The organism is Pseudomonas sp. NPDC088322, from assembly GCF_044740745.1.
Classification (GTDB): Bacteria; Pseudomonadota; Gammaproteobacteria; order Pseudomonadales; family Pseudomonadaceae; genus Aquipseudomonas; species Aquipseudomonas shirazensis.
Genome location: NZ_JBIURK010000004.1, coordinates 57,672 through 113,441, shown reverse-complemented (window position 1 = coordinate 113,441; position 55,770 = coordinate 57,672). Strand labels below are relative to the sequence as shown.

General features: G+C 63.1%; 52 protein-coding genes, 2 tRNA genes, 1 pseudogene and 1 riboswitch (2 of these 56 running past the window's edge). Of the genes and pseudogenes, 20 read left to right on the top strand and 35 right to left on the bottom strand.

Annotated features, from left to right (window positions below; translation table 11 throughout):
• The 3 genes in view from ACIOAU_RS11305 to ACIOAU_RS11295 are tightly spaced (at most 22 nt apart) and all read left to right on the top strand, a layout consistent with a single transcriptional unit that may run on beyond the window.
• On the top strand, window positions 1-565 hold the 3' portion of the coding sequence (locus ACIOAU_RS11305) for an ABC transporter permease (protein WP_101321696.1). The gene continues 230 nt to the left of window position 1, outside the view; 565 of the gene's 795 nt are visible here — the last part of the coding sequence; its start codon lies off the left edge, out of view; its stop codon occupies window positions 563-565.
• A 1-nt stretch (window position 566) separates the two neighbouring features.
• On the top strand, window positions 567-1,556 hold the full coding sequence (locus ACIOAU_RS11300) for an ABC transporter ATP-binding protein (RefSeq protein WP_259078930.1): 990 nt from the start codon (window positions 567-569) through the stop codon (window positions 1,554-1,556).
• Between the two features lie 22 nt (window positions 1,557-1,578).
• Window positions 1,579-2,232, top strand: coding sequence for an HAD family hydrolase (locus ACIOAU_RS11295; protein WP_401181969.1), 654 nt, complete (start codon window positions 1,579-1,581; stop codon window positions 2,230-2,232).
• A 33-nt stretch (window positions 2,233-2,265) separates the two neighbouring features.
• Here the strand turns inward: ACIOAU_RS11295 and ACIOAU_RS11290 are convergent, their stop codons facing one another.
• Window positions 2,266-3,228 carry an NAD(P)H-quinone oxidoreductase gene (locus tag ACIOAU_RS11290; RefSeq protein ID WP_150572543.1) on the bottom strand — a complete coding sequence of 321 codons (963 nt, stop codon included), beginning with the start codon at window positions 3,226-3,228 and terminating at the stop codon, window positions 2,266-2,268.
• Window positions 3,229-3,369: 141 nt separating this feature from the next.
• Between ACIOAU_RS11290 and ACIOAU_RS11285 the strand changes: the two genes are divergently transcribed.
• Complete coding sequence (locus tag ACIOAU_RS11285; RefSeq protein WP_178080788.1) at window positions 3,370-5,451, top strand: carboxy terminal-processing peptidase; 2,082 nt, start codon at window positions 3,370-3,372, stop codon at window positions 5,449-5,451.
• A 98-nt stretch (window positions 5,452-5,549) separates the two neighbouring features.
• On the opposite strand, the gene ACIOAU_RS11280 is transcribed toward ACIOAU_RS11285, so the two are convergent.
• The 7 genes from ACIOAU_RS11280 to nirB form a co-directional block, all read right to left on the bottom strand.
• The gene (locus ACIOAU_RS11280; protein WP_150572542.1) at window positions 5,550-5,918 is read right to left on the bottom strand and encodes a hypothetical protein; all 369 of its coding nucleotides are present in this window, start codon (window positions 5,916-5,918) and stop codon (window positions 5,550-5,552) included.
• Complete coding sequence (locus ACIOAU_RS11275; protein ID WP_150572541.1) at window positions 5,915-6,265, bottom strand: helix-turn-helix transcriptional regulator; 351 nt, start codon at window positions 6,263-6,265, stop codon at window positions 5,915-5,917. Before ACIOAU_RS11275 ends, ACIOAU_RS11280 begins: the two co-directional genes overlap by 4 nt.
• 100 nt (window positions 6,266-6,365) lie before the next feature.
• On the bottom strand, window positions 6,366-6,806 hold the full coding sequence (locus ACIOAU_RS11270) for a YkvA family protein (protein ID WP_401181964.1): 441 nt from the start codon (window positions 6,804-6,806) through the stop codon (window positions 6,366-6,368).
• Between the two features lie 272 nt (window positions 6,807-7,078).
• Window positions 7,079-7,819, bottom strand: a complete 741-nt coding sequence (locus tag ACIOAU_RS11265; RefSeq protein WP_401181961.1) for an FKBP-type peptidyl-prolyl cis-trans isomerase — start codon at window positions 7,817-7,819, stop codon at window positions 7,079-7,081.
• Window positions 7,820-8,048: 229 nt separating this feature from the next.
• Entirely contained in the window at window positions 8,049-8,981 is a 933-nt protein-coding gene (pcaQ, locus tag ACIOAU_RS11260) for a pca operon transcription factor PcaQ (protein ID WP_101321705.1), read from the bottom strand.
• Between the two features lie 43 nt (window positions 8,982-9,024).
• On the bottom strand, window positions 9,025-9,387 hold the full coding sequence (nirD, locus tag ACIOAU_RS11255; RefSeq protein WP_101321706.1) for a nitrite reductase small subunit NirD: 363 nt from the start codon (window positions 9,385-9,387) through the stop codon (window positions 9,025-9,027).
• The gene (gene nirB, locus ACIOAU_RS11250; protein WP_401181958.1) at window positions 9,387-11,939 is read right to left on the bottom strand and encodes a nitrite reductase large subunit NirB; all 2,553 of its coding nucleotides are present in this window, start codon (window positions 11,937-11,939) and stop codon (window positions 9,387-9,389) included. Before nirB ends, nirD begins: the two co-directional genes overlap by 1 nt.
• A gap of 427 nt (window positions 11,940-12,366) precedes the next feature.
• Here nirB and map point away from each other — a divergent pair, with 427 nt between their 5' ends.
• From map to ACIOAU_RS11235, 3 genes are all read left to right on the top strand, one after another.
• A complete protein-coding gene (gene map / locus ACIOAU_RS11245; protein ID WP_401181955.1) occupies window positions 12,367-13,158 on the top strand; it encodes a type I methionyl aminopeptidase in 792 nt (263 codons plus the stop codon).
• Between the two features lie 108 nt (window positions 13,159-13,266).
• Window positions 13,267-13,959, top strand: coding sequence for a DUF1266 domain-containing protein (locus ACIOAU_RS11240; RefSeq protein ID WP_401181952.1), 693 nt, complete (start codon window positions 13,267-13,269; stop codon window positions 13,957-13,959).
• On the top strand, window positions 13,956-16,604 hold the full coding sequence (locus ACIOAU_RS11235; protein WP_401181949.1) for a molecular chaperone DnaJ: 2,649 nt from the start codon (window positions 13,956-13,958) through the stop codon (window positions 16,602-16,604). The genes ACIOAU_RS11240 and ACIOAU_RS11235 overlap by 4 nt, the downstream gene beginning before the upstream one ends.
• A 48-nt stretch (window positions 16,605-16,652) precedes the next feature.
• On the opposite strand, the gene ACIOAU_RS11230 is transcribed toward ACIOAU_RS11235, so the two are convergent.
• The 3 genes from ACIOAU_RS11230 to ACIOAU_RS11220 form a co-directional block, all read right to left on the bottom strand.
• Window positions 16,653-18,359 (bottom strand): molecular chaperone HscC, encoded by a 1,707-nt coding sequence (locus ACIOAU_RS11230; RefSeq protein ID WP_150572535.1) that lies wholly within the window; start codon window positions 18,357-18,359, stop codon window positions 16,653-16,655.
• A 156-nt stretch (window positions 18,360-18,515) separates the two neighbouring features.
• Window positions 18,516-18,592 (bottom strand) — tRNA-Asp (locus ACIOAU_RS11225).
• 13 nt (window positions 18,593-18,605) lie between these two features.
• Window positions 18,606-18,681, bottom strand: a tRNA-Val gene (locus tag ACIOAU_RS11220).
• Between the two features lie 206 nt (window positions 18,682-18,887).
• Between ACIOAU_RS11220 and rdgC the strand changes: the two genes are divergently transcribed.
• The 3 genes from rdgC to sugE all read left to right on the top strand — a co-directional run bounded on the left by rdgC (window position 18,888) and on the right by sugE (window position 21,276).
• Window positions 18,888-19,805, top strand: coding sequence for a recombination-associated protein RdgC (gene rdgC / locus ACIOAU_RS11215; protein WP_401181946.1), 918 nt, complete (start codon window positions 18,888-18,890; stop codon window positions 19,803-19,805).
• Between the two features lie 73 nt (window positions 19,806-19,878).
• Window positions 19,879-20,844 (top strand): bile acid:sodium symporter family protein, encoded by a 966-nt coding sequence (locus ACIOAU_RS11210; RefSeq protein WP_401181943.1) that lies wholly within the window; start codon window positions 19,879-19,881, stop codon window positions 20,842-20,844.
• A gap of 114 nt (window positions 20,845-20,958) precedes the next feature.
• Window positions 20,959-21,276 (top strand): quaternary ammonium compound efflux SMR transporter SugE, encoded by a 318-nt coding sequence (gene sugE / locus ACIOAU_RS11205; protein ID WP_101321713.1) that lies wholly within the window; start codon window positions 20,959-20,961, stop codon window positions 21,274-21,276.
• Between the two features lie 496 nt (window positions 21,277-21,772).
• On the opposite strand, the gene ACIOAU_RS11200 is transcribed toward sugE, so the two are convergent.
• Complete coding sequence (locus tag ACIOAU_RS11200; RefSeq protein ID WP_401181940.1) at window positions 21,773-23,647, bottom strand: MFS transporter; 1,875 nt, start codon at window positions 23,645-23,647, stop codon at window positions 21,773-21,775.
• A gap of 208 nt (window positions 23,648-23,855) precedes the next feature.
• Between ACIOAU_RS11200 and ACIOAU_RS11195 the strand changes: the two genes are divergently transcribed.
• Window positions 23,856-27,332 (top strand): NahK/ErcS family hybrid sensor histidine kinase/response regulator, encoded by a 3,477-nt coding sequence (locus tag ACIOAU_RS11195; RefSeq protein WP_401181937.1) that lies wholly within the window; start codon window positions 23,856-23,858, stop codon window positions 27,330-27,332.
• Here ACIOAU_RS11195 and rmuC read toward each other — a convergent pair.
• Window positions 27,304-28,662, bottom strand: a complete 1,359-nt coding sequence (gene rmuC, locus ACIOAU_RS11190; RefSeq protein ID WP_178080838.1) for a DNA recombination protein RmuC — start codon at window positions 28,660-28,662, stop codon at window positions 27,304-27,306. The two genes, ACIOAU_RS11195 and rmuC, sit on opposite strands and share 29 nt — an antisense overlap.
• 181 nt (window positions 28,663-28,843) lie before the next feature.
• Window positions 28,844-29,173: pseudogene (locus ACIOAU_RS11185) on the bottom strand (sel1 repeat family protein); the annotation flags it as partial.
• A gap of 956 nt (window positions 29,174-30,129) precedes the next feature.
• Here ACIOAU_RS11185 and ACIOAU_RS11180 point away from each other — a divergent pair.
• The 3 genes from ACIOAU_RS11180 (at window position 30,130) to ACIOAU_RS11170 (ending at window position 32,509) form a co-directional block, all read left to right on the top strand.
• Window positions 30,130-30,354 (top strand): hypothetical protein, encoded by a 225-nt coding sequence (locus tag ACIOAU_RS11180; protein ID WP_401181934.1) that lies wholly within the window; start codon window positions 30,130-30,132, stop codon window positions 30,352-30,354.
• Between the two features lie 248 nt (window positions 30,355-30,602).
• Window positions 30,603-31,085 carry a hypothetical protein gene (locus ACIOAU_RS11175; protein ID WP_150572529.1) on the top strand — a complete coding sequence of 161 codons (483 nt, stop codon included), beginning with the start codon at window positions 30,603-30,605 and terminating at the stop codon, window positions 31,083-31,085.
• A gap of 146 nt (window positions 31,086-31,231) precedes the next feature.
• On the top strand, window positions 31,232-32,509 hold the full coding sequence (locus ACIOAU_RS11170) for an OmpP1/FadL family transporter (protein ID WP_101321720.1): 1,278 nt from the start codon (window positions 31,232-31,234) through the stop codon (window positions 32,507-32,509).
• A 35-nt stretch (window positions 32,510-32,544) separates the two neighbouring features.
• Here ACIOAU_RS11170 and ACIOAU_RS11165 read toward each other — a convergent pair whose 3' ends face one another.
• Entirely contained in the window at window positions 32,545-33,474 is a 930-nt protein-coding gene (locus ACIOAU_RS11165) for a LysR family transcriptional regulator (protein ID WP_101321721.1), read from the bottom strand.
• 122 nt (window positions 33,475-33,596) lie between these two features.
• On the opposite strand from ACIOAU_RS11165, the gene ACIOAU_RS11160 reads away from it, so the two are divergent.
• The gene (locus ACIOAU_RS11160; RefSeq protein ID WP_150570929.1) at window positions 33,597-33,857 is read left to right on the top strand and encodes a DUF2798 domain-containing protein; all 261 of its coding nucleotides are present in this window, start codon (window positions 33,597-33,599) and stop codon (window positions 33,855-33,857) included.
• 2 nt (window positions 33,858-33,859) lie between these two features.
• Here the strand turns inward: ACIOAU_RS11160 and ACIOAU_RS11155 are convergent, their stop codons facing one another.
• From ACIOAU_RS11155 to cobO, 15 genes are all read right to left on the bottom strand, one after another.
• Window positions 33,860-34,411 (bottom strand): glutathione peroxidase, encoded by a 552-nt coding sequence (locus tag ACIOAU_RS11155; RefSeq protein ID WP_101323091.1) that lies wholly within the window; start codon window positions 34,409-34,411, stop codon window positions 33,860-33,862.
• Window positions 34,412-34,456: 45 nt separating this feature from the next.
• Complete coding sequence (locus ACIOAU_RS11150; RefSeq protein ID WP_256585591.1) at window positions 34,457-34,579, bottom strand: hypothetical protein; 123 nt, start codon at window positions 34,577-34,579, stop codon at window positions 34,457-34,459.
• Window positions 34,576-35,778 (bottom strand): MFS transporter, encoded by a 1,203-nt coding sequence (locus ACIOAU_RS11145; RefSeq protein WP_101321723.1) that lies wholly within the window; start codon window positions 35,776-35,778, stop codon window positions 34,576-34,578. The genes ACIOAU_RS11150 and ACIOAU_RS11145 overlap by 4 nt, the downstream gene beginning before the upstream one ends.
• Before the next feature lie 65 nt (window positions 35,779-35,843).
• A complete protein-coding gene (locus tag ACIOAU_RS11140; protein ID WP_101321724.1) occupies window positions 35,844-36,248 on the bottom strand; it encodes a MarR family winged helix-turn-helix transcriptional regulator in 405 nt (134 codons plus the stop codon).
• 53 nt (window positions 36,249-36,301) lie between these two features.
• A complete protein-coding gene (locus tag ACIOAU_RS11135) occupies window positions 36,302-37,501 on the bottom strand; it encodes a glycoside hydrolase family 5 protein (protein ID WP_401181926.1) in 1,200 nt (399 codons plus the stop codon).
• A gap of 126 nt (window positions 37,502-37,627) precedes the next feature.
• Window positions 37,628-38,368, bottom strand: coding sequence for an adenosylcobinamide-GDP ribazoletransferase (locus tag ACIOAU_RS11130; protein WP_150572526.1), 741 nt, complete (start codon window positions 38,366-38,368; stop codon window positions 37,628-37,630).
• A gap of 1 nt (window position 38,369) precedes the next feature.
• On the bottom strand, window positions 38,370-38,936 hold the full coding sequence (gene cobC, locus ACIOAU_RS11125; RefSeq protein WP_101321727.1) for an alpha-ribazole phosphatase family protein: 567 nt from the start codon (window positions 38,934-38,936) through the stop codon (window positions 38,370-38,372).
• A complete protein-coding gene (gene cobT / locus ACIOAU_RS11120) occupies window positions 38,933-39,988 on the bottom strand; it encodes a nicotinate-nucleotide--dimethylbenzimidazole phosphoribosyltransferase (RefSeq protein WP_188035396.1) in 1,056 nt (351 codons plus the stop codon). The genes cobC and cobT overlap by 4 nt, the downstream gene beginning before the upstream one ends.
• Entirely contained in the window at window positions 39,985-40,506 is a 522-nt protein-coding gene (gene cobU, locus ACIOAU_RS11115) for a bifunctional adenosylcobinamide kinase/adenosylcobinamide-phosphate guanylyltransferase (protein ID WP_150572524.1), read from the bottom strand. The genes cobT and cobU overlap by 4 nt, the downstream gene beginning before the upstream one ends.
• Complete coding sequence (locus ACIOAU_RS11110) at window positions 40,499-41,962, bottom strand: cobyric acid synthase (RefSeq protein WP_188035397.1); 1,464 nt, start codon at window positions 41,960-41,962, stop codon at window positions 40,499-40,501. The genes cobU and ACIOAU_RS11110 overlap by 8 nt, the downstream gene beginning before the upstream one ends.
• Window positions 41,959-42,951: a threonine-phosphate decarboxylase CobD gene (gene cobD / locus ACIOAU_RS11105; RefSeq protein ID WP_188035398.1), complete on the bottom strand. Its 993-nt coding sequence runs from the start codon at window positions 42,949-42,951 to the stop codon at window positions 41,959-41,961. Before cobD ends, ACIOAU_RS11110 begins: the two co-directional genes overlap by 4 nt.
• The gene (gene cbiB / locus ACIOAU_RS11100; protein ID WP_101321732.1) at window positions 42,944-43,852 is read right to left on the bottom strand and encodes an adenosylcobinamide-phosphate synthase CbiB; all 909 of its coding nucleotides are present in this window, start codon (window positions 43,850-43,852) and stop codon (window positions 42,944-42,946) included. The genes cobD and cbiB overlap by 8 nt, the downstream gene beginning before the upstream one ends.
• Entirely contained in the window at window positions 43,849-44,499 is a 651-nt protein-coding gene (bluB, locus tag ACIOAU_RS11095; RefSeq protein WP_101321733.1) for a 5,6-dimethylbenzimidazole synthase, read from the bottom strand. The genes cbiB and bluB overlap by 4 nt, the downstream gene beginning before the upstream one ends.
• Entirely contained in the window at window positions 44,496-45,791 is a 1,296-nt protein-coding gene (locus ACIOAU_RS11090) for a cobyrinate a,c-diamide synthase (protein WP_188035399.1), read from the bottom strand. Before ACIOAU_RS11090 ends, bluB begins: the two co-directional genes overlap by 4 nt.
• On the bottom strand, window positions 45,788-46,399 hold the full coding sequence (gene cobO / locus ACIOAU_RS11085) for a cob(I)yrinic acid a,c-diamide adenosyltransferase (protein WP_101321735.1): 612 nt from the start codon (window positions 46,397-46,399) through the stop codon (window positions 45,788-45,790). Before cobO ends, ACIOAU_RS11090 begins: the two co-directional genes overlap by 4 nt.
• Window positions 46,400-46,517: 118 nt before the next feature.
• Window positions 46,518-46,671: riboswitch (cobalamin riboswitch) on the bottom strand.
• A gap of 150 nt (window positions 46,672-46,821) precedes the next feature.
• Here cobO and ACIOAU_RS11080 point away from each other — a divergent pair.
• Both ACIOAU_RS11080 and ACIOAU_RS11075 read left to right on the top strand, forming a co-directional pair.
• Window positions 46,822-47,400 (top strand): hypothetical protein, encoded by a 579-nt coding sequence (locus ACIOAU_RS11080; RefSeq protein WP_150572520.1) that lies wholly within the window; start codon window positions 46,822-46,824, stop codon window positions 47,398-47,400.
• Window positions 47,401-47,481: 81 nt separating this feature from the next.
• Window positions 47,482-48,801 carry a PQQ-dependent sugar dehydrogenase gene (locus tag ACIOAU_RS11075; RefSeq protein WP_401181916.1) on the top strand — a complete coding sequence of 440 codons (1,320 nt, stop codon included), beginning with the start codon at window positions 47,482-47,484 and terminating at the stop codon, window positions 48,799-48,801.
• 235 nt (window positions 48,802-49,036) lie between these two features.
• Here the strand turns inward: ACIOAU_RS11075 and ACIOAU_RS11070 are convergent, their stop codons facing one another.
• The 5 genes from ACIOAU_RS11070 to ACIOAU_RS11050 form a co-directional block, all read right to left on the bottom strand.
• Complete coding sequence (locus ACIOAU_RS11070) at window positions 49,037-49,573, bottom strand: C40 family peptidase (RefSeq protein ID WP_101321738.1); 537 nt, start codon at window positions 49,571-49,573, stop codon at window positions 49,037-49,039.
• 134 nt (window positions 49,574-49,707) lie between these two features.
• The gene (locus tag ACIOAU_RS11065) at window positions 49,708-50,343 is read right to left on the bottom strand and encodes a C40 family peptidase (RefSeq protein ID WP_101321739.1); all 636 of its coding nucleotides are present in this window, start codon (window positions 50,341-50,343) and stop codon (window positions 49,708-49,710) included.
• A 127-nt stretch (window positions 50,344-50,470) separates the two neighbouring features.
• Window positions 50,471-51,175 (bottom strand): DnaA regulatory inactivator Hda, encoded by a 705-nt coding sequence (gene hda, locus ACIOAU_RS11060; protein ID WP_101321740.1) that lies wholly within the window; start codon window positions 51,173-51,175, stop codon window positions 50,471-50,473.
• Between the two features lie 155 nt (window positions 51,176-51,330).
• Window positions 51,331-52,404, bottom strand: coding sequence for an AI-2E family transporter (locus ACIOAU_RS11055; RefSeq protein ID WP_150570963.1), 1,074 nt, complete (start codon window positions 52,402-52,404; stop codon window positions 51,331-51,333).
• A 17-nt stretch (window positions 52,405-52,421) separates the two neighbouring features.
• Window positions 52,422-53,477 (bottom strand): DUF2066 domain-containing protein, encoded by a 1,056-nt coding sequence (locus ACIOAU_RS11050; RefSeq protein WP_401181911.1) that lies wholly within the window; start codon window positions 53,475-53,477, stop codon window positions 52,422-52,424.
• Between the two features lie 336 nt (window positions 53,478-53,813).
• On the opposite strand from ACIOAU_RS11050, the gene purM reads away from it, so the two are divergent.
• The 3 genes in view from purM to ACIOAU_RS11035 are tightly spaced (at most 8 nt apart) and all read left to right on the top strand, a layout consistent with a single transcriptional unit that may run on beyond the window.
• Window positions 53,814-54,872 (top strand): phosphoribosylformylglycinamidine cyclo-ligase, encoded by a 1,059-nt coding sequence (gene purM, locus ACIOAU_RS11045; RefSeq protein WP_101321742.1) that lies wholly within the window; start codon window positions 53,814-53,816, stop codon window positions 54,870-54,872.
• Window positions 54,872-55,522, top strand: a complete 651-nt coding sequence (purN, locus tag ACIOAU_RS11040) for a phosphoribosylglycinamide formyltransferase (RefSeq protein WP_101321743.1) — start codon at window positions 54,872-54,874, stop codon at window positions 55,520-55,522. Before purM ends, purN begins: the two co-directional genes overlap by 1 nt.
• A gap of 8 nt (window positions 55,523-55,530) precedes the next feature.
• Window positions 55,531-55,770: the 5' portion of a DUF3108 domain-containing protein gene (locus ACIOAU_RS11035; RefSeq protein ID WP_101321744.1), read on the top strand. It continues 471 nt past the right edge of the window; the window shows 240 of its 711 coding nt (coding positions 1-240); the start codon lies at window positions 55,531-55,533; the stop codon falls past the right edge of the window.

The window sequence follows — 55,770 nt, the reverse complement described above, 5'->3', positions numbered from 1 at the left end:
GCTGTTGTCGGTGGTGCTGATCCTGCCATTGCTGTTTGTGGTGCATTACCACTTCCCGCGGCTGGATGCGCTGATGAACATCCTCATCCTGCTGCCGTTTGCAGTACCGCCGGTGGTGTCGTCGGTGGGCTTGCTGCAGCTGTATGGCAGCGGGCCGATGGCGATGGTCGGTACGCCGTGGATTCTGATCGGCTGCTACTTCACCGTAGCGCTGCCGTTCATGTACCGGGCCATCACCAACAACCTGCAGGCGATCAACCTGCGCGACCTGATGGACGCTGCCCAACTGCTCGGTGCCAGCACCTGGCAGGCGGCGTTTCTGGTGGTGCTGCCAAACCTGCGCAAGGGCCTGATGGTGGCGCTGTTGCTGTCGTTCTCGTTTTTGTTCGGCGAATTCGTGTTCGCCAACCTGCTGGTCGGTACCCGCTACGAAACGCTGCAGGTGTACCTGAACAACATGCGCAACAGCAGCGGCCACTTCAACAGCGCGCTGGTGATTTCCTATTTCGCCTTCGTCCTGGTGTTGACCTGGGTGGCCAATCGCTTGAACAAGGACAAACCCTGAGATGAGCTTCGTCAGCGTAGAGAAACTGCAAAAGAGTTACGCCGGCAGCCCGGTGTTTGACGATATCGACTGCCAGATCCAGCGCGGCGAATTCGTCACCCTGCTCGGCCCGTCCGGTTGCGGCAAGTCGACCTTGCTGCGCTGCATTGCCGGGCTGACCCCGGTCGACAGCGGCCGGATCCTCCTCGACGGCCACGACCTGGTGCCGCTGAGCCCGCAAAAACGCGGCATCGGCATGGTCTTTCAGAGCTATGCACTGTTCCCCAACATGACCGTCGAGCAAAACGTCGCCTTCGGTTTGCGCATGCAGAAAACCCCTGCTGCAGAAAGCCGCACGCGGGTGCGCGAAGTGCTCGAGCTGGTCGAGCTGGGCAGCTTTGCCGGGCGCTATCCGCATCAGTTGTCGGGCGGCCAGTGCCAGCGGGTGGCGCTGGCCCGATCGCTGGTGACCAGGCCGCGCCTGTTGCTGCTGGATGAGCCACTGTCGGCACTGGATGCACGTATTCGCAAGCACCTGCGCGAGCAGATTCGGGCAATTCAGCGCGAGCTGGGGCTGACCACGATCTTCGTCACCCACGACCAGGAAGAGGCGCTGACCATGTCCGACCGCATCTTCCTGATGAACCAGGGCCGGATCGTCCAGAGTGGCGACGCCGAAACCCTCTACACCGCGCCGGTGGACCTGTTTGCCGCAGGCTTTATCGGCAACTACAACCTGCTCGATGCCGACAGCGCCAGCCGCCTGTTGCAACGCCCGGTCAGCAGCCGCCTGGCAATCCGCCCCGAGTCGATCAGCCTGAGCCTCACCGGCGAACTGGACGGCCTGGTGCGCAGCCATAGCCTGCTCGGCAACGTCATCCGCTATCGGGTCGAGGTGCGCGGTGTCGAACTGGTGGTTGACGTGCTCAATCGCTCGTCAGAGGATCTGCATGCGGACGGTCAACGGGTATCCTTGGCTATCGACCCAACGGCGCTACGCGAAGTGGCATAGAAGTAGCTCAGGAGAAGTACCGATGGCTTTGGCAATTTTCGATCTCGATGAAACCTTGATCCATGGCGACTGCGCGTCGCTGTGGAGTGAGCACATGGTGCGGCTGGGCTGGGTCGATGGCGAGTCGTTTCTGCGCCGTGACCGCGAGCTGATGGAGGCGTACAGCAAGGGTGAGATGGCCATGGAAGACTACATGGCCTTCAGCCTCGAGCCGGTTGCCGGGCGCACACTGGAGGAGTTGGCGCACCTGGTCGAGCCATGGGTGGAAGATGTGATCGAGCCGATCATCTACGGCGACGCCTGCCGCTGCATTGCCGAGCACCGCAAGCAAGGTGATCGGGTGCTGATCATCTCGGCTTCTGGCACCCACCTGGTCGGGCCGATTGCAGCCCGCTTGGGTGTAGACGAGTACCTGGCGATCGAACTGGAAGCGGTCAATGGCGTGTACACCGGCAACACTCATGGCGTGCTGACCTACCGCGAGGGCAAGATCACCCGGCTGCTGGAGTGGCTGGATCAGGAACAGGAAAACCTCGAGGGCGTGAGTTTCTATTCGGACTCGCGCAATGACCTGCCGCTGCTGCTCAAGGTCGATCATCCCAAGGCAGTCAACCCTGACCCGGTCCTGCGCGCCCATGCCGAGCAGCATGGCTGGCCGATCCTCGCCTGGAAGTGAAACAGCCGGGGCCGTAGCCCCGGCATGGCTGACTCAGGCCAGCGTCTGGTCGATCACCAGCACCAGCTTGCCGGAGACCTGATTGGTCGCAAGCTCGGCGTAGGCGGCCTCGGCGAACGCGACCGGATAGGTGTCCACCAGTTGCGCCTTGAGCCGGCCATCGGTGAACAACGGCCAGACCTGCTGGCCGAGCTCCTTGAGCAGTTCGGCCTTGAAGTCATCATCGCGATTGCGCAAGGTCGAGCCGGTCAGCTGCAGGCGCTTGCCGAGAATCTGCGCCAGGTCCAGTTCGACCTTGCGCCCGCCCATCAAGCCGATCATCACCCAGCGCCCGTCGCGGGCCAGCAGCTCGACATTGAGCGGGCCGTAGCTGGCGCCAACCGGGTCAAGGATCACGTCGAACGGGCCCAGTTGCTTGAGGTCATCGAGGTTGGCATTGCGCACCACCCCACCGGCAGCGCCCAGCGCCTCGCAGTAGGCCAGCCGCTCTGGCGAGCCGACGCTGACCCAGACCGGATTACCCAGCGCCTTGCACAGTTGAATCGCCGCCGAGCCGACGCCACTGGCGCCGGCATGTACCAGCAGCTTTTCCCCAGGCTTGAGCCCGCCGAGCTGGAAGATATTCAGCCAGGCCGTGGCATACACCTCGGGGATCGCCGCCGCTTCGTGCAGGCTCAGGCCCTCGGGCACCGGCAGCACGTGGCGAGCATCGACCACCACTTCCTCGGCCATGCCACCGCCCGCCAGCAGCGCACAGACGCGCTCGCCGACGCGCCAGTCGGTGCCGGGGCCGACTTCACTGATGATCCCGGAACATTCCAGCCCCAGGTACGGGCTGGCGCCCGGCGGCGGTGGGTAATTGCCCGCGATCTGGAGCATATCCGCCCGATTCAGGCCTGCCGCGGCTACGCGAATGCGTACCTGGCCGGCATCACAGGTCGGGCGCTCGGCCTCGACCCACTCCACATGTCCGTCAACGCCTTGCAATGCCTTCACAGTGCCTCCATAGTTGAGTCATGACTGAGCCCGGGATCGCCTTGTCCCGGGCTTTTTGCAGTATTTGCCCGGCTCCATGGAACCGGCGAACGGAATAGACGGCCTACTATGCGTGATCAATTGCCTTTACGTCGAATCAGCATGAAGCATTTTCTGCCCAGCACCGCCCTCGCCCTGCTCATTGGCGTTGGCAGCCTGACGCTTGGCGGCAATGCGGCCGCCGCCAACAAGTGGGAAAGCCTGCAGCCAGACCGGGATGAGGTGGTTGCCAGTCTCAATGTGGTCGAGCTGCTCAAGCGCCACCACTACAGCAAGCCGCCACTGGATGACGCCCGTTCGGTGATCATCTACGACAGCTACATCAAGCTGCTCGATCCATCGCGCAGTTACTTCACGGCCTCGGACATCGCCGAGTTCGACAAGTGGAAGACCCAGTTCGACGATTTCCTCAAGAGCGGCAATCTCGATCCGGGCTTCACCATCTACAAGCGTTACCTGAACCGCGTCAAAGCCCGCCTGGACTTTGCCCTGGCCGAACTGAACAAGGGTGTCGACAAGATCGACTTCACCGTTGACGAGTCGCTGCTGGTCGATCGCAAAGACGCGCCATGGTTGAAAAACGACGCCGAGCTGGACGACCTCTGGCGCAAACGGGTCAAGGATGAAGTGCTGCGCCAGAAGATCGCCGGCAAGGACTTCAAGCAGATCCAGGAAACCCTGATCAAGCGCTACAAGAACCAACTTGCGCGGCTTGACCAGACCCGTGCCGAAGACATCTTCCAGGCCTACATCAACACCTTCGCCCAGTCCTACGACCCGCACACCAATTACCTGTCGCCGGACAACGCCGAAAACTTCGACATCAACATGAGCCTGTCGCTCGAAGGCATCGGTGCGGTGCTGCAGAATGACAACGATCAGGTCAAGATCGTCCGTTTGGTACCGGCCGGCCCTGCCGCCAAGACCAAACAGGTCGCCCCGGCCGACAAGATCATCGGTGTGGCCCAGGGCAACAAGGAAATGGTCGACGTGGTCGGCTGGCGTCTGGACGAAGTGGTCAAGCTGATCCGCGGCCCGAAAGGTTCGGTGGTGCGTCTTGAAGTCATCCCGGCCAGCAATGCGCCGAGCGACCAGACCAGCAAAATCGTTTCGATCACCCGCGAAGCAGTCAAGCTTGAAGAGCAGGCGGCAAAAAAGTCGGTGCTCAAGCTCAAGCAGGATGGCCGTGACTACAAGCTGGGGATCATCGAGATCCCGGCCTTCTACCTCGATTTCAAGGCCTACCGTGCCGGCGATCCTGAGTACAAGAGCACCACGCGCGACGTCAAGAAACTGCTCACCGAACTGCAGAACGAGAAAGTCGACGGCGTGGTCATCGACCTGCGCAACAACGGCGGCGGCTCGTTGCAGGAAGCCACCGAGCTGACCAGCCTGTTCATCGACAAAGGCCCGACCGTGCTGGTACGCAACAGCGACGGCCGCGTCGATGTGCTTGAAGATGAAAACCGCGGCGCCTTCTACAAAGGCCCGCTGACGCTACTGGTCAACCGTCTCTCGGCCTCGGCTTCGGAGATTTTCGCCGGCGCCATGCAGGACTACCATCGCGCCTTGATCATCGGTGGCCAGACCTTCGGCAAAGGCACCGTGCAGACCATCCAGCCGCTCAACCATGGTGAGCTGAAACTGACCCTGGCCAAGTTCTACCGGGTTTCCGGGCAGAGCACCCAGCATCAGGGCGTGCTGCCGGATATCGACTACCCGTCGATCATCGACACCAAGGAAATCGGCGAGAGCGCCCTGCCCGAGGCCATGCCATGGGACACCATCAAGCCGGCGATCAAGCCTGCCGTGGACCCGTTCAAGCCGTTCCTCACCGAGCTGAAGGCGCGCCACGACGCCCGTAGCGCCAAGGATGCCGAGTTCACCTACATCCGTGACCGCCTGGCCCTGAGCCAGAAGCTGATGAGCGAGAAGAGCGTCAGCCTCAACGAGCAGACCCGTCGCGCCCGCCACGATGAGATCGAGGGCAAGCAACTGGCCCTGGAAAACATCCGCCGCAAGGCCAAGGGTGAAGAGCCGCTCAAGGAACTGAAGAAAGAAGACGAAGACGCGCTACCGGTGGAAGATGAAAACACCAAACCGGAAGACGACGCCTACCTGGCCGAAACCGGGCGTATCCTGCTTGACTACCTGAGCCTGAGCTCGTCGGTAGCCAAGAAGTGATCGCCGGCTGACGCCAGTCGCAAAAAAAGGGGGTGGACGCCTAGGTGTCCACCCCTTTTCTTTGTCTGCAGTTTGCTCAGGCAAACGCCCTGCGGCGCTCAGGCTTCTTCTGAATAGGGGTGCTCGAATACCCTGGCCACTTCCGAGGCGTGCCAGGAGGCTGCTTCCATGCCATCGACCGGCCCGGTAAACCTGCCCAGGCGCTCGGCACATTCGAAAAAGCCGGTACGCGGCAGGCGGCTAGCGCCCTGGCTGATCACCAGCGAGCTGCGCAGCGGCTGTTCTGCGCGTGCGTCGATAGCGGCCAGATGCTCCAGCGCGGCGGTCAGCGTCTGCATGGCCGGGGTTGGCAGCTGCAGACGCTCGAGCAGGGCACGGTAGGTCAGCAGGTGGCGCTGGCGGCGGGCCATGTCCAGCTCGCCGAGCAGCCCATCCCAATGCTGGCGACTGATCCTGACGCCGCTCATGATGGCTCGCTCCAGCCAGCAATACCCAGGTGCCAGGCCAGGCTGCGCAGGATCGGCGCACCCGCTTCACGCTCGCCCGCTTCGATCATGGCCAGGTAGGCCGGACTGATGCCGACGCTGCGTGCCAGCGCTTCAGGGGCCAGGCCCTTGGCTTCACGCAGGCGGGCCAGCTCGCTGATTGCCGGCAGGCTGGCAGGCGCCGCAGCAGGCTCTGCTAGCGTCTGCTCTGCCTTGGCAAGGCTGGACGCAGGCGCCTGGCCGGCAGCGACCAGCAGGGCCTGATACTGCTCCCAGGGAATGACGGCGTATTCGGGCTTATCGTCCCGGCTGATGACCTGAATTTCCATTGCAAACCCCTCACGTAGGACTACTGCATGTAGCCCTTAGGCATAACCTTTATGCCAATTATATGACCAAGCGCGAGGGTCTGCGCGGATCAGGCTGAATTCAAGGCGTACCGCGCTCCAGGCGCAGGGCCTCGGGGGTGTCTGGCAGGCGCTCTACCACGCGCAAACGCTCTGGCGTCTGAGCGTCGCGCCAGGCCTTGAAACGGCGCAATTCGTCAGCCACGGTCTTCAATACCCAGCCGAGCACGGCGATGTCATCGAGAAAGCCGACGCCCAGCAGCCAGTCGGGGATCGCATCCAGCGGGCTGACGAAGTACAGCAGGCCGGCCACGATGGTCACCAGCGCCTTCGGGCTGATGGCGCGGTACTCGCCGCGCCACCAGGCCAGGCACAGGCTCTGCATCAAGCGCAGGTCTTCACGCAGTTGGCCAAGCTTGGGACCTTTGCGCGCGACCGCAAACAACAGCGCCGGCAACCGGCCACGGCTGAGCAGGCGCTCGGCGAGGGGCAGAAATCGGCTGAAATTCCAGGGTGCACTCATGGGGCCTCCAGGCGATGAGGTTATCCACATTTATTGTGGATAACCTTGTGAACAGGGCACAGTTTCCGCCGCCCCGTGCCGACAGGGCAAGGGTCGCGCTTAGATCGGGCGTTTTTTACCCAATCGTGACAGCTGCGCAAACGTTTTGCGTCGTTGGGCAGACATGTACCGGCCACCCAATCTCGGACAAGCAACGCCGGCCGAGGTTCGTCTGGGTGCCCGCAAAAACGACAACGCCCCGTCGAAACGGGGCGTTGTAGATACGCTAAGACTTACTGAGCCGGAGCTTCGGCTGGCGGCTCGGTGCCTTCGAGCTTGCTCGGATCTTTGATCGCCAGCAGTTCCAGGTCGAACACCAGTACCGAGTTGGCCGGGATCAGCGGGCTCGGGCTCTGTGCGCCGTAAGCCAGCTCAGCCGGGATGTACAGCTTGTACTTCTCACCGACATGCATCAATTGCAGGCCTTCGACCCAACCTGGGATCACACCGCTGACCGGCAGATCGATCGGGCTGCCGCGCTCGACCGAGCTGTCGAACACCTTGCCATCGATCAGCTTGCCTTCGTAGTGAACGGTCACAACGTCAGAGGCTTTTGGCTGTGGGCCATCGGCTTTCTTCACGACTTCGTACTGCAGGCCGGAAGCGGTGGTCACAACGCCCTGCTTCTTGGCGTTTTCTTCGAGGAACTTCTTGCCAGCCGATGCGGCTTCTTCGCTGGCTTTGGTCAGGCGCTCTTCGGCACGCTTTTGCAGCGCGGTGAAGGCCTCGACCAGTTCGTCATCCTTGATGCGCTGCTCTTTCTTGCTGACAGCGTCATCGATACCCATGGCGACTGCTTTCGAATCAAGGTCTTCCATGCCTTCCTGAGCCAGGCTCTTGCCCATGTTCAGGCCGATACCGTAGGAGGCTTTCTGTGCCGGGGTTTTCAGCTCGACGTCGCTGGTCTGAGCGTCGCAGCCCGCCAGAACCAAACTTACCAGGGCAACCGCAGCCGCCAAACGATGTTGTTTCATGCTAGTTCCTTGTTCATGCGCCATAAGGGCAATCAGGGTAAAGCCGCGAGCTTAGCAGGCGGTCGTTACCAATGGCTACCGGCATAGGAGCCGCTTGCGGGCAGTAAGTTCAGTAGGTGAAAGGTTGTTCATGGCAACGCTGCAGCCACTGGCCAGTATTGAGCCCAGATGCTACCTGCGGCGGGTATTGTGGCTATTTATGTCTGCCCTGCGAAACATGACAGATCCGTCAGGGATAAAGCCCTTCGCGGTACTCCCCGGCCAACTCGCGCAGCACCTCGCACACCCACTGCGCCGGAAGGCTCTGCGGCAGCGCGGCATTGCGGCAGATGCCCACCGAGCCACCCGGTTCGTAGATGCCAAGGTCCAGCTCGACCAGCTCGCCGCGGCCCAGGTCGATCAGCACCGCGTCACGCGGGGCGACCCAGACTGCATCGCTGCCCAGCAGGTAGCGCCGGCTCAGCGCCAGCGACAAGGTCTCCAGACGTTGCGCCGGCATGTGGATGCCGCACTGCACAAACAGGCTGTCGGCGTGTTGGCGGATGGTGGTGCCAAGCGGAGGCAACACCAGCGGATAGTCGCCAACCCGGCTGCGTTCGAGCGGCTGTAGCGCCAGCAGCGGATGGCCCGGACGCACCACCAGACTCATCGATTCGCTGTACAGGTGCTCGAATGACAAGCCCTGAATCTGCGGGCTGTCGGTCATGCGCCCGACTACCAACTCCAGCTCACCCAGGCGCAATTGGCCGAGCAACTGCGCACTGACCCCGGTGCTCACGCTGATCAGCAACGCCTGATGGCGCTGATGCAGGCGGCACAGCGCCTCCGGCATGAGCAGGCCTTCGACGGTCGAGAGCACGCCAATGCGCACCTGCGACGGCGCCCGCGCCTCGCCGCGCACACTGCTCACGCCATCGCGCAGGGCCTGCACGCTGGGGCCAGCGTAGCGCATGAAGCGCGTGCCAGCGGTGGTCAGCTCGACGCCCAACCGAGTGCGCTCGAACAGCCGCGTCTCGAGCAACTGCTCAAGCTCCTTGAGGGTCTTGGAAATCGCTGGCTGGCTGATCGCCAGAACGTCGGCCGCACGCGCCAGGCTGCCCTGGCGGGCGATTTCCAGAAAGCACAGCAAGTGGCGGTACTTGATTCGAGTGTCGAGATTCATGCGTAAGAGCAGCTCTGCCCGCGATCAGCGTCGGTCAGCCATCTTAGCGCATCGCCACCTCGACAGCCTCCCCTGCCAGGCGCACCGGCCAGGTCCGCAGCGCCTGCTGCGGGTCTTCCAGGCAGCGCCCGCTGCGCAGGCTGAAGTGCTGCTTGTACAACGGCGCCGCCACCGTCAGCTCGCCACCGATGCTACCGATCAGGCCGCGGCCGATGATATTGGCGCCCGAGCGCGGGTCGCGATTGGCCACGGCATAAAGCGGCTGAGCCTGGCCAGGCAGGTAGAACAGCGCCACCTGCTCGCCGTCCAGCCACACCACTACACCGGAATCGGCGACCAGATCGCCGCGCTGGCAAACTGTTTGCCAGTTGGGTTGTTGCGCTACTGCGACATTGCATGAGTTCATCAGACAGCCTCCTCGACAGTTGGGATCAGGTGCAGCGCGGCCACCGGCCGGCGTTGTTCGCGTTCACGCACAAAGTGCACGTCCGGGTCAGCGCGCTGGTCATTGACGAAGGTGCGGAACCGTTTGAGTTTTTCTGGATCGTTGAGGGCGTTGGCCCACTCGCATTCATACTGATCGACCACGTGCTGCATCTGCGCTTCGAGCTCGGCGCCAAGCAGCAGGCTGTCATCAAGGATCACCGCCTTGAGGTAATCCAGGCCACCTTCCAGGCCCTCGCGCCAGACCGAGGTGCGCTGCAGCTTGTCGGCAGTGCGGATGTAGAACATCAGCACGCGGTCGATCATGCGGATCAGGCTGTCGTCATCGAGGTCGGTGGCAAACAACTCGGCATGCCGCGGGCGCATGCCGCCGTTGCCGCAGACGTAGAGGTTCCAGCCCTTGTCGGTGGCGATCACGCCGATGTCCTTGCTCTGCGCCTCGGCGCACTCGCGGGTGCAGCCGGATACGGCAAACTTGAGTTTGTGCGGCGAGCGCAGGCCCTTGTAGCGGTCTTCCAGGCGCAGGGCCATGGCCACGCTGTCCTGCACGCCGTAGCGGCACCAGGTGCTGCCGACGCAGGATTTGACCGTACGCGTCGACTTGCCATAGGCATGACCGGTCTCGAAGCCCGCAGCGATCAGCTCGCCCCAGATCAGCGGCAGTTCGTGCAACTGCGCGCCGAACAGGTCGATGCGCTGACCGCCGGTGATCTTGGTATAGAGGTCGTATTTTTTCGCCACCTGGCCGATCACGATCAGCTTGTCCGGGGTTATCTCGCCACCGGGAATGCGCGGCACCACCGAGTAGGTGCCGTTTTTCTGCATGTTGGCCATGAAGGTGTCGTTGGTGTCCTGCAGCGGCACCAGCGCGGCGTCCATGATCGGCTGGTTCCAGCACGAGGCCAGGATCGAACCCACCGCCGGTTTGCAGATGTCACAGCCGACATGGCCTTTGCCGTGACGCTCGAGCAGCTCATTGAAAGTGCGGATGCCCTCGACCCGGACTAGCCCATAAAGCTCCTGGCGGGTATAGCCGAAGTGCTCGCACAGGCTCTTGTCGACGGTGACCCCACGGGCAGTCAACTCGTGCTCGAAGACCTGCTTGAGCAGCGCCGCGCAACCGCCGCAACCGCTGGCCGCCTTGGTGCAACTCTTGACCGCGGCGAGGTCGCTGCAGCCGCTGTCGATGGCCGCACAGACCGCGCCCTTGCTGACGTTGTGGCAGGAGCAGATGGTCGCCGTATCGGGCAAGGCATCGGCACCCAGCGCCGGCGCGCCGCCGCCCTGCGGCAGGATCAGCGTGGCCGGATCAGCTGGCAGGGCAATGCCGTTCTGGCAGTACTGCAGCAGGGTGTCGTAGTAGCTGTTGTCACCGACCAGCACCGCGCCGAGCACGTGCTTGCCGCTGGCATCGACCACCAGCCGGCGATAGGCCGCGTTGGCCTCGTCGATGAAGCGGTAACTGCGCGCGCCAGGAGTCGCGCCGTGGGCGTCGCCGATCGAGCCGACATCGACTCCAAGCAGCTTGAGTTTGGTTGACATGTCGGCGCCGGTGAACGGGGTGGACGTTTCACCAAGCAACAGCGCAGCAAGGTTGCGCGCCATGCTGTAACCGGGCGCGACCAGGCCGAACACGCTGCCATTCCACGAGGCGCACTCGCCGATGGCGAAGATCTGCGGGTCGCTGCTGCGGCAATCGTGGTCGATCGCCACCCCGCCACGCGCACCAATCTCCAGGCCGCAGGCGCGGCCGAGGGCGTCTTGTGCGCGGATACCGGCAGAGAACACGATCAGGTCGGTTTCAAGATACTCGCCACCGTCGAAATTCATTCGATAGCGGTACTCACTGCCGGTGCTGATCGACTGGGTGGCGCGTGACACATGCACCCCCACGCCCAGCGCCTCGATCTGCGCCTTCAATGCCGCGCCGCCTTCGCTGTCGAGCTGCACCGGCATCAAGCGCGGCGCGAACTCCACCACGTGTGCTTCCAGGCCCAGCGACTTCAAGGCGTTGGCCGCCTCGAGGCCCAGCAAGCCGCCACCGACCACCACACCCCGGCGGCTGCCGCTGGCGGCGGCGCGAATGGCGTCAAGGTCATCCAGAGTGCGGTAGACCAGCCGCGACGTGCCGCTGGAGCCTTCGACTGGCGGCACGAACGGATAAGAGCCGGTGGCCAGGACCAACTGGTCGTAGCCATAACGGCCCTCTGCGGTGACCACTTCACAGCGCTCGCGATCGATCTCGAGCACGCCCTCGCCGAGGTGCAGGTGCACGCCGTGGCGATCGTAGAAATCCGCCTCGCACATGGCCAGCGTTTCGCTGTCGCTGCCGGCGAAGTACTCTGAGAGATGTACGCGATCGTAGGCGCGCTGACGCTCCTCGCCGAATACGCGCACCTCGAAGCGCGCCAGTGCGCCGCGCTCGACCAGTTGCTCGACGCAGTGATGGCCGACCATGCCGTTGCCGACGATGACCAGTCGCTGAAGTTGTCCGCCGTTCGCTGTTGCCTGCATAGCCGATCCTCGATCACGGGTTGGCGGGGTTGGCCGCCGCAAAGACAAAAAAAAACGCCTGGAGCCGAAGCTCCAGGCGCCTTTGCCTGTTCTCATCTGGGTGAGGCCCCTGATTGATCGCCGTTGATCAGTGGGGCGTGTTGTAGCTGGGTCAAAGCAGGGACTGTGCCAGTTCTGGGGTATTGAGGTGAACCATGGGTCCGCTTTGCGGCCCTTTCCGACCGGTCCGGCGCCCCGGCAAGGCCGCTACAGGGGATCGGCGCGGGTGCAGACGGTAGTGGCGAGAAAGTCGATGCGCCGCCTATCGGGGATTTTCGACTCGTCTTGGTGCACGTGTCCCCATCCTGGGGCACGGCGCTGCGGTGGCAAGGCTGGGTGCCATGGGGATATGCTGCAGCCTGATTCAAGCGAGGTCTTTGAAGCGCCAATGTCCCAAGTCATCCTCAAGACAGCCGAACAACTCGAGCTGATGCGCCGCGCCGGCCAGTTGCTGGCGCAAGTGTTTGCCGAACTCGACGGCTTCATCCGCCCCGGCGTGACCACGATGCAGATCAACGACCATGCCGAGGCGTTCATCGTCCAGACCCTGCGCGCCAGGCCGGCCAGCAAGGGCCAGTACGGTTTCCCCTATTCGCTGAACACTTCGGTCGATCACGTCGTCTGTCACGGCATGCCCGAGGCTGACGAAGTGCTCGCTGAAGGCTCGATCGTCAACGTCGACATCACCCTGGAACAAGGCGGTTATATCGCCGACTCGTCGAAGATGTACCGCATCGGCGCGATCAGCGCTGAAGCCGAGCGGTTGGTAGAAACCACTTATGACGCGCTCTGGCGCGGCATCGAGCAAGTTCGCCCGGGGGCCACTCTTGGCGACATCGGCCACGCCATTCAGAGCACCGCCGAAGCGGCCGGCTACAGCGTAGTACGTGAATACTGTGGCCACGGCATCGGCCAGCAGATGCACGAAAAACCGGAAATCCTCCACTTCGGCCAACGCGGCATGGGCATGAAGCTCAAGCCGGGCATGGTCTTCACCATCGAGCCGATGATCAACCAGGGCGCGCGCGGCACCCGCGAACTGAAAGATGGCTGGACGGTCATCACCCGCGACGGCGCGCTGTCGGCGCAGTGGGAACACACCGTTGCGGTCACTGCTGACGGTTATGAAGTGCTGACCCTGCGCGAGGAAGAACGTCTGGCCGGAAAAACGGTCAGCTGAAGCGCCATCCCGAGCAGGTCATTTGCCGCCGTGCTGGCCGCTATTTACAATCGCCACCCGCAAGGCCGGCCGTCATCCCTGTTCTGCGCCGGCCCAGGAGTCCGTGTCATGGAAGAAACCGCGCAGCATTGGCTGCATGCCTTGTCCGCGCCGATGGCTGCCCTCAACGGTGCCAGCTACACCGCGCCGGACTATCACGAGGGCGACGACCAGAGCGACCTCGAACGCTGGTGGGGCATCAGCAACCGTGCGCAGTTGCTGGACATGCTCGGCATGGCTGACAACGGCCACGCCACCGAGCTGTCCGAAGCCTACTGGCAGTTCCAGCGCTGCTTGCCCAGCCAATGGCAAGCGCTGCTCGAGCGCCTGCCCGAACGGGACCGGATCAAGTACCAGTACGCCGCCCGCACCTACCCGGACTGCGGCCCCGGCGGCACCCGCGCCTGGGACCTGGGGCGGATGAGCTTTCTGCTGCGCGCCGGGCTGAAAAAGTCCTATATCACTGCCGAAGAAAGCCTCTACCTGCATTACCGCCTGGCCTTGCGTGCCCGCCATTACTACAACAGCTGGGACGGCTACCTGGCCGGCTACCTGTTCGGCAAGGCGCTGTGGAACGTCTCTGACAGCAGCGACCAGGCACTCGCCACCGAACTCGAACGCCAGGGCAATGAGCACTGGAACCGCTGCATCCTGCTCAACCTGCGTCTGGGTGCCAGCGAGCTGCTGGCCAGCCTCAGCTGGGATCTGCCATTACCTGAACCGGAACGCCCGGCATCGCTGGAAGAGGACTGCTGGTCATGAGTTGCTGGATACGCCTTGGCCTGGAACCGACCCAGGACCTCAATCTGATCCGCCAGGCCTACCGCGGACTGCTGCCGGCACATCATCCGGAAACTGACCCGCAAGGTTTCCAGGCGCTGCGCGAGGCCTACGAACAAGCGCTGCGCCTGGCCCGTGAAAGCGAGGCCGACGCCGCGCCAGTGGTCGAAGCCGAAGCCAGAGCTGACGAGATGTCAGGCGCATTGCGCGGTTTTCACCGGTTGCTGGAAGACCCCACCCTGCGTTTCGATCCCGCCGCCTGGCAGGGCTACATCGCCGAGCTCGACGAACTGCCGTTGGACGAACTGGAACAACTGAGCTGGCAGCTGCTGCATGAACTGCGCAGCTGCGGGCCGATTTCGCACCGCTGCGCCGGCCTGCTGGCACAGCGCCTGGGTTGGGCTGAACAGTTGCTGCGCCTGCAAGACCCGCAGGAGGTCGAAGCATTCCTCCAGCGCCTGAGCGAACCCGATCCGTTCGATACCAGCCTGATGCGCGACTGGCCACCCGCTGCGCAATTGGAGACGCTGTGGTACTTCCGCAGCCTGGAATACTGCTTCAATCAGCGCCCGCTGTTCGAGTACGAGCAGTTCGTACAGGCACACACCTGCCTCGCCTTCCCCAACGACGAGGCTCTGCTGCAACGCCTGCTGGTGCAGTTCTGCCAGGCCGGGATCGGCAGCCAGACCCTGCACGCGCAGGTGCAGCAGCAACTGCAACAGGCGCCCGACGATGTCGACCTGCTGTACCTGCTGGCGCGCCAGGCCGAGGCGCTTGGCGCTGAACAGCAGGCACTGGAATGCTGGCTGCGGCTGTGGCGCGAACATCGCCACCCGCAGGCCGAGCGCTGGCTGCTCAACCTGTGCGCACGGCACCAGCCGCAGCGCTTGCCGCTGCTGATCCAGGCGTTCGACTTGCAGACCCCGTGCGACAGCTGGCCGGCCGACCTCGCCGACCCGGCGCAGGCCTGGGGTAGCCCGTCGCAGAGCCCGCAGACCTTGTCGCGCTGGCTCGAAGCGGCGCGGCTTGAACTGGGCGACATTGCCGCGACATTCATCGATTGGCGCCTGGACGGTGACGACGAATTGCCGCTGCTGGCCTGGTTGCTGCAGGAGCAGCCGGACGCAGACTTGCAGCGCTTGTACTGGCTGGCCTGGGCCCTGCAACGCGGTGAAGCCGAGCTGCTGCGTCTGGTAGTCGCTGAACCAGCGCGGGAAGACACTCTCGATAACCTGATCCTCGAAGGCTTGCAGGCGCAAGCGGCACAGCAACTGCGCTGGCTCGCACAGTCGCCGGTGGTGCAGGCATTGGTAGACCTCTGCGCAGCCAATGATCCACGCGCACAGTTGCCTGAAGCGCTCGGTGAAGACGCCATCCGCCCGGTCTGCCGCGAGTGGCTGCGGCGTATGCGGGTGTATCCCGAGCACGCCCTGCATGAACTCAACAGCCAGTTCGACATGCGCCGCATGTTCACCCGGCCGTTCGCCCTGCAGACGCAGGAAGCCCTGGCCGCCCATGGCGCGCCACTGCCAGCGCCGGCAGCAGGCGAATCACTGTGGGCCTGGCACCGTCAGCAGCTGTTCATGCTGGCGCTGTTCGACCAGCCAAGCCGCTGGCTGGCGTTGATCGACCCGCAACTGCCCGGGCAACTGCACTACCCTGCCGAGCACCCGTTTGCCTCGCTGCACAGCGCGCTGCTGCAGGCCATCGCCGGGCCGCATGGCAGCAGCGATGTGCTGGCCGCGCTGGACTACAACGAGCCGCTGCAAGGCCTGCTCGCCAGCCGCGTGCTGAGCCTGCGCACGGCCCTCGACAGCAGCCGCCTGCCCACCGCTGCGCAGTTGCTGACCTGCCTGGAAAACGAACCGGCGGTGCTCGACGATTACCCGCTGGGCAAAATGCTGTTCTGCGCCGTGCTCTATCACGATCGCAGCCTCGACGAAGCCCAGCGCACCCGCCTGCGCGATCGCCTCGAGGCGCTGTACATCGAGGACTACTGGTACGAGCCGTTACGCCGTAGCCTGGTGGCCGGCAAGTGCACACATCCAAGCGGGCAGCTACTGCGCAAACAAGGGATGGCCAGCGCCCCGTTCAACGACGCTCTGGATGCGCTCGATAGCCTGCTCAATGACTGCGCACCGCCGAAAACGCGGTTGTTGCGTAGATTGCAGAAAGCCAAGGACAACGTCGACCTCGACCCCGGCCTGCGCTGCGCGATCATGGCGTTGCTGGGCTGGACCGAGCGCATGCTGCGCAACAACAGCAAGCAGGTGGCGCAGCCAATGTGGGCGGTGTGGAAGCTCAACAGCCGCCTCGACCGCAAGGGCTTCGGCCTGCATCTGTTAGCGGTGATCGCCTGCGGCAGCCTGATGACCTTGCTGCCGGCGATGGCAGCGCCGATGGTGCTACTGATGGTCAGCGCCATGCTGCGGCGCCTGCGCGATCTTGGCCAGGGCGTGCCGGTGCTGATCCTGCTTGTGGTGCTCAGCCGGGTGCTGCCGGTGGTGCCGCTGATACTGGTGAGCCTACCGGGCGACAAACTGCCCAACCGCTATGGGCCAGTGCCGGGCAAGGCGGCCGATCTGGAGGGTGGTTTGCAGGCGGCCTTGCGCCGGATGAACGGCTAGCCATCACCCTGAGCAAGGCAACGGGCCGCAGTGCGGCCCGAGCCAAGGTCAGTAACGCAGCTCGTCCAGCGCCTGGCTCAATTGCTGGCGCTGGCGGCTGATCTCGCCGGCCTGCTGCCCGGCCAACACTCCGTTGAACGTATCCAGCCAGCTGCCGATCAGCTCGCGCTCATCGCCCAGGCTCTGCATCCAGGCCCGCTCCAGCCGCGCCAGCAAGGTCCGGTTGGGCAAGGCATCGCGTGGGTGAATCTTCAGCCGCGACAAGCGCTCATGGCTGGCCTGGCGCGCGTCCTGATCCAGCCCGGTCGGGCTGCGGTCAATGCTGTGGCTGTGTTTGAGGCCGGTTTCGATGAATGTCACATCGACTTCAAGCAAGCCGTTGATGTCGTAGCTGAAACGCACGTCCAGTGACTGAATCTGCCCGGTCGACTGCAGCGGGACCTCGAAACTGTCGACCAGAATATTGTCGCGCACCCAGGGACGCTCGCCTTGGTATACCGCGATACGCACGGTTTTTTGCTCCGGGTGAGTGCTGTAGAAGCGCTCGACCCGTGAGGTGGGGATCACCGTATTACGTTCGATGATCGGCGAAAACGCGCCGGCGCTCTGCTCGCCACGCTGCGAGGCAATGCCCAGGGTATAAGGGCACACGTCGGTCAGGATCAATTCGTCGATGGCCGCATCGCGGGCCTTGCAAGCCGCCTGGCTGGCGGCGCCAAGGGCGACGATGGTGTCTGGGTCCAGGTGCCGGTACGGCAGCCGGCCAAACAGCTTGGCCACCAACTGCTGCACCTGCGGCATGCGCGTGGCGCCGCCGACCAGCACCAGGCTGTCGAGCTCCTTGGGGCTCAAGCGCGCATCGCGCAGGGCCTGTTCGATCGGTGCGCGCACCCGAGCCAGCAACGGCGCCCAGATGCCCTGCAGCTTGAGCTCGTCGAGCTGCCACTCACGGGCCTGGCCGTCGCCTTGCCAGGTCAAGGTCGATTGACCCTCACCCAGCGCATGTTTGAACTGGTCGATGGCGTCGTGCAGGCTGGCCAGCGCCTGTGGCTCGAGCTGCTCGAGTTTGAGCCCCCAGTCGCGCAGGCACGCCAGCAACAATGCATCGGTAAAGTCTTCACCGCCCAGATAGTTGTCACCGGTGGAGGCATGCACTTCGATCAGCGGCAGCGCGTATTCCAGCACGGTCACATCGAAGGTGCCGCCGCCCAGGTCGAACACCAGTGTGCGCTCGAACTTTTGTTCGTGCAGGCCGTAGGCCATGGCTGCTGCGGTTGGTTCGTTGATCAGCCGCTGCACCTTGAGCCCGGCCAACTCTGCGGCAAACACCGTGCGCTTGCGCTGCTCGTCACTGAAGTAGGCTGGAACCGAGATAACCGCTTCGCTGACCGGGCAGCCCAGATACGCTTCGGCATCCTGCTTCAAGGCACCCAGCACCAGCGCCGACAGTTCTTCAGGGGTGAAGCGATGTTCCCCCAGCTCGAAGCGCTTGTCGCTGCCCATGAACCGTTTGAACGCAGCTGCGCTGCGCAGCGGATGGGTGGTCAGGCGGGCTTTGGCGGCTTTGCCGACCAGAATACTGCCATCGTCATCGACGCTGACCACCGATGGCGTCAGTACGTCGCCGAGGGCATTGGCGATCAGTTGGGCTTGGCCATCCTGCCATACGGCGATCAGGCTGTTGGTGGTGCCCAAGTCGATACCGAGCAAGGGCGCCGCAGCGGCGGGCGTTGGAGAGGTACTGGCATCCTGCATGGTCGGTCTCTTGCGTGCAATGAAGAGCCGGAGCACAGCCTGCTGGCCGCGACCGGCGGACAAGGCATTCTGACGCAATGCCAGAAACAAAAAAAGCGACCCTAAGGTCGCTTTCTCTGTCGCTTCAAGGTGTTCAGTGGGCCTTGAAGCTCAATATGGCGCAGCGGACGGGACTCGAACCCGCGACCCCCGGCGTGACAGGCCGGTATTCTAACCGACTGAACTACCGCTGCGCTATACATCGAGTGGTGGGTGATGACGGGATCGAACCGCCGACCCTCTGCTTGTAAGGCAGATGCTCTCCCGGCTGAGCTAATCACCCTTCGTCTCGGTGTGGCGCGCATTCTACGGAGGACGTACCACCCTGGCAAGCACTTTTTTCAAATAATTTTGCAGGCCTTTCAAGGACCTAGCGCTATCAGGCTTTTATTGACCATTAACCGCCTGATGGCCCTCTGACAGGGTTGGCCGCATGGCCCCAGTCGGAGAATAATGCCCGCCTTATGCATTAAGGAGAGATCTACCCCCATGTGGTTCAAGAACCTGCTGACCTACCGCCTGACCCAGGAAGTCCCATTCGAGCCTGAGGCACTGGAAACTGCCCTGGCCAGCAAGCCGGCCCGTCCGTGCGCCAGCCAGGAGCTGACCACCTATGGTTTCGTCGCGCCGTTCGGCAAGGGTGAAGACGCCCCGCTGGTGCACGTCAGCGGCGAGTACCTGCTGATTGCCGCGCGCAAGGAAGAGCGCATCCTGCCCAGCAGCGTGGTCAACGACGCGGTCAAAGAAAAGATCGAAGAGATCGAGACCGAGCAGATGCGCAAGGTCTATAAGAAAGAACGCGACCAGATCAAGGACGAGATCATCCAGGCCTTCCTGCCACGCGCCTTCATTCGTCGCTCGATGATCTTTGCCGCCATCGCTCCGCGCCAGGGCCTGATCCTGGTCAACTCGGCCAGCGCCAAGCGCGCCGAAGACCTGCTGTCGACCCTGCGTGAAGTGATGGGCTCGCTGCCGGTACGCCCGGTCACCGTGAAGGCTGCGCCTAGCGCAACCATGACCGAGTGGGTCACTTCGCAGGCGGCTGAGGACTTCCATGTCTTGGACGAGTGCGAGCTGCGTGACACCCACGAAGACGGTGGCATCGTCCGCTGCAAGCGCCAGGACCTGAAAAGCGACGAGATCCAGCTGCACCTGGGCAATGGCAAGGTCGTCACCCAGCTGGCCTTGGCCTGGCAGGACAAGCTGTCGTTCGTACTCGACGACAAGACCGTGATCAAGCGCCTGAAATTCGAAGAACTGCTGCAAGAGCAGGCCGAGCAGGACGGCGGTGAAGAAGCCCAACAGCAGTTCGATGCGAGCTTCCTGCTGATGATGATGACCTTCAAGGAATTCCTGCCGGCGCTGTTCGACGCGCTGGGTGGTGAAGACATTCCGCAGGGCGTCTGATTGCGGCGTGGGGTTGCCCGCGCAGCCCCACCTGCATCGATTGGCTACTTAATAGAAGAACAAGGATTGCCCCATGCGTGCCCTCGCCGCCCTCAGCCGCTTCGTCGGCAACACCTTCGCCCTCTGGGTATTACTGTTTGCCTGCCTGGCGTTCCTGCAGCCGCAATGGTTCATCGGCCTGAAGGTAGCCATCGTGCCGCTGCTCGGGCTGGTGATGTTCGGCATGGGCCTGACCCTCAAGCTCGACGACTTCGCCGCCCTCGCCCGCCAGCCCTGGCGGGTTGCGCTTGGGGTGGTCGCGCACTTTGTGATCATGCCGGGCATGGCCTGGCTGCTGTGTCAGCTGTTCCATCTTCCGGCAGAGATTGCCGTCGGTGTCATTCTGGTCGGTTGCTGCCCGAGTGGCACGGCCTCGAACGTGATGGTCTGGCTGTCCAAGGGTGACCTGGCGCTGGCGGTGGCGATCGCGGCGGTGACTACCCTGCTGGCGCCGTTGCTGACACCTGCGCTGATCTGGTTCCTGGCCTCGGCCTGGTTGCCGGTTTCGTTCATGGACATGTTCTGGTCGATCCTGCAGTTGGTGATGCTGCCGATCATTCTCGGTGTCCTCGCCCAGCGCTTGCTGGGCGCACGGGTGCAGACTGCGGTGCAGGTGCTGCCGCTGGTATCGGTGGTGAGCATCGTAATGATCGTCTGCGCGGTAGTTGCGGCCAGCCAGGCGAAGATCGCCGAGTCGGGGTTGCTGATCATGGCGGTGGTGATACTGCATAACAGCTTTGGCTATTTGCTTGGCTACCTCACCGGTAAGCTGTGCAAGTTGCCGCTGGCTCAGCGCAAGTCGCTGGCGCTGGAAGTTGGCATGCAGAACTCGGGGCTAGGCGCGGCGTTGGCGGCGGCGCATTTTTCGCCGTTGGCGGCGGTGCCGAGCGCGTTGTTCAGTGTGTGGCACAACATTTCTGGTGCGTTGCTTTCGACCTGGTTCCGGCGCATGCGGGAGCCGGGGCATACCCGGGTTGAAACCAGGCCCGAGGCTCATTGACTTGCCTTGGTAAACGCACTTGTGCAATATAGTGCACACGTGAGGACGACCTCACCACGCACTGCGTGACCAGCCTGGGGACGGCCCCATCCTTAATAAGATGGAGACTCACAGATGTCCTGGATCATTCTGTTTTTCGCCGGCCTGTTCGAAGTGGGCTGGGCGGTGGGTTTGAAATATACCGACGGGTTTACCCGGCCGTTGCCTACTGTGCTTACGGTGGGGGCGATGGTGATCAGCCTTGGCTTGCTGGGGTTGGCCATGAAGGAGTTGCCGCTAGGGACTGCTTACGCCATCTGGACCGGGGTGGGGGCGGTCGGTACGGTGATTGCCGGGATTATCCTGTTTGGGGAGTCGATGGCTTTGATTCGGCTGCTTAGTGTGGCTTTGATCATTACTGGGTTGGTGGGGTTGAAGGTTAGTGCTAGCTGATGGAGTGACTGGCGGTTTTGGGCACTATCCATTTGATTTGGCGGCTGTTCGGCCCCCTTTCGCCCTTACGGCGAGTCCCTTTTGGTCGTACTGCGTCCGCGGCAAAACGAACCAAAAGCCGTCGCTCCCACATACAGCCCCTGCACTGCGGGGTTCCCTCTCTCCAGTATTGCTCCCGGGAGGACCGCGCTGAACGGGCCCTCCTGGCCCGCAGCGCTTGCCGGGGTCGCTTCGCGACACAAGGCCGCTCCTACAGGCAACGCGTAATTGCATCATGCGCGGTCAAAATGTAGGAGCGGCCTTGTGTCGCGAAAGGGCCGCAGAGCGGCCCCAGCTCTCGATCTGCGCCAGCGCAGCGCAGGGGCCGGATGTGGAGCCAAACGTTTTTTGTGGTTACTTTTCTGGCGCGTTTGCCAAACAAGTCACTCGCCGTAGGGGCGAAAGGAGCCCTAACAGCCACCACAAAAAACGGATAAGCCCCCAGTCCAGAAAACCCTCAACGCCGCCCCCCACGCAACCCCAAAACCCGCTCCCGCAATACCTCAGGCCCCGCCAAATCCCCAACAACAGCCTCCCCAGCCACAATGGTCACCCGCGACCACAGCCGCTTGAACAGGCCCTTGGCCGGATCGCGGCTGAAGAAACTCCCCCACAACCCTTGCAAGGCCAGCGGAATCACCCGTACCGGGGTTTCCTGCAGAATCCGCGTGACGCCACTCTTGAACTCATCGATCTCACCATCGGCCGTCAGTTTGCCCTCAGGGAAGATACACACCACCTCACCCGCCGTCAGAGCCGCAGCGATGCGCGCGAAGGCCCGCTCATAGGTGGCTTCATCCTCACCTCGCCCAGCAATCGGGATCGCCCCAGCGGTGCGGAAGATGAAGTTGAGCACCGGCAAGTTATAGATCTTGTAGTACATGACAAACCGAATCGGCCGGCGAATCGCCCCAGCGATCAACAGCGCATCGACGAACGACACATGGTTGCACACCAGCAGCGCCGCCCCCTCATCAGGAATACGCTGCAGGTCCCGATGCTCGACCCGATACATCGAGTGACTCAGCAGCCAGATCAAGAAGCGCATGGTGAATTCAGGCACGATGCTGAAGATATAAGCGTTAACGGCAATATTAAGCAGCGACACCACCAGAAACAGCTGTGGAATGGTCAGCTCGACCACGCTCAACAGCACAATGGTGACCAACGCCGACACCACCATGAACAACGCATTGAGAATGTTGTTGGCAGCAATCACCCGCGCCCGCTCACCCTCGGCAGTCCGCGCCTGGATCAGCGCATAAAGCGGCACGATATAGAACCCGCCAAACACCCCAAGACCAACGATCGACAGCATGATCCACCAAGCCTGGTGCATGCCCAACAACGCCAGCCAGTCGTGCGCCACGTCGGTGCTCGGCACATCGCCCGAATGCCACCACCAGAGCAGGCCGAACAAGGTCAGGCCGAACGAGCCGAACGGCACCAGGCCGATCTCCACCTTGCGCCCACTGAGCCGCTCGCACAGTAGCGAACCCACCGCGATGCCTACTGAGAACAACGTCAGTACCAGCGTCACCACCGTCTCGTCGCCGTGCAGCCAGTCCTTGGCGTAGGCCGGGATCTGGGTCAGATAGATAGCCCCGACAAACCAGAACCACGAGTTGCCGACAATCGAGCGCGACACCGCCGGCGTCTGCCCAAGCCCCAAGCGCAAGGTTGCCCAGGACTGCTTGAAGATGTTCCAGTCGAGCTTCATCTGCGGCGCCACCGCAGCAGCGCGCGGGATCCAGCGGCTGGCCAGATAGCCGAGCACGGCGGTGCCGACGATGCCGCCGGCGACCACCGTTGCATAGCTGCTGGACGACATCATCACCCCAGCGCCAATGGTGCCCGCCAGAATAGCCAGGAACGTGCCCATCTCGACCAGGCCATTACCACCGACCAACTCGTCCTCGCGCAGCGCCTGCGGCAGGATCGAATACTTGACCGGCCCAAACAGCGCCGAGTGGGTGCCCATGGCGAACAGCGCCAGCAGCATCAGCACCAGGTGATTGCTGACAAAACCCACCGCGCCGATCGCCATGATGATGATCTCGGCCAGCTTGATCGCCCGTATCAGCGCATCCTTGGCGAACTTCTCGCCAAACTGGCCGGCCAGTGCCGAGAACAGGAAGAACGGCAGAATGAACAGCAGCGCGCACAGGTTGACCCAGATCGAGCGGTCGCCCTCAAGGCTGAGCTTGTACAGGATCGCCAGGATCAACGACTGCTTGAACAGGTTGTCATTGAACGCGCCCAGTGACTGGGTGATGAAAAACGGCAAGAAGCGCCGCTTGCCGAGCAAGGTAAATTGCGAGGGGTGACTCATCAATCGATTCCCTGAGTGATGCCGGTGGCTGTTTGTTGATTAGAATGCACCTGAGCGTCATTGCGCCACATCCAGATGCAGGTCGCCTGCACTCAGGCCGCACTGCGACGACACGCCACTGCGACCATGGTCGACGCTGACGACGCGCAAGGCACATGCCAGACTTGTTCACCGGGCCCACGCTCTACCCTATTGCTGCGGAGTTTTCATGTCGTTGTCCAGCGGGCTGATCGCCGTGGTCGCCCTGGTCTATATGGCCATCATGTTCGCCATCGCCTTTTACGGCGACCGCCGCAGCACGCCTCTGCCGCCGCGCCTGCGCGCCTGGGTATATAGCCTGTCGCTGGCCGTGTACTGCACCAGCTGGACATTCTTTGGCGCGGTCGGCCAGGCCGCCGAACAGCTCTGGGCGTTCTTGCCGATCTATCTGGGGCCGGTGCTGCTGTTGGTGTTCGCGCCGCAGGTCGTGCAGAAGATGGTGCTGATCAGCAAGCAGCAGAACATCACCTCGATTGCCGACTTCATCGCCGCACGCTATGGCAAGTCGCAGAGCCTGGCGGTGGTGGTGGCGCTGATCTGCCTGGTCGGCGTACTGCCCTACATTGCCTTGCAACTGAAGGGCATCGTGCTCGGCGTCAACCTGTTGATCGGCGCCAATGCCGATGCCACCGGCACCCGTGTGCAAGACACCGCACTGGTGGTGTCATTGGTGCTGGCGCTGTTCTCGATCGTGTTCGGCACGCGCAGCCTGGACGTCACCGAGCACCACCGCGGCATGGTCCTGGCGATTGCCTTCGAGGCGCTGGTCAAGCTGCTGGCGTTTCTTGCCGTGGGCGTGTTCGTGGTGTTCAACCTGTATGACGGCTTCGACGACCTGTTCACCCAGGCGCGCCAGTCGGTGCAGTTGGAGAATTACTGGCAGGAGACCATCAACTGGCCGTCGATGGTGGTCCAGACCGGGGTGGCAATGATGGCGATCATCTGTCTGCCGCGGCAATTCCATGTCACCGTGGTCGAGAACATCGAAGCGCAGGACCTGCGCACGGCGCGCTGGGTGTTCCCGATGTACCTGGTACTGGCAGCGCTGTTCGTGGTGCCGATTGCCCTGGCTGGGCAGATGCTGCTGCCGGGCACGGTGATCTCCGACTCGTTCGTGATCAGCCTGCCACTGGCCGAAGCGCATCCAAGCCTGGCCTTGCTGGCCTTTATCGGCGGCGCCTCGGCGGCTACCGGCATGGTCATCGTCGAGGCGGTGGCGCTGTCGACCATGGTCTCCAACGACATGCTGCTGCCGTGGCTGCTGCGGCGCAAAAACGCCGAGCGCCCGTTCGAAGCGTTCCGCCACTGGATGCTCTCGGTGCGCCGGGTGACCATCGTGGTAATCCTGTTGCTGGCGTATGTCAGTTACCGCCTGCTGGGCTCCACCGCGAGCCTGGCGACCATTGGCCAGATCGCCTTCGCTGCGGTCACCCAGCTGACCCCGGCGATGCTCGGCGCGCTGTACTGGAAGCAGGCCAACCGCCGTGGCGTATTCGCCGGACTGGCGGCGGGGATCTTCCTCTGGTTCTACACCCTGGTGCTGCCGATTACCGCGCACAGCCTGGGCTGGTCGCTGCAACTGTTCCCAGGCCTGACCTGGCTCGACAGCAACCCACTGAACCTGCCGATCACGCCACTGACCCAAGGTGTGGTGCTGTCGCTGGCGGGCAACTTCATCCTGTTTGCCTGGGTCTCGATCCTGTCGCGCACGCGCGTGTCCGAGCACTGGCAGGCGGGCCGGTTCATCGGCCAGCAAACCAGTGAGCGGCCCAACAGCCGTTCGCTGCTGGCGGTGCAGATCGACGACCTGCTCAACCTCGCCGCCCGCTTTGTCGGCGAAGAACGCGCCCGGCAGAGCTTCATTCGCTTCGCCTACCGCCAGGGCAAGGGCTTCAACCCCAACCAGAACGCCGATGGCGACTGGATCGAACACACCGAACGGCTACTCGCCGGCGTACTCGGCACCTCCTCGACCCGCGCCGTGGTCAAGGCTGCCATCGAAGGCCGCGACATGCAGCTGGAAGACGTGGTGCGCATCGCCGACGAGGCCAGCGAGGTGCTGCAGTTCAACCGTGCGTTGCTTCAGGGTGCCATCGAGAACATCAACCAGGGCATCAGCGTGGTTGACCAGAACCTGCACCTGGTGGCCTGGAACCGGCGTTATCTGGAGCTGTTCAACTACCCTGAGGGGCTGATCAGCGTTGGCCGGCCAATCGCCGATATCATCCGCTACAACGCCGACCGCGGCCTGTGCGGCCCGGGCGAGGCGCAGGTGCATGTGGCGCGCCGGCTGCACTGGATGCGCCAGGGTCGGGCGCACACCTCCGAGCGGCTGTTCCCCAATGGTCGGGTGATCGAGCTGATCGGCAACCCGATGCCGGGTGGTGGTTTTGTCATGAGCTTTACCGACATCACCCCGTTCCGCGAGGCCGAGCAGGCCCTCAAAGAGGCCAACGAAGGCCTCGAACAACGGGTCGCCGAACGCACCCATGAGTTGTCCCAGCTCAACCAGGCGCTGACCGAGGCGAAGAGCCGGGCCGAGGCCGTAAGCCAGTCGAAAACCCGATTCCTCGCCGCGGTCAGTCATGACTTGATGCAGCCGCTCAACGCTGCACGCTTGTTCTCGGCAGCGCTGTCGCAGCAAGCCGAGGGCATGAGCAGCGAGTCCCAGCAACTGGTGCAGCACATGGACAGCTCACTGCGTTCGGCTGAAGAGCTGATCAGCGACCTGCTGGACATCTCGCGCCTGGAAAACGGCAAGATCACTCCCGACGTGAAAGCCTTTGCCCTGAGCGATCTGTTCGACGCGCTGGGCGCCGAGTTCAAAGTGCTGGCGGCAGAAAAGGGCCTGGAGTTCCGTGTCCGTGGCAGCCGCCTGCGGGTGAACAGCGACATCAAGCTGCTGCGCCGGGTGCTGCAGAACTTCCTGACCAATGCCCTGCGTTACGGCAAAAGCCCGATCCTGTTTGGCGTGCGCCGCCAGGGCGGCCGGCTATGGCTGGAAGTGTGGGACCGCGGCCCGGGCATCACCGACGACAAACTGCAGGTGATCTTCCAGGAGTTCAAGCGCCTGGACAGCCACCAGACCCGCGCCGAAAAAGGTCTGGGCCTGGGCCTGGCGATCGCCGATGGTCTGTGCCGGGTACTCGGCCATGCCCTGGAGGTGCGCTCGTGGCCGGGCAAGGGCAGCGTGTTCCGCGTCAGTGTGCCGATTGCCAGCGGCAGCGTCGCGCCGGCTGCAGCCGTTGAACAGCAGCCGGGGCAACCGCTGGCGGGCCTGCAGGTGCTGTGTGTCGACAACGAAGACAGCATCCTGCTCGGCATGAACAGCCTGCTCAGCCGCTGGGGCTGTCAGGTCTGGACTGCGCGCAATCGTCAGGAATGCGAAGCGCTGCTGGCCAATGGCATGCGCCCGCACCTGGCGCTGGTCGACTTTCACCTGGATGAAGGCGACACCGGCACCGAGCTGATGGCCTGGCTACGCACGCGCCTCGGTGAGCCGGTGCCGGGTGTGGTGATCAGCGCCGATGGCCGCAGCGAAACCATTGCCATGGTCCACGCCGCCGGCCTCGATTACCTGGCCAAGCCGGTCAAGCCAGCCGCCTTGCGCGCTCTGCTCAACCGCCATCTGAGCCTGGTTCAGTAAGCGCTTCGTCACTCAAGGCGCGCTCCAGCAAGTCCGCCGGCAGGCTCTTGCTGGCCCGCGCCCCGAGCAACTTGAGCTGCTCACTGCGGCTGATCAGGTTGCCACGCCCTTCACAGAGCTTGTTGCGCGCAGCGGAGTAAGCCTTGTCGACCTGCTGCAAGCGACTGCCGAGCTCGTCCAGATCCTGGATGAACAAGACGAACTTGTCGTACAACCAGCCGGCCCGCTCGGCGATTTCCCGCGCGTTCTGGCCCTGGCGCTCCTGCTTCCAGAGGCTGTCGATCACGCGCAGGGTGGCCAGCAAGGTGGTAGGGCTGACAATCACGATCTGCCGATCGAAGGCCTCCTGGAACAGGTTCGGCTCGGCCTGCAATGCCGCGGAGAAAGCCGCTTCGATCGGCACGAACAGCAGCACGAAATCGAGGCTATGCAGCCCCTCGAGGCGGCTGTAGTCCTTGCCGGACAAGCCTTTGACGTGGCTGCGCAGCGATTGCACATGCTGCTTGAGCGCCGCTTCGTCATTGCCGCTGACCCACTGCTGATAGGCCGTCAGGCTGACTTTGGCGTCGACCACCACCTGCTTGTCGCCGGGCAGCATGATCAGCACGTCTGGCTGAAAGCGCTCGCCGTCGGCGCTTTTCAGGCTGACCTGGGTTTGATACTCGCGGCCCTTCTCCAGCCCTGCGTGTTCGAGGACCCGCTCAAGAATCAGCTCGCCCCAGTTGCCTTGGGTCTTTTGCCCTTTGAGCGCCTGGGTGAGGTTGGTGGCTTCATCCGACAGGCGCAGGTTGAGCTGCTGCAGACGCTCCAGCTCCTTGCTCAGCGAGAAGCGCTCACGGGCCTCCTGCTGGTAGGTTTCGTCGACGCGCTTCTCGAAGGCATGGATACGTTCCTTGAGCGGATCAAGTAACTGTCCGAGTTGCTGCTGGCTGGTCTGGGTGAAGCGCTGCTCGCGCTCGTCGAAGATCTTTGTAGCCATTTCGGCGAACTGCGCGCGCAGCGTGTCGCGGGCCTCTTGCAGGTCTTCCAGGCGCTGCTGATGGCTCTCCTGCTGCTCGCGCAGCTCGGCTTGCAAGCCGGCGGCATGGGCTTCCAGGCGGCGCAGCTCGGACTCGCGGTTGCTGCGTTCGAGTTGCCAGGCATGGGCGGCGTCGCGGGCATTGTCACGCTCGACCTGCAGCAGTTCGACTTCGCGGCCCTGGGCGGCCAGGCTGGCCTGCTTGGCGCTATTGGCCTCGGCCAGGTCGCTGATTTCGTCACGGCTGGCGTCAAGCTGGGCCTGCAGCCCTTGCTGCGCGAGCAATGCCGTGCTCAGGCGCTCTTCGAGCAAGGCCCATTGGCGCTGCTGGGCAGCATGGCGCTGCTGTAGGTGCCAGACCCAGCCTAGGCAAGGAATTGCCGCTGCTACAAGGCCCAGCACGATGCTGAGCAGATCGACCGCCATAGCTACCTCAATTGCGTCTATCCAGAGGCAGGCAGCTTAACAGGCCGGCGCAGCGGCTTCAGGAAGGATTGTGCTCGCTGGCCGGATTCAACCGGGCGTACTCAGCCTGAGCCTGCGGATCGCCGGCACGTGCGGCCTGGCGCAGCAGCTCGTGGCCGATACGCCGGTCGCGGGCATTGCCGCAATCGCGACAGAGCATCTGCCCCAGACGGCTCTGGGCGACCACCACCCCTTGCCGCGCAGGCTGCTTGAGCAGGCGTCCAGCCAGGTGTTTGACGCTGTGCTTCTCGCCCAGGCGCGGACTATCGAGCAGCCACAAGGCGACCTTCAAGGAAAAACGCTTGGGTGCTGGCGCAGATACAGACGATGGAGCGAGGTTTTTACCGCGAAAATTCATAACCGACAGCGATGGCAATTCGTGAGGCGCGCCACTCTACCGGATTTTTCAACGAAAGGGCTGCGCCTCGGTTGATGAAATTTTCACAAAATCTGCCGTTCCTTTATTGACCTTTTCAAACGGGCCACACCGCCCCGACTATTTCGACAGGATTGTCCGACAGCAATCGAAAGTGCTGGCACGCCCGTGCTAGAGCGAACGCGCGGGACAATCCACAGAACCTGTGGATAACTCGGTGGACAACCACTTCATGATGTCTTCAAACCCTTGTGAAATGGGGGCTGCAGTCAAGTTGACGATTTTTTCACCAGCTCAAATAAGTGTTTTTTTTCATTGACTTAAGGACGCGGCCCAGGCATTGCCCGAGCTATCCGAACGAATGGCGCAGGCTGACAATGGCTGCGCTGAATGTGTACAAGTGCACCGCAATGCTGCAACCAAATGAACCAAAGTGGCCCATCTCGGCTAATAAAGGCTACACAATTGCCCCTTCACAGGCGTGTGCATAAGCGCCATAATGATCGGCTTCGCGGGTCATTCTCTAAATAAATTTGCCAGCCTTGGATTAATCCTGTAGGGTGGCCCTCGTTAGTACCCAGCTGAAAGTCAATTCTGGCCAGTAAGGTCCCTGCAGTGCCCGGCTCCCCCCAAGAGCACGAACTGCTGAAACAGGACCGGCCCTTTCGATGATTCACTCGGCAGCCAAAGCTGCTCAAGCGCGAATCACCCTTGCAGATTGATCGGGATCTTCACCCAGAGGCCATGAACCTTTGCCTCGGTGTGCCTGCCCGCCTTTTGACGTACCTACCAGTCAGCCAAGCGCCTACCTAATTTGATGCGCCACCTCTGGCTGCCCTGTTCCAGTCAGGTTCAGCGCCACTTTAATAAAGGCGTCACTGGAACGTTTATAAGATGCACGGATCGAATCCCGTGTCCAAAGCAGGAACCTCCACATAATGACAAATCATCATCAGTTTCACAGTGCCGTTGGCACGCTTTCCCAGGCCTTCGCTCCATTGAAGTGCCTCATCGTTGCCCCGCGTAAGGGCAGCTTCAGCTTCACCCTGGTTGACGAGCATGGCATTGCTTGCCACAGCGAACGTCTGTATCCAGAGCAGTACAACCGCGCCGGCCCACTGCAAGCAGTGATCGAACGCACGCGTCAGTCGCTGGTCGCGTAAGGGCTGAATATCAGCCCATTCGCGCGCTGAATTTGCCATCGAAACTACTGCCGGTTGGCTCTTGGCTTAATTGCTGCAAAGCATATGGCCCCCAACCTCTGGCAGTAATCGATTTAAAAACAGGCCTTTACACCGTGATTATCACACTACACTTCAACTCGAGCGGTGCGATCCGCTTCCGACGGGCCTGACCCTCCACCAGCTGCCAAGCTCCAGCGCCCGTCGGCCCTTAATTGAATGAGGGCATCATGGGTATCGCTGCCAGTGAATTGTGTCGTTATGTAATCAAACCCACCCTGGTTTACCTCGGCCGGCATTGCGCCAGCGCCGAAGCTTTGCTGCTGGGCGTTGCAGCCAGCCAGTCGGCTTTGGGCTCTGCCCTGCACGACCGCCGCGGGCACGGCCTCTACCGAATCGGCGAAAGCCGCCACCAGGCGCTCTGGGACGAGTTTCTTGCCCACGACCCGGAACTAGCCAGCCTGATCCGCGGCCTGGCCAGCCAGCATGCCTTCCTGCGCGGGCCGCACCTGGAGCTGGCCGTCAACCTGCGCTACTCCACCGCCATCGCCTGGATGCTGATCGAACAGCGTGCGTTGCCCTTACCGGCGGCAGACGACCTGCTCGGGCAAGCGCGAATATGGCGGCAGATTTTCCATCCGCAGGGGCGTCTACGTGACTTCACCCATGCTTGGCATACCTGCATCGAGCCAGTGATGGCGCCGGAGTCGTAGGACTGCTCCTACAGAAATCGAGAAAAAGTACGATTTTGGTCGGATTGTCCTACAAAACCGCTCTATCTCCTGCGTTTGAGCCTATAGCGCGACGCGCGATTTGTTGGTAGCTTTTCGCCCCGGAGATCCCAAGGAGTTTCACAATAATGAAAAAATCAATGCTCAAAACCTCCCTCGGCGTTGCTGTTGCCCTCGCTTCCAGCCAATTGCTGGCCAGCGGCTTTGCGCTCAACGAGCAGAGCATCAGCGGTATGGGGACAGGTTTCGCGGGTCGTTCTTCTTCTGCCGAAGACGCCAGCACCGTGTTCGGCAACCCTGCCGGCATGTCGCGGCTCAAGCGCGAACAAGTCACCGTCGGTGGTGCAGCCGTGATTGCCAAGTCCAAGATCAGCGGTCAGGGCAGCTATGGCGGTGAAACCGATGGCGATATGGTGCCGGTCGTCGGCGTACCCATGGGTTACTACGTCAAGCCGATCGATGATCACTGGAGCGTCGGTTTTGGTGTCTATGTGCCGTTTGGTCTGGTTACCGACTACGGTAGCGACGACGCTGCGCGCTACTGGGGCAAGAAAAGCCACGTAGAAGTGGTCACCTTCCAGCCGACTGTCAGCTATGCCTTCAACGACAAGGTATCGATTGGTTTCGGCCCGACCATCAACCGTATCGAGGGTGAGCTGGGTTCCAACCTCAACCAGCGGTTCATCGGTCAGGGCGATGGCGAAGTGAAAATCAAGGGCGACGACGTTGCCATCGGTTACAACGTCGGCGTCATGGTCCAGGCAACTGATCGCACCCGCCTCGGCCTGACCTATCACTCGATGGTCGACTACAAGCTGGAAGGCAAAACCCGCGTCAGCACAGCACTGATCGGCCCGTACAACGGTGACAAATTCGACGCCAAGTTGAATATCAAGACGCCGGAATCGGTGGACTTCTCGGTCACTCACGAACTCGACGACCAGTGGACACTGTACGCCGGCAGCACCTGGACCCGCTGGAGCCGCCTGAAGGACATCACTGTCGAGAACGACGTTCCGGCAGCGCTGCGCGGTTCAGCGTTCCAGACCATCAGCGAAGAGCAGAACTGGCATGACACCTGGGCGCATGCCATTGGCGCATCGTACAAGGTCAACAAACAATGGACGCTGCGTACTGGCTTCTCGGTTGATCAGTCGCCGACCAACAACGAAAACCGCTCGCCACGGATCCCGACTGGTGACCGCAAGATCTTCAGCCTTGGCGCAGGCTGGAGCCCGAACGAAGACATGACCATCGACGTGGCTTACTCCTACCTGTGGGAAGAAGACACCAAGGTCAACAACCAGCCGGGCACGGCGCAGGAAGGCCTGTTGAAAGGCTCGTACCAGGCCAAGTACGAAAACAGCGCTCATGGCGTAGGTGCATCGCTGACCTATCGCTTCTGAGGTTGAGGTACGGGGGCCGCTCTGCGGCCCCCAATTCACCCTGGCACAGGCCAGACATCACCTAGACACTCCTGCAGATAATCCATGAACGCACGCACCTTGGCGGTCATGGCAGAGCGGTCCGCCACGCATACAAACACATCCATCGGCTCGGTCTGCGCGTAGGCCTGACCTGCATCGCGGTTTTCAAACAACGCCACCAGCGCTCCCGACTGCAAATGCGGCCTGACGATAAACTCGGCCAGACGAGTGATACCCCCGTCGTTCAAGGCCATTTGCGCCAATGCATCGACGTCATCGCTGACCAGCACCTGGCCAAACTCGGCGTCAAAGCGCAAGCCGTCACGGACGAACCCCCAGCGCAGGTAACGGCCATCCACCGGATACCGGAACACCAGGCAACGGTGCGTGCGTAGCGACTCGGGCGCAGGCGGCATGCCCATCTTGGCCAGATAACCGGGCGATGCGCAGCAGACGAAAGGAATCTGCGCCAGATGGCGGGCGACCAGATTGTCTTCCAGCTGGGCGTTGATACGTAGGCTTACATCGACCCCTTCCTTGGCGTGATCGACGCGTCGATCATTCGTTACCAACTCTATTGAAAGCTGCGGGTATCGCGCGCTGAACGCCGGGATCAGCGGCGCCAGCACATGCCGGCCAAATGCTGACGTCGAGGCAACGCACAGCCGCCCCTGGGGCTCGCTGTCAGGCGTGGTCACCGCCAGTTCGGCCAACGCCAGATCATGCTCGATTTGCCTGACTCGCTCGTAATAAAGGCTGCCCGCCGGCGTCAGGCTCATACTGCGCGTGGTTCGTGCCAACAGGCGCACCTGCAGGTGCGCTTCAAGCCGGGCCAGATTCTGGCTGACCGCGGCAGGCGACAGGCCCAGCGTGCGGGCGCCAGCGGCAATGCTGCCGGTCTCGACCACCTTGATGAAGCTGCGAATGGTATTGAGCAGATCCACAGGACAGATCCCGATATTCGTAAGATTCTCTTTATAAAGAACTCAACGAATCCGGTCTACAAGGCCAACCGAGCACTTGCTAACCTGCAAGCCTGAATCGGCTAACCAGGGAGAGCTCTCTCATGCAAGAACTGCCTCAAACCCGCTCTAACCGTAAGTTGCGCCCCGCCGCCACGCCTTATGTATTCGCTCTGTATATGTCGGCGATCATGGCGTGCCTGATGTGCTTCGTAATCACCGCTGCCAACTCCGGCATCAATGACGATTACCTGCGCAACGTGTTCAAAGCCTACCAGCTGGCCATGCCGGTAGCCTTCTTATGTGTGTTGATGGTACGGCCAGTGGTAGTGCGCCTGGTTGCACTTACCGTGCACCCGCACTGACATCACGGCTTGGACGCGATGGCCTTGGCGATCGCGGCCTTGAATTCCGGATCGTCCGGTTTGGTCAGGCTGGAGAAGTTACCAATCACCTTGCCCTGGCGATCAACCACGTACTTATAGAAGTTCCACTTTGGCGCGCTGCTTTGCTTGGCCAGCTCGGCGAACAGGGGCGTGGCATCGTTGCCGCGCACGTGCTGCGCCTGGGTCATGGTGAAGGTGACGCCGTAGTTGGCGTAGCAGACCTTGGCGGTCTTCTCGCTGTCTTTGTCTTCCTGCTTGAAGTCGTTGGAGGGCACGCCGAGGATTTCCAGGCCTTGTTCTTTATTGGCCTTGTAGACGGCTTCCAACCCTTCGAACTGCGGAGCGAAACCGCAGTAGCTGGCAGTATTGACCACCACCAGCGGTTTGCCGGCGAAGCGCTGGCACAGGTCGATCTGCTCTTTGCCGCCCAGCTTGGGCAGGCTGCCCTGGAGGAGTTCAGGGCAGTCCGCCGCCCAGCTCGCGGCCAGCGGAGCCAGGCACAGCAACGGTATCGATAGCCAGCGTGCATGCATCATTCTCAGTCACTCCTGCAAGTCCTTGAACCTGCAGGGTAGCCCTTAACAGACGCCCATGCCCAGCTGCATCAATGCCAGACCGCCCTGCTGCCATCCCCACCAGGCCACCGCCAGCAGCAGCAAGCCTGCCCCGGCCAGCAAGCCCTGCAGCACATAGCGCCTCATGCCGGCTGCGCCTGCAGGCGCGCGACAGGCCGTTCGCGCACTGGCCAGTTGAGCCCAGCCGCAACCAGGCTGAGCACAATCGCGATCTGCCAGACCAGGTCATAGCTGCCCGTCTGATCGTAGACCACCCCGCCCAACCAACCGCCAAGGAACGCCCCGATCTGGTGGAACAGGAAGACGATCCCGCCCAGCATCGACAGATTGCGCACGCCAAACAGGGTTGCCACCGTGCCGTTGGTCAGCGGCACCGTCGACAGCCACAGCAGGCCCATGGCGATACCAAACAGGTAGGCACTGAACTGGGTCACCGGCGCCCACAGGAACAGAACAATGACCACCGCGCGCAGCAGGTACAGCGCGGTCAACAGTCGTGGCTTGGACATCCGTCCACCGAGCCAGCCGGCGGTGTAGGTGCCGACAATATTGAACAAGCCGACCAGCGCCAGCACCGTTGTCCCGGTTGCGGCGGGCAGATGTTGGTCAACCAGATACGCCGGCAGGTGCACACCGATGAACACTACCTGGAAACCGCAGACGAAAAAGCCCAGCGCCAGCAGCCAGAAGCCCGAATGCGAACAGGCCTCGCGCAGCGCCTGGCCGAGCGTCTGATCGACGCCCTGGCTGGGCATGGGGCGATCCTTGAGCATGGCCACGAACGGCACGATCAGCGCCACCATCAGGCCCAGCACCAGCAGCGCCGCCGACCAGCCCAGCCACTGAATCAGACCCTGGGTGCCGGGCAGCATGGCGAACTGGCCGAACGAGCCGGCGGCGCTGGCGATACCCATGGCCATGCTGCGCTTTTCCGCTGGCACCGCGCGGCCGACCACGCCGAGGATGACCGAGAACGAGGTGCCGGAAAGGCCGATACCGATCAGCAGGCCGGCGCTCAGCGACAGCGACCAGAGCGAGTCAGCCATGCTCATGGTCAGCAGGCCAGCGGTATAAAGGATGCCGCCAATGATCACCACCTTCGCCGCGCCGAGGCGGTCCGCCAGGGCGCCGGCGAAAGGCTGGGCGAGGCCCCAGATCAGGTTCTGCAGGGCAATGGCAAAGGCAAATACCCCACGCCCCCAGCCAAATTCCGTGCTCATGGGATTTAGAAACAGGCCAAAGCCATGGCGCACGCCAAGCGACAAGGCCAGGATCAATGCTGCGCCGAGAAGCACCCAGCCGCTGGTTCGCCACACCGATGTCATTATTGTTTTCTCCAGCAAGCCGCAAGGTTAATTACAGGTATATACCCGTTTATAGTCGAACCACGTCAGGCCAAAACGCCCAGCAAGCGCACCAGTTCGTCACGTTGTCCGGCGCCGAGCTTGTCCACCAATGTCAGTTGTGCCTGCTCCCAGGCCGGGCCGGCGTCATGCAGGCAGGTCGCGCCCGCCTCGCTCAACAGCACCACCCGATTGCGCTGGTCGGCACCTTCGGCCAACGTCACTAGGCCTTCGGCCTCAAGCACCTTGAGGTTGCGTCCCAGGGTACTCCGGTCCAGGCCCATGACTTGCGCCAAAGTGGTTATGCTCGGGCGGTCCAGCCGCTGCAGCTGACGCAACAGGGAAAACTGGGCAACGTTGATGCCGAAGTCAGCCAAGGCCTCGTCATAGTGTCGGCTAACCCCGCGGGCGGCACGACGTAGGTGGGTGCAGATGCATTCACTGGTCAACATGATTACGTGTATATACCCGCACTCCATTTGTTGCAACAGGTTTCATCTGCGCCCTAAGCACCGGGGGCACCTGCCTGCGGCTGCAAGCGTCGTCGAATCGGCTCGAATGCGGGGGTAGCCTTGCGCGCTATTGGATCTGCCGCGCCCTCATCGATGGCTTGCCAGTAACGCCATGGCACCTTGCCGGTGCCTAGCTCATAGTCCATGCCATCCCAGCTGTCTTCACGGAAGCTGTAGAAGGCCCAGTGCAGCGCGTTGCTGTCGGTAACTGCGAGCACGTCTTCAAGATATTGCTGGCAGCCGGGCAGACGGCGCATGCAGCCGAACTCGCCGACCACCAGGCGCGAACGCGGCAACTGCACGGCATCGGCCCAGTCCAGCGACTGCTGCAGGTATGCCGCCACACGCTGGCCGTCCCAATGCTCTTCGCGCCCGGCGAACGGCACCGTACCCGGATAGGCCAATGGCACCTTGCGGGTCATGTTGGGCGCGCTGGTGGCTGCGTACGGTTCGTACATATGCACGCTGTAGAGCAAGCGCTGATCAGCCAACGGCTCTGGCCAGTAACTGAACGCATCAGCCGCAGCAAACCAGCCGGCATCGAGCATGATCGGGGTGACGCTATCAACTTCTCGGACGGCTGCAATGATCTGCTTGTACAGCGCTGGCAGGTCGCGCCCGCCGCCCTGTTGCGCGGCGTACCACTGGCGCATCTGCTGGCGGCCGGCATGCTCGGCCAGCCCGCCCTGCTTTTCTGGTGCTGGTTCGTTGATCAAGTTGTAACCAGCGACTGCCGGATGGTCCTTGAGCACATCCGCCAGGTCACGCCAGAACGCAGCGGCCTGGTCCCAGTAGCGTTTGTCTTGCCACAGGCGGTCATCGAACCGGCCTTGATTGTTCTGCGACCAGCGCATGCCCGGCAATGAGAGCGGCGCGATGACCACCTTGAGCCCGGCGGCATGGGCGTGGTCGAGCACCTGACGTAACTGACTCACGTCAGCAGCCGTCAGGCCTTGGTAGGCGTCGGCATCGCCGAGCAGGAAGTCGCGTTGCTCCGGGCGCCATTTGTCGTAGGACAACCGCACCCAGGTGGCGCCGTAGCCATGCAAGGCTTCGAAGTAGGCTTGGGTCGGTGGCAGCCGATTGAAACTGTTGCCGCCATGGCGCGGTGTATCCCAGAAACTCATGAGATCGGCCGCAGTAACTTGCGCGCTGGTCAGGAGCAACAGGCTGGCGAGAATCCACTGACGCATGAGCAGTGCCTCCAAGGTAGAGGTTAACGGGCGGCCGAGGATACGCCCGCCCCTGCTCAGCGGCATCTAACGAACGATTGCCGCAAATTGCACGATATTTCCAAACATGTACCGACCGCATATGACTCAGGCGAGTGGCATCAAGGCCAGGCTCAGCACCACTGTCAGCTCCAGCAATTCCAGTACGGCACCGGCGGTATCGCCGGTAGTACCACCCAGCCGACGGCACATCGCCCGGCGCAGGCCGATAAACACCAGCAACGCCAGCAGCCCTGTGCACAGCGCAGTCCAGCCGCCGAGCAAGACGCAACCCAGCACGGTGGCGAGCAGGACTCCGTTGCCGGCGCGACGCGGCAAGTGCTCTGCCAGGGCTTGCCCCAGGCCACCTGCGCGCACATACGGAGTACTCAGGAACAACCCAAGCATCGCCGCCCGTCCAACTACAGGCGCCAGCAGCAGCCAAGCCCCCGCATCGCGCTCGAGCAACACCCACAGCGCGCAGAATTTGAGCAGCAGCACCAGCATCAGGGTGACCACTGCAATTGGCCCGCTGCGCGGGTCTTTCATGATCAGCAGCGTGCGTTCACGATCACCGAAGCCGCCCAGCCAGGCATCGGCGCTGTCGGCCAGTCCATCCAGGTGCAGCGCCCCGCTGAGCAGTACCCACAGTGTCAGCAGCAGGGCCGCCTGCAACGGCGCGGCGGTGCCTTGCAAGAGGTAGCTGGCCAGCCACAGGAGCACGCCAAACAGCAAGCCCACCAGTGGATAGAACAGCAACGAGCGGCCCATCTGACGCGGCTCGGGCATGCCTGCCAAGGTCACGGGCAGGCTGCTGAGAAACTGCAGGGCGATCCACCAGGGCAGCATCTCAGAGCACCTCGTGAAGGATGCCGGCCTGCCACTGCAGGCGCGCCCGCGCACCGTGGCCGACCTCGACCTGCAGCAACTGCTCACGCGGCAAGCCTCGCGCCCGCGCCAGCAGCAGGCGCATCACACCGCCGTGGGTCACCAGCAATACGTGCCGCCCGGCATATTCGAGCGCAAGGCGGTCGATGGCCGTCAGCACCCGTTCAGCGAAGGCGGCCACCGGCTCGCCGCCGGGCGGCGTGTAGGCGTAAGGATCGGCCCAGAACTGGCCGAGCTGATCGGCCTGGTCCTGCATGATCTGCAGCGCTGTGCGCCCTTCCCAATCACCGAAGTGCAGTTCACGGATACCCGCTTCGCGCTGCACCGGCAGCGCCAGTTGCTGCCCCAGCTCGTCGGCAAATAGTGCACAGCGCTGCAATGGCGAGGTGATCAGCGCCTGCCACGGAGCGGTCTGCTCCACTGCCGTGCGCATCTGCGCCCACCCCTTGGCCGTCAGGGCGTCATCCAGGCTGCCACGCAGGCCGCCGCCCAGTTCGGTTTCGCCATGGCGCAGCAGGTCGATGATCATGCCGGGCGATCCGCGACTGCCGCTTCGGCAAAGGTCGCCATTTGCCCGTGCAGCGCGCAGGCCAGCCGCAGCAGCGGCACCGCCAGAGCTGCGCCACTGCCCTCGCCCAGACGCAGGCCGAGGGCCAGCAACGGCTCGGCCTGCAGCGCCTCGAGCAGCACCTGATGGCCCGGCTCGGCGCCCTGATGGGCAAACAACAGCCAAGGCCGGCACTGCGGATTGAGGCGCACGGCGACCAGCGCCGCGACGCTGCAGATAAAGCCGTCGACCAGAACTGCAACACCCTGCTGGGCACAGCCCAGATAAGCCCCCACCAGCGCGGCAATTTCAAAGCCGCCGACACAGGCCAGCGCCCGCAGCGGGTCATCTGCCTGCAGGCCATGCAGCTTCAGCGCGCGCTCGATCACGGCGGCCTTGTGTTGCACACCGACACTGTCCAGGCCAGTGCCCGGGCCACTCAGTTCACGCGCTGGGCAAGCCAGCAGCACGCTGGCCAGGGCCGCCGCAGCGGTGGTGTTGCCGATGCCCATCTCACCGCCAATAAACAGTTGAGTACCCTGCTCGGCAGCACGCTGGGCGCTGTCGCGGCCGGCCTGCAGGGCAGCCTGCAATTGCGCGTCGGTCATCGCTGGCTGCTGAGCGAAGTTGGCGGTACCGGTCCCCAGTTGCAGGTGGCGTACACCTGGCAGTTGCAGGCTCGGCTCAATGGTACCGAGGTCGACCACCTCAAGGCTCGCACCCAATTGCCGCGCCAGCACGCTGATCGCCGCACCACCGCCGACAAAGTTACGCAGCATCTGCCCGGTCACGGCCTGCGGGTAGGCCGAGATGCCCTCCGCGACCACGCCATGGTCACCGGCAAAAATGCTGATGGCGACCTGCTCCAGGCTTGGTCGCTCGCGGCCCTGCAGGCCGGCCAGGGTCAGCGTAAGGGTTTCCAGCTGACCGAGTGAGCCGGCCGGTTTGGTCAATTGCTGCTGACGCGCACGGGCCTGTTCGATGGCGGCGTGATCAACAGCTTGGCAGGCATCACGCCACCAGAAAGGGTTCATAGAGCAGGTCCTTTAAGCATGAGAGGGAGGCCGGCGACCGTCAGCACCACGCGCTGGCAGCGCTCGGCCACCGCCTGGTGCAACAGGCCGGCCAGGTCGACGTAGCGGCGGGTCAGTTCGCCCATGGGCACCACGCCCAGGCCGCTTTCGTTGCTGACCAGAATCAGCGTGCCCGGCAATCCCGGCAGGCACTCGAGCAGCGCATCGCGTTCAGCAGCGAGGCGCTCGGGGTCGTCGAGCATGAGCAGGTTGGTCAGCCACAGGGTCAGGCAGTCGACCAGCAGGCAGCGGCCTTCAGCGGCTTCGGCGCGCAGCACAGCGGCGAGCTGCACGGGCTCTTCGATCAGGCCCCAATGTGCCGGACGGCGCTGGCGATGCAACTGCACGCGCTCGTTCATTTCGCCATCGAGAGGCTGGCTGGTGGCGATGTAAGTCACCGGCAGTCCGCAGCTGTCTGCCAGTTGCTCGGCCAGGCGGCTCTTGCCCGAGCGGGCACCACCCAGAATCAGACTATGCATGGCCGGCGACTCCACACAGTTGGCGCAATTGTTCAGTGTCCAGGTGCTTTTCGATCAGGTCAGCCAGGCGCTCGATATCGCGCTCGCGCAGTGCTTCATAGTCGATGCTCTGCACGGCTTCCAGGCCCGCCCAGCGCAGCAGCGCCGCGCAGGACTGGCTGCCTTCGAACAGGCCGTGCAGATAGGTCGCGAGGATCTGCCCGTCAGCGCTGATCGCGCCGTCGCAGCGGCCGTCGGCCAAGACCACCGCAGGCCGCTCCAGCGCCGCGCCCTGGGTGACGCCAGCGTGGATCTCGTAGCCGGCCACCGGTGACTGCTCCAGCAGCAGGCTGCCGGCAACATTGCGCAGTTGTTTGTCGGCTGCAAGTTCGGTGACGTAGTCGAGCAGGCCCAGACCCGGGCTGGTGCCTGCGGGGCCCTCCAGCCCGAGCGGATCGCGCACTTCATGGCCGAGCATCTGCAAACCGCCACAAATGCCGATCAGCTTGCCGCCGTAGCGCAGGTGACGCTCGATGGCCGTGGCCCAGCCACGCTCGCGCAATTGCGCGAGGTCGGCGCGCACGCTCTTGGAGCCGGGCAGGATGATCAGGTCGGCCGGCGGGATCGGCTGGCCGGGCCCGATGAACTGCAGATCGACCTGCGGATGCAGGCGCAGCGGGTCGAAATCGGTGTGGTTGCTGATCCGCGGCAGCACCGGCACGATCACCTTGAGCACCCGCTCGGCCTTGGCCGGCTGGCGCGCATCGATGGCGTCCTCGGCCTCCAGGTGCAGATCGGTAACGTACGGCAGCACGCCCAGCACCGGTTTGCCGGTGCGCTGCTCGAGCCAGTCGAGGCCCGGCTGGAGCAAAGCGATGTCGCCACGAAAACGATTGATGACAAAACCTTTGACCCGCGCCTGCTCGCTGGCCGAGAGCAGCTCGAGGGTGCCGACCAGATGGGCGAACACGCCACCACGATTGATATCAGCCACCAGAATCACCGGGCAGTCGACCGCCTCGGCAAAGCCCATGTTGGCAATGTCGCCAGCACGCAGGTTGATCTCGGCCGGCGAGCCGGCACCTTCGACCATCACCACCGGATATGCCGCTTGCAGGCGTTGGTGCGAGGCCAGCACGGCCTGCATGGCGATGGCCTTATAGTCGTGATAGGCGACCGCATTCATGCTGGTCACGGCGCGGCCATGGATGATCACCTGGGCACCGGTGTCACTGTTGGGCTTGAGCAGCACCGGGTTCATGTCGGTGTGCGGTGCCAGCCGGCATGCTTGCGCCTGCACAGCCTGGGCGCGACCGATTTCGCCGCCGTCGGCGGTGACGGCACTGTTGAGCGCCATGTTCTGCGGTTTGAACGGCACCACGGCAACTCCCTGGCGCAGCAGCCAACGGCACAAGGCAGTCACCAGGGTGCTCTTGCCGGCGTCGGAGGTGGTGCCTTGCACCATGAGCGTAGTCATGCCGATTCCTTTTCATAGTCAGCCAGCGCCTGGGCCAGGCGCTGCTCTTCTGCCGCGCAGGCGGGCAGGCCGAAGCGCAGCGCTGCGGGGTGTTCGAACAGGCGCACGAGGATGCCGCGGCGGGCGAGAAATGCATGCAGATGACGGGCTTGTTCAAAACGCAGGTACTGGAACAGCTCGCAGCCGCCGGTCGGCGCCAGGCCTGCGTCGTCCAGCAAAGCCGCCAGGCGCTGGCTGGCCTGCGCGCAGCGGACGGTCTGGGCCAATTGCGCAGCGCTGTCGTTGAGGCAGGCCTGACCCAGCACGCGGGTCGGCCCCGGCACGGTCCACGGCCCGAGCAGTTCGGCCAGGCGGGCCAACAGGCTTGGTTCGGCCATGGCAAACCCCAGCCGCACACCGGCCAGGCCAAAGAATTTGCCGAACGAACGCAGCACGATCAGCCCCGCTCGCTCGGCGCAGTCGACCACGCTTTGGGCTGGGCTGGTATCGATGAACGCCTCATCGATCACCAGCCAAGCACCACGCCGAGCCAGCCGTGCATGCCAGGCAAGCAACTGCTCGCGCGTGAACAGCCGGCCGCTGGGGTTGTTGGGGTTGACCACAACAAGCACGTCGAGGCTATCCAGCACCTGCTCGACATCATCCTCGGCCAGCTCGATCAGTTGATGCCCGGCACGCTGCCAGGCGTAGGGATGTTCGGCATAGCACGGCGTCAGCACCCCTACCCGGCCCGCCGCGCGCAGGTGTGGCAAGGCTTGAATGGCGGCCTGCGAGCCTGCCACGGGCAGCAGCTGCGTGGCGCCGTAGTAGTGACGCGCAGCTTGCTCCAGACCATCATCGCTCTCCGGCAAGCGCGCCCAGGCAGCCTGCGCAATCGCCGGGATTGCAAAGGGCCATGGGGCAATACCGCTGGACAGGTCCAGCCACTGCTCGCGGGCAATCCCGTACTCACGCACTGCGCGTTGCAGGCGGCCGCCATGTTCAAGCATTCAGATACGCTCCCAGACAGATCAGCAGCAGCCACAACCAGACGCCGCGTTGCACCAGGCTCCAGCCGCGCTCGATGGCGTCGGCATCGGCCGGTGGCCCCTCGCCCAACTGCGGCCGCTCGTGCAGCTCGCCGTGATAAACCGCAGGCCCACCCAGCTCGACGCCGAGCGCACCGGCACCGCTGGCCATCACCGGGCCTGCGTTGGGGCTGTCCCACAGTGGCGCCTGACGCCGCCAGCAGGTCAGCGCCAGGCGGGTCTTGCCGAGCAGCGCGTAAGTCAGGGCGACCAGCCTTGCAGGAATGTAGTTGAGGACGTCGTCGATACGCGCCGCCGCCCAGCCGAAGCGCTCGAAGCGTTCGTTGCGATAGCCCCACATGGCATCGAGCGTATTGCTCAGCCGGTACAGCACCACCCCGGGCGCACCGGCGATGATGAACCAGAACAAAGCAGCAAACACTGCATCGCTGCCGTTCTCCAGGACTGATTCGCTGGCAGCGCGGGCGACGGCAGTTTCGTCCAGTTCAGCGGTCTCGCGGCTGACCAGGTAGCCGACCCGACGCCGGGCTTCGGCCAGATCACCGCGGCGCAGTGCGTCAGCCACCGGCATTACGTGCTCACCGAGGCTACGCAGCCCCAACGCACAGTACAGCGCCAGCACATCGACCAGCCAGCCGATCAGCGGCAGCCAGGACAGCAACAGTGCCAGCAAGGTCAACGGCACCACGGCCAGAAACCAGGCGCTGACGCCATGGCTGCGCCAGCCGCGACCACCCGCATTCAGGCGCTGCTCCAGGCGTGCGGCAAAATTGCCGAAAGCAACCAGCGGGTGGCGCCGTTTCGGCTCACCCAGCAGCGCGTCGAGGGCAACACCGGCGACGGTCAGCAAGGCCACGCTCATGCGCGTTCTCCCCATTGGTTTTCGTAGAGCATGGCGCTCAGTGGCTGTTGTTCGGCCCAGTTTTCCAGGGCCAGCATCGGTGCTGGGTAAAACGCCTCGACCGGGCCCAGGCAGAGCACCGCCACCGGCTTGGCATCGGCTGGCATGGCCAGCAGCTCGGCCAGTGCCTGCGGGTCGAACAACGATACCCAGCCCATGCCCAGGCCTTCGGCGCGCGCGGCCAGCCAGAGGTTCTGGATTGCGCAGGCGAGCGAGGCCAGGTCCATTTCCGGCAAGGTGCGGCGGCCGAAAATGTGCGCTTCGCGCTTGTCCATCAGCGCTGCCACCCAGAGCTCGGCGCAGTCGTTGATGCCTTCGACCTTGAGCTGCATGAATTCGTCGGAGCGTTCGCCAAGGGCTTCGGCGGTGCGCACCCGCTCCTGCTCGACCAGTGTCTGGATGCGTCCGCGCAAGTCGCGCTGGCTGATGCGGATAAACCGCCACGGTTGCATCAGGCCAACACTGGGGGCCTGATGCGCGGCCGTCAGCAGGCGTGTAAGCACCTGCGGCGCTACTTCGCCACCGGCAAAGTGGCGCATGTCGCGGCGCTCGCCGATCGCTCGGTACACCGCAGCGCGTTCGGCATCGGAGAAGGCATGCTCGCTCATGGTCGCAACAGCGCCGCCGCCGCGTGGGGGTCAGAGGGGAAATAGAAGTGCACGTATGAGGCCGTCAGCCGGCCCAGGCGGTACACCGCCTCGTTGCCGCGGCCGCCGTTGGGGCTGAGGCCACGGGCGATTGGCTCCAGCTCGCTGGTGGTCAACGAGTGGTGATAGGTGTGCCCGCGCAGAGTGCCTTCGGGCAGTTCCACCGCTTGCAGGGCCAGTGCTGCCAGGCGCTTCTGCATCACCGCCTCGCCAGTCAACAAACCAACCAGCGCGGCGCGCTCACCGGTAACATCGGTCAGGTTTTCAAGCAGGTAGAGCATGCCGCCGCACTCGGCCAAAAGCGGCTTGCCTGCACCGTGATGAGCGCGAATCGCGTCCAGCATCGGCGTATTGGCCGCCAGCGCATGATGGTGCAATTCGGGGTAGCCGCCTGGCAGATAGAGGCTGTCGACCTGCGGCAGCTCGCTGTCGTGCAGCGGCGAGAAAAATTCCAGCTGCGCGCCCATTGCCCGCAGCAGGTCGAGGTTGGCGCCATAGATGAAGGCAAACGCTTCGTCCTGCGCTACGCCAATGCGCACCCCGGCCAGCGAGGGCAACGGTGCTGGCAAAGCGGGGCCATCGAAGCTCACCGCTGGCGGCAACGCGGCATCGCAGCTGCCAGCCAGGGCCTCGGCGGCGGCGTCGAGGCGCTGGTCAAGGTCGTTCAGTTCGCTGGCTTGCACCAAGCCCAGGTGGCGACTGGGCAGCTCGATGCCGCGCTCGCGCGACAGCCCGCCGTACCAGCGCAGGCCTTCGGTCAGGCTGCCTTCAAGTAGTTGCGCGTGGCGCAGGCTGCCAACCCGGTTGGCCAGCACCCCGGCGAACGGCAGATCGGCCTGGTAGCGTGCCAGGCCCAGGGCCAGCGCACCAAAGGTCTGGGCCATGGCGGTACCGTCGATCACCGCCAGCACCGGCACGCCGAAATGGCGCGCCAGATCAGCGCTGGACGGAGTGCCATCGAACAAGCCCATGACCCCTTCGATGAGGATCAGGTCGGCCTCGGCGGCAGCTTCCCAGAGCAGTCGCCGGCTCTCTTGCGCGCCGATCATCCACAGATCGAGCTGGTACACCGGCGCGCCGCTGGCCCGCTCCAGAATCATTGGGTCGAGAAAGTCCGGACCGCACTTGAACACCCGCACCTTGCGCCCGAGGTTGCGGTGCAGGCGCGCCAGGGCTGCGGTCACGGTGGTCTTGCCCTGCCCGGAAGCGGGCGCTGCGATCAGCACCGCCGGGCACTGGCGCGGGTCACTCATAGTTCCACGCCCTTCTGCGCGCGGATACCGGCCTGGAAGGCGTGCTTGAGCATGCCCATTTCGGTGACGGTGTCGGCCAGTTCGACCATTTCCGGTTTGGCGCCGCGGCCGGTGACGATCACGTGCTGCATTGGCGGACGAGCCTGAATGTCACTGAGCACCTGGTCCAGGTCGAGATAACCATGCTTGAGGGCGATGTTCAGCTCATCCAGCACAACGAAATGAATCGACGGGTCCTGCAGCATTTGCCGCGATACCGCCCAGGCGGCTTCTGCCGCGGCGATGTCGCGCTGGCGGTCCTGGGTTTCCCAGGTAAAGCCCTCGCCCATCACGTGGTAGCGCACCTGCTCGGGGAAACGGCGGAAGAACAGCTCCTCGCCGGTGCTGTTGCGACCCTTGATGAACTGCACCACACCGCACTGCATGTCATGGCCCAGCGCGCGGGCGAGCATGCCGAAAGCCGAGCTGCTTTTGCCCTTGCCATTACCGGTCAGCACCAGCAGCAGGCCGCATTGATTGGGAGAGTTGGCGATGCGCTCGTCGATGATCGCCTTTTTGCGCTGCATGCGCGCCAGGTGGCGTTCGTCGCGTTCGGGGTTGTCGCTCATAAGGTTCTCCGCAAGTGCCTGCGCGCGCACCGGGCGGCGACAGATCGAAAGGCAGGCAAACGGAGAACGCGCAGGCGCCGTGGCGCAAACCACAGTGAACTGTGCATCACCCTCCGTGATGCCGTTGGCAGTAACAGGCCGGTCTCCGGGCTCGTGAGCGCTACGTACGCGGCTCACCTACCGTTGCGGGGGCAGCGCCGGACTGGTACCGGCTTCCCAGTTTCACCCCGCCAGACCGCAGTCCGCAGGGCACCTGAAACACGCCGCGAAGGTTAGAGGGTTGCACCGGGAGCGTCAATGAAACAAGGCCGGTTTGGCCTGGATCAATGGCCGATTCGACAGTACAGCGCAGACTGCTAGCATTGATATCATATCGCCATCACTGTAGCTGACCGCGATAATCACAATAAGGAGTGCGCAGCATGCAAGGTCTGATCATCAACAATCCGCGCCTGGAGTTTTTGCGTCCTGCCCTGGAGCGCTGGGTCGACTGCATCGATCGCTTCGCCGAACTCAACCATGCCAGCGACGCGCCTTACTGGCATGGCGCAGCGGCCAACGTCGGCCTGCTGGCTGCGGCTGCCTGGCAAGCCGAGCTGGTCGCCCTGACCCAGTTTGCCAGCAGCAAGCAACGCGAAGAAGGCGAGCGCGAAGGCCGTTGTGACCTGGCCATCAGCACCGCCGAGGAGTCGATCCACCTGCACGCCAGCCAGCGCTGGCCGCGCATCGCCCGGCTCGACCTGACCGCCGCCCTGCAAGAAACCACCAGCGCCGCCAAGCCGATTGCCTATGCCAGCCAGCTCAAAGCCGGGGCGCTGTTCGTCAGCCCGTGGAAAGCCGGCCAGCACGCCAGCCCGGAAGAACTCCAGGACCTGGTCGATGACCTGCAAAAGCACACCACCTGCGCCGTGGCCTGGTACTTCCCGTACGCCTATCGCAAGCTGCACAACGAGCTCGGCCAGTATTTCCCTGGTGTTGCATTGCTGTTCAAGCAAGCGTGAAGCAGCCCTGAGCCGCGCCCGGTTGAACCTCGCCCAGCGGCTATGGTTCTGTATGCCATAGCCCTTGTCGAGAGCCCGCCCATGGACAGAATGCGCAGTGCCGTTGTGCTCGCCTTGCTCGCAGGCCTCGGCGGCTGCGGCGAGACCGCCAGCCTCAGAGTCGACGATGGCATCGGCCCCACACCGCAGTTACCGGCGCCAAACAAAACCCTGTTGCCAACCGTCAACGTCGCGCCGGCGGTCGGCTGGCGGCAGGGTAGCAAACCAGTTGCAGCGGCCGGCACTCAGGTTGCGCTATTTGCCGACCATCTCGACCATCCGCGCTGGCTGTATGTGCTGCCCAATGGCGATGTGCTGGTCGCCGAAACCAACGCACCGGCCAAGCCGGACGACGGCAAAGGCCTGCGCGGCTGGTTCATGAAACGAGCCATGTCCAAGGCCGGTGCCGGCGTCCCCACCGCCAACCGCATCACCCTGCTGCGCGACCGCGACCATGACGGCGTCGCCGAAACCCGCAGCCGCTTTATCGAAGGGCTCAACTCGCCCTTCGGCATGGTGCTGGTAGGCAAGGACCTGTACATCGCCGACACCGACAAGCTGCTGCGCTTCGATTACGTGACCGATGCGTTGCAGATCGACGGCCGCGGGCAGAAGGTCACCGACCTGCCGGGTGGCACCCTCAATCACCACTGGACCAAGAACGTGATCGCCAGCCCCGACGGGCGCAAGCTGTACGTCACGGTAGGCTCCAACAGCAACGTGGCAGAGAACGGCATGCAGCAAGAGCAAGGCCGCGCGGCGATCTGGGAAGTGGACCGCGCAACCGGCAGCCACCGCATCTTCGCCTCCGGGCTGCGCAACCCGAATGGGTTGGCCTGGCAGCCGCAATCGGGGGCGCTATGGACGGCGGTCAATGAGCGCGACGAGATCGGTAGCGACCTGGTCCCGGACTACATCACCTCGGTCAAGGATGGCGGTTTCTACGGCTGGCCGTACAGCTACTACGGGCAGCACGTGGACGTGCGGGTGCAACCACAAGACCCAGCCAAAGTCGCCCAGGCGCTGGTACCGGATTACGCCGTGGGGCCACATACCGCTTCGCTTGGCCTAGCGTTTATCGAGCCAGGTTTGTTGCCCACACCGTTTGGCCGTGGCGCGCTGATTGGTCAACACGGCTCGTGGAACCGCAAGCCACACAGTGGTTACAAAGTGATCTTTGTGCCGTTCGATGCGGACGGCAAGCCAGCAGGCCAGGCGCTGGACCTACTGAGCGGTTTCTTGAGTGAACAAGGTGAGGCAATGGGCCGACCGGTTGGCGTGGTCAGCGATCAGCGCGAGGGCGTGCTGGTAGCGGATGATGTGGGCAATGTGATTTGGCGTGTGAGCGCAGCAAAGCCATGAGAGCGCTGAGCAGGCCCGGCTTTTGACTTTCGCTCTTGATCTGCGCCAGCGAAGCGAGGCGTGCTCTTGATTTGCTTTTGATCTTGATCCACCGGCGACTCAGGAGGCCGAGCGCAGGTCTTGCGAAGGGAGGTGCCGGCCATGGATGGCCGGCAAGCGCTGTGAAGCGCAGGGGCCGCTACGCAGCCCTTCGCGGCTAACGGCCGCTCCCACAGGGACCGCGTAGGTCGCTAATTCAGGGATTCTGCGCCAAATGCCCAGCCGGCAATACTCGCTTGGCCTGCAAATACGCCTTGGCCCAATAGCTATTACTCAGGTAATCCAACCGCACAGTCCCGCCAGTCCGCGGCGCATGCACAAAGCGCCCTTCCCCGACATAGATCCCGGCATGGCTAACCTGCGAGCCGCCCCCGGTAGCAAAGAACACCAAATCCCCCGACTGCAGCGAATTGACATCAATGCTAGGCGCCCGCATCACAATCATCTCGCGAGTCGACCGCGGCAAGCTGATACCAGCAGCATCCCGGTACACATAGCCAATCAGCCCACTGCAATCAAACCCCGAATCCGGCGTATTGCCGCCCCAGCGATAAGGCGTGCCAACCAACCCGATAGCCCGGAACAACACATCCGCCGCAACCGGCGAAGAGCTGGGTTGTTGATTGAAGATGATTTGTGGCTGAACCACAGGTGCCGGTGCCGGAGCACGGCTGGAGCAGGCAGCGAGCATCGCCACCAGCGAAAGAAATGCGAAGCGCGCCACTGTCACCATGGCTGAAACTTCCTGTAAGAGGCCGATCGACCGCAGTCGAAAAGAGTTGAGAAATTAGATTAGACGCTTTCTGTAAATGCGCACGGCGGCGAGCTTTTTAAGCATCGCCGCCGTGCGAATATAGCAACTGGCTATCAGTTACGCGAGATCATCGTTGGCGCCATGGCCAGGGCGCGCTTGGCCTCGATAAAGGTCTTGCTCCAGTAACGATCCTGGAGATTATCGATACGCACACCACCGCTGCGACGGCTGCTCGAGTGGATGAACTGATTGTCACCCAGGTAGATGCCGGCATGGCTTACGCGACCGCGGCCGTTAGTGCTGAAGAACAGCAGGTCGCCTGGCTTGAGCTTGTTGCGGGCTACTTTCGGTGCATCGACGTTGATCATCTCGCGGGTCGAGCGTGGCAGGTTCATGCCAGCCTCTTCGCGGAACAGATAACCGATGAAACCGCTGCAATCGAAACCGGACTTCTCCGAAGTGCCGCCAAAGCGATAGCGGGTGCCGATCAAGGCCATGCCGCGCTCCAGGATGCTGTCGGCAAGGACTGGCAACTGGTAAGGCTTGCTGCTGGAGAACGCCTCGAGATCTTCGTCGGTAGCCATTGGCTCTTCGCCGAAGACCGAAGAAGCGGAAGGTTTGATCAGGTCCGCAGAATGTGCGGCAACCTGTGGGTGATCCTGGGGCTGGGAAACCGGGCTATGCGCCGCGCAGCCAAAAAGCAGGGTCACAAGTGCGAGTGGCACGAGGGGTGCGAAGTGCTTGAGCATGTGCACGACCGTGTCTTTAGTTCTAAAGGAGGCTGCGACTATGCCTTCTATCAGGGTCATTTGCAAATTTTATCGAAAAAAATGTGACTTTTCCGTTTTTACGCTGTAGCCCGCTGGTTTCAGGGCTTTACCAGCCCAGCGTTTCTTTCAGAAAAGGGATGGTCAGCTTGCGCTGAGCCTGCAGCGAGGCCTGATCAAGCCGCTCGAGCAGATCGAACAACGCACTCATGCTGCGCGCGCCGCGGGTGAGGATGAAATGGCCGACCTCGTCGGTCAGGTGCAAACCGCGGCGCGAGGCACGCAGTTGCAGGGCGCGCAGCTTGTCTTCATCGGACAGCCCGCGCATCTGGAAGATAAGCGCCAGGGTCAGGCGCGACTTGAGGTCGGCAAGCTTGATCGGCAATTCGCGCGGCGAACTGGATGCGGCCAGCAGCAAGCGTCGGCCGCTGTCGCGCAGGCGGTTGAACAGATGGAACATGGCCTCTTCCCAGTCGGCTTTACCAGCGATCACATGCAGATCGTCGATGCACACCAGCTCGTACTGTTCGAGGTGATCGAGCAGCTCGATACCGCGATCGAGCAACTGCGCCAGGGGCAGGTAGACCGCCAGCTCTCCGCGCTGCTGGAAACGCTGGGTGGCAGCCTGCAACAGGTGGGTGCGACCCACACCCTGCTTGCCCCATAGGTAGATGAGGCTCTCGGTCCAGCCGGCGTCGGCTTCGCACAAGCGCTCGACATAGCCCAGTGCTGCGGCATTGGCGCCCGGATAGTAGTTGATGAAGGTGGCGTCATCTCGCAGACGCACACCCAGGGGCAACTGGATCGGTTTCATGCTGGGCTGACGGTCACGAGGACCACGGGGCCTTGGAGGAAAGTCTGCAAAGTCTATACCTGCAGCGCGGGCGGCACAATCAGGGCCGGCGAGAGGGCAAGTAAAATCAAGGGCTTGCACCGAAGCGGGGCTGTACTCGCAGCCCCTCCCCCGCGTTAAAGCTGAGGGTCTTCTTCGCCGCCGTACAGGTCCGACTCCTTGTACATCTCGTGGGCATGGCGCAGCAGCACCATGATCACCGCGGCTACCGGCAAGGCCAGCAGGACACCGGTGAAGCCAAACAGCTCACCGCCGGCGAGGATGGCAAAGATCACCGCCACCGGGTGCAGGCCAATCCGGTCGCCTACCAGCAGCGGAGTCAGGACCATGCCCTCAAGCGCTTGGCCGATCATGAACACCGCAACGATACCCAGCATCGGATAGAGATCACCGCCGAACTGGAACAGCCCGGCAATCAACGCCGCGCCAATGCCGATGATGAAGCCCATATAAGGCACGATCGCAGCAAGGCCGGCCAGCAGGCCGATCAACAAGCCAAGCTCCAGGCCGACCAGCATCAGGCCACTGGCATAGATCACCCCCAGCGCCAGCATCACCAGCAACTGCCCACGAACAAATGCACCAAGCACTTCGTGGCATTCACCTGCCAGCTCGACGATCTGTTCCTCGCGCTGACGCGGCAGCAGGCTGCGCACTTTGGCCATCATCAGGTCCCAGTCACGCAGCAGGTAAAAGCCCACTACCGGGATCAGCACCAGGTTCGCCAGCCATGCAAGAAGGGCCAGGCTCGACGCCGTGGCCTGACTCAATACCGCACTGACAATGTCGGTGGTCTGGCCCATATGCTCGCTGATGGCGGCCTTGATCTTGTCGAACTTCCAGAAACCATCGGCCAGGCCCAGGCGGCTTTGCACCCACGGCAGTGCCACATGCTGCAGCCAGTCGAGCATCTGCGGCGTCAGCTCGTACAGGCGTACCAGCTGCTTGGCCAGCATCGGGATCAGCACTAGCAGCAAAGCCATGAAGATCAGCGTGAACAAGGCGAACACCACCACTACGCCCCAGGTGCGAGACAGACCCGCCCGCTCCAGGCGGTCGACCAACGGGTCAGCCAGATACGCCAGAAGGATGCCGACCAGAAACGGCGACAAGATGTTGTGCAGGCTATACAGCAGTACCGCCACTACCAGGGCCACGCCCAGCCATACCCAGCGACGCTGATCAGTCATCATGTTCATGTTTTCTCTTACCAGGCAAAGCGCAAGCCATCGAAAGGTTTCGCTGCCGGAGCTTGCGCAGCCCCGGCTGGTTCATTTGTAACAGGGGCTGCAGGTGCGGCGGCGGCCGGTTCGGCTGGCAGTTCACGGAGTTTGGCCAGGCCCAGCTGGGCGCGCAGTTGCTCGCGGTTGCCGCTGACCTGATAGGTCAGCTTGTCGCCATCGGCCAGTTGCAGGCGCGGACCGTAGGGTTCGAGCACGCGGCTGAGCTCTGCATAACGTTTGAGGTTCATGCCTTGTACCTGCACCAGCAGCTCGCTGCTGGCACCCGGTCGAGTGACATAGCGCGGCGCCAGACGAGTACTCACCGCCAGCATCACCGCGTCGGCCAAGGCCGCCTGATCAGCGCCTTCGGCATCGCCTTGCTCACGTTGGTCACCCAGCCACAGCTGCCATTTGCCCTGCCACTTGCCGTCGGCTTCACGAGCGTGCACGGCCAACAGCGCATCGGCAGCATAACGCTCGGAAGCTTCGCGCAGCGCGCTCGGATCCTTGCCTTCCAGCTGCTTGGCATTGGCGACCAGTTGCTCCTGCAGGTCGGCCAACGGCAAGCGCAGCGGCAGGCCGCGATGTTGCGCAGCGCGGCGTAGCGGCTCAGCGGCGCTCTGGCCATCGCCGACCAGGCTGGTGCCGTCGACGCTGTCGTTCAACCACCAGCTGAGGATCGACGGCCGATTGCTGCCCCACAAGGCCAGGCCAGCCTGACGCAAGGCACGCTCGGTACTGCCTGCGTCAAACTCGACCAGCACACTCTCGGGCGGGCCGGCCTCGTTGCCAACTTGATTGATGATCTGTTGCGGGTCCTTGCGCAGCGCGGCCAGGGCTGGCGACTGCGGCGCCTTCGGATCGCCGGTCAGACGCAGGATCAACGTGTCGAGCGCACGTGCTGTGGCCTGGGAGCGTGCCTCGCTGCCTTGGCCGTCGACCGTTTCACGTACTTGATAAAGCCCGGCAACACTTTCGGCCTGGGCCGCACTGGCCAGCAAAGCGAGGCAACCGGCAGCCAGGTAATTGAGAAGACGCATGGAGGATTCCTGTCCAGATGAACGAGGGCGCGGAGCCTGTACCTGCTGGCTGTGACCGCAGCGCCTGTTGATCGCTCCGTCCGCCGGCAATTTTGTCCCCGCGCCATACCTATACCTTATACAGCGACCGGTCAGGCAACCAGTCGCGGCCCATGAAAGGATGTTTTTAAACATTTACCGCCCTGCCCGTCGGCCTGAGGATGGCCGCTGCCCGGCAACCCTGATAAAATCGCGCGCCTTCGCAGACCAGTGACGAACAGGCAGCCGCCGCTGCAACAGCCGGCCTTGGCCGTCGCGGTCGTTTTTCCGTATCCCTACCTCTAAAGGCCTGGATCAATGAGCAAGCAACCCTCCCTGAGCTACAAAGACGCCGGTGTAGACATCGACGCCGGCGAAGCACTGGTCGAACGCATCAAGGGCGTGGCCAAGCGCACCGCACGCCCTGAGGTCATGGGTGGCCTGGGCGGCTTTGGCGCCCTCTGCGAGATCCCGGCCGGCTACAAACAGCCGGTGCTGGTCTCCGGCACCGACGGCGTCGGCACCAAGCTGCGCCTGGCACTGAACCTGAACCGCCACGACAGCATCGGCCAGGACCTGGTCGCCATGTGCGTCAACGACCTGATCGTCTGCGGCGCCGAGCCGCTGTTCTTCCTCGACTACTACGCCACCGGCAAGCTCAACGTTGACGTTGCAGCGACCGTGGTAACCGGTATTGGTGCAGGTTGCGAGCTGGCTGGCTGCTCGCTGGTCGGTGGTGAAACCGCCGAGATGCCTGGCATGTACGAAGGTGAAGACTACGATCTGGCCGGCTTCTGCGTCGGTGTGGTCGAAAAAGCCGAGATCATCGATGGCTCGAAAGTCGCCAGCGGTGACGCCTTGATCGCCCTGCCTTCGTCCGGCCCGCACTCCAACGGCTACTCGCTGATCCGCAAGATCCTCGAAGTCTCCGCGACCGACATCGAGAGCACCCAGCTCGACGGCAAGCCGCTGGCCGACCTGCTGATGGCGCCAACGCGCATCTACGTCAAGCCGCTGCTCAAGCTGATCAAGGACACTGGCGCCGTCAAGGCCATGGCCCACATCACCGGTGGTGGCCTGCTCGACAACATCCCGCGCGTCCTGCCGAAAAACGCCCAGGCGATCATCGACGTGGCCAGCTGGCAGCGTCCGGTAGTGTTCGATTTCCTCCAGGAAAAAGGCAACGTCGACGAGCACGAAATGCACCGCGTCCTGAACTGCGGCGTGGGCATGGTCATCTGCGTTGGTCAGGACCAGGTCGAAAACGCCCTCAACGTGTTGCGTGCAGCCGGTGAGCAGCCATGGGTGATCGGTCAGATCGCCGATGCCGCCGAAGGCGCACCTCAGGTCGACCTGCAGAACCTCAAGGCGCACTGATGCCGGGCAAGACCTGTAATGTTGTGGTGTTGCTGTCGGGTTCCGGCAGCAACCTGCAGGCGCTGCTCGACAGCTGTAAGCCAGACGGTCCGGTGCGCATCTGCGCAGTGATCTCCAATCGCGCCGATGCCTACGGCCTGGAACGGGCCAAAGCGGCCGGCATCGCGACTGCGGTGCTGGAGCATCAGGGTTTCACCGGTCGTGAGGCATTCGATACAGCGCTGATGGCGCTGATCGACGGCTTCACCCCGGACCTGGTGGTGCTCGCCGGTTTCATGCGCATCCTCAGCGGCGGCTTCGTGCGTCACTATCAAGGCCGCCTGCTGAATATCCACCCTTCGTTGCTGCCCAAGTACAAAGGCCTGCATACCCACCAGCGCGCCCTGGAAGCGGGTGATGGCGAGCACGGTTGCAGCGTGCACTTTGTCACCGAGGAACTCGATGGCGGGCCTCTGGTCGTACAGGCAGTGGTTGCGGTGGCAGCAGATGACACCGTGCAAAGCCTGGCAGCCCGGGTTCACCACCAGGAACACCAGATCTACCCGCTGGCGGTGCGCTGGTTCGCCGAAGGACGCTTGCGTCTGGGCGAGCACGGTGCGTTACTGGATGGCCAGCCGCTGGCGGCCAGCGGTCACTTGATTCGTCCCTAGGAGATTTTATGCGTCGCGCCCTGCTGATGGCTCTCGCCGTGCTTGCCCTGCCTCTTCAGGCAGCTGATCTGAAGCCCTTCTCGGCCAGCTACACCGCCGACTGGAAGCAGCTGCCCATGAGCGGCACCGCCGAGCGTAGCCTGGTGAAAAATGCCAACGGGACCTGGAGCCTGAACTTCAAGGCTTCGATGATGATTGCCAGCTTGACCGAGCAAAGCACCGTACGGGTGGACAAGGATGCGTTGTTG

Coding starts and splice junctions, on each gene's coding strand:
- ACIOAU_RS11295 (WP_401181969.1), top strand. CDS start 1,579: ATGGCTTTGGCAATTTTCGATCTCGATGAAACCTTGATCCATGGCGAC.
- cobC (WP_101321727.1), bottom strand. CDS start 38,936: ATGATCATCGACCTGCTGCGCCATGGCGAAACCGAACTGGGCGGCGGC.
- ACIOAU_RS11140 (WP_101321724.1), bottom strand. CDS start 36,248: ATGTTGACCAGTGAATGCATCTGCACCCACCTACGTCGTGCCGCCCGC.
- ACIOAU_RS11210 (WP_401181943.1), top strand. CDS start 19,879: ATGCGTGCCCTCGCCGCCCTCAGCCGCTTCGTCGGCAACACCTTCGCC.
- pcaQ (WP_101321705.1), bottom strand. CDS start 8,981: ATGAATCTCGACACTCGAATCAAGTACCGCCACTTGCTGTGCTTTCTG.
- ACIOAU_RS11195 (WP_401181937.1), top strand. CDS start 23,856: ATGTCGTTGTCCAGCGGGCTGATCGCCGTGGTCGCCCTGGTCTATATG.
- ACIOAU_RS11160 (WP_150570929.1), top strand. CDS start 33,597: ATGCAAGAACTGCCTCAAACCCGCTCTAACCGTAAGTTGCGCCCCGCC.
- ACIOAU_RS11135 (WP_401181926.1), bottom strand. CDS start 37,501: ATGCGTCAGTGGATTCTCGCCAGCCTGTTGCTCCTGACCAGCGCGCAA.
- ACIOAU_RS11180 (WP_401181934.1), top strand. CDS start 30,130: ATGACAAATCATCATCAGTTTCACAGTGCCGTTGGCACGCTTTCCCAG.
- cobD (WP_188035398.1), bottom strand. CDS start 42,951: ATGCTTGAACATGGCGGCCGCCTGCAACGCGCAGTGCGTGAGTACGGG.
- bluB (WP_101321733.1), bottom strand. CDS start 44,499: ATGAGCGAGCATGCCTTCTCCGATGCCGAACGCGCTGCGGTGTACCGA.
- nirD (WP_101321706.1), bottom strand. CDS start 9,387: ATGAACTCATGCAATGTCGCAGTAGCGCAACAACCCAACTGGCAAACA.
- cobU (WP_150572524.1), bottom strand. CDS start 40,506: ATGCATAGTCTGATTCTGGGTGGTGCCCGCTCGGGCAAGAGCCGCCTG.
- rdgC (WP_401181946.1), top strand. CDS start 18,888: ATGTGGTTCAAGAACCTGCTGACCTACCGCCTGACCCAGGAAGTCCCA.
- ACIOAU_RS11090 (WP_188035399.1), bottom strand. CDS start 45,791: ATGAGTGACCCGCGCCAGTGCCCGGCGGTGCTGATCGCAGCGCCCGCT.
- ACIOAU_RS11285 (WP_178080788.1), top strand. CDS start 3,370: ATGAAGCATTTTCTGCCCAGCACCGCCCTCGCCCTGCTCATTGGCGTT.
- ACIOAU_RS11150 (WP_256585591.1), bottom strand. CDS start 34,579: ATGAGGCGCTATGTGCTGCAGGGCTTGCTGGCCGGGGCAGGCTTGCTG.
- ACIOAU_RS11230 (WP_150572535.1), bottom strand. CDS start 18,359: ATGCAGGATGCCAGTACCTCTCCAACGCCCGCCGCTGCGGCGCCCTTG.
- ACIOAU_RS11065 (WP_101321739.1), bottom strand. CDS start 50,343: ATGCTCAAGCACTTCGCACCCCTCGTGCCACTCGCACTTGTGACCCTG.
- ACIOAU_RS11240 (WP_401181952.1), top strand. CDS start 13,267: ATGGAAGAAACCGCGCAGCATTGGCTGCATGCCTTGTCCGCGCCGATG.
- hda (WP_101321740.1), bottom strand. CDS start 51,175: ATGAAACCGATCCAGTTGCCCCTGGGTGTGCGTCTGCGAGATGACGCC.
- ACIOAU_RS11070 (WP_101321738.1), bottom strand. CDS start 49,573: ATGGTGACAGTGGCGCGCTTCGCATTTCTTTCGCTGGTGGCGATGCTC.
- ACIOAU_RS11170 (WP_101321720.1), top strand. CDS start 31,232: ATGAAAAAATCAATGCTCAAAACCTCCCTCGGCGTTGCTGTTGCCCTC.
- ACIOAU_RS11175 (WP_150572529.1), top strand. CDS start 30,603: ATGGGTATCGCTGCCAGTGAATTGTGTCGTTATGTAATCAAACCCACC.
- nirB (WP_401181958.1), bottom strand. CDS start 11,939: ATGCAGGCAACAGCGAACGGCGGACAACTTCAGCGACTGGTCATCGTC.
- cobT (WP_188035396.1), bottom strand. CDS start 39,988: ATGAACCCTTTCTGGTGGCGTGATGCCTGCCAAGCTGTTGATCACGCC.
- cbiB (WP_101321732.1), bottom strand. CDS start 43,852: ATGAGCGTGGCCTTGCTGACCGTCGCCGGTGTTGCCCTCGACGCGCTG.
- ACIOAU_RS11300 (WP_259078930.1), top strand. CDS start 567: ATGAGCTTCGTCAGCGTAGAGAAACTGCAAAAGAGTTACGCCGGCAGC.
- ACIOAU_RS11110 (WP_188035397.1), bottom strand. CDS start 41,962: ATGACTACGCTCATGGTGCAAGGCACCACCTCCGACGCCGGCAAGAGC.
- sugE (WP_101321713.1), top strand. CDS start 20,959: ATGTCCTGGATCATTCTGTTTTTCGCCGGCCTGTTCGAAGTGGGCTGG.
- ACIOAU_RS11200 (WP_401181940.1), bottom strand. CDS start 23,647: ATGAGTCACCCCTCGCAATTTACCTTGCTCGGCAAGCGGCGCTTCTTG.
- ACIOAU_RS11055 (WP_150570963.1), bottom strand. CDS start 52,404: ATGACTGATCAGCGTCGCTGGGTATGGCTGGGCGTGGCCCTGGTAGTG.
- ACIOAU_RS11050 (WP_401181911.1), bottom strand. CDS start 53,477: ATGCGTCTTCTCAATTACCTGGCTGCCGGTTGCCTCGCTTTGCTGGCC.
- ACIOAU_RS11265 (WP_401181961.1), bottom strand. CDS start 7,819: ATGAAACAACATCGTTTGGCGGCTGCGGTTGCCCTGGTAAGTTTGGTT.
- ACIOAU_RS11155 (WP_101323091.1), bottom strand. CDS start 34,411: ATGCATGCACGCTGGCTATCGATACCGTTGCTGTGCCTGGCTCCGCTG.
- ACIOAU_RS11130 (WP_150572526.1), bottom strand. CDS start 38,368: ATGCTGCCCTGGTGGATCGCCCTGCAGTTTCTCAGCAGCCTGCCCGTG.
- purN (WP_101321743.1), top strand. CDS start 54,872: ATGCCGGGCAAGACCTGTAATGTTGTGGTGTTGCTGTCGGGTTCCGGC.
- ACIOAU_RS11145 (WP_101321723.1), bottom strand. CDS start 35,778: ATGACATCGGTGTGGCGAACCAGCGGCTGGGTGCTTCTCGGCGCAGCA.
- ACIOAU_RS11275 (WP_150572541.1), bottom strand. CDS start 6,265: ATGGAAATTCAGGTCATCAGCCGGGACGATAAGCCCGAATACGCCGTC.
- ACIOAU_RS11270 (WP_401181964.1), bottom strand. CDS start 6,806: ATGAGTGCACCCTGGAATTTCAGCCGATTTCTGCCCCTCGCCGAGCGC.
- purM (WP_101321742.1), top strand. CDS start 53,814: ATGAGCAAGCAACCCTCCCTGAGCTACAAAGACGCCGGTGTAGACATC.
- ACIOAU_RS11075 (WP_401181916.1), top strand. CDS start 47,482: ATGGACAGAATGCGCAGTGCCGTTGTGCTCGCCTTGCTCGCAGGCCTC.
- ACIOAU_RS11280 (WP_150572542.1), bottom strand. CDS start 5,918: ATGAGCGGCGTCAGGATCAGTCGCCAGCATTGGGATGGGCTGCTCGGC.
- cobO (WP_101321735.1), bottom strand. CDS start 46,399: ATGAGCGACAACCCCGAACGCGACGAACGCCACCTGGCGCGCATGCAG.
- ACIOAU_RS11080 (WP_150572520.1), top strand. CDS start 46,822: ATGCAAGGTCTGATCATCAACAATCCGCGCCTGGAGTTTTTGCGTCCT.
- ACIOAU_RS11235 (WP_401181949.1), top strand. CDS start 13,956: ATGAGTTGCTGGATACGCCTTGGCCTGGAACCGACCCAGGACCTCAAT.
- map (WP_401181955.1), top strand. CDS start 12,367: ATGTCCCAAGTCATCCTCAAGACAGCCGAACAACTCGAGCTGATGCGC.